Raw genomic sequence first — 57,671 nt, forward strand, 5'->3', positions numbered from 1 at the left:
TGATCCCGATGCCTGCCATCGAGAGCGGCATACGGGCGACGAAGCCCGCGGCGGAGAAGGCGACGGAGCCCGGCGCCCTGAAGAGCGCGCCGTAGGGGTTGGGCATGGGGAGGGACCTCCGGGCAGGGAGAAAGAACCTGAACGAACGTTACACATTGAACGGTCGTTACATTTTCTTACCGTAGCCGCTCCCGGGCCGCCCGCGTCAACGTGGTTTTCCAGCCATGCCCGGGATGCCCCCCCTTGCGGAAGCCCGTCCGGACATACGAGGCGGAGACCGCCCGGACATGGCTGACGGAAGCCGTCCGGGCAACGGAAGCCGTCCGGGCACACGAAAAGGCCGCCCGGCATATGCGGGCGGCCTATGCAGATACGTTTCAGCCGTGCTGTTCTCAGCCCTGTTGGAAGAGCTCCGCGGGAAGGGGCTTGAGAAGGGTGTACAGATCGTCGGTGATGGGCCGGTCCCAGCTGGCGATGGTCACGAGGACCCCGTCGCTCCGGTCGAACTGGACGCAGGCGATACGGCTCTCCGAGAGCTTCACCCGGCGCACGATCAGCAGGTTGTCGCCCTGCATCACGGGGACGTCCTCGCTGCTGACGACCTCGATCGGCTCGTCGTTCTCCAGGGCCAGCAGCAACTGCGCGACCTCGAAGGGAACCTGGCCCTCCTCGGTCTCACGGGCGGGCGAACCGGCCGGGAGATTACCGATGATCATGGCCGGGCCCCGGCCCCCGTACAGGTCGTAACGGAGGAAGACGCCCTGACAGCTGCCGTCGGGCGCGGGGAGCAGACCGGCGCCGAGATTGCCGGGCCAGTCCCCCGGGTCCATGGCCAGGACGTCGAAGTCCGGGCCCGCGGGTGTTGCGGCGCTACGGCGGCGGAGGAAGGACATGCTGACATGTTACGTGGCCCGGCTCACGTTGCGGAGCCGGGCCCGCGCCGGGAACGCCGTGTGCGGGCCCCGGTGGTGACCGGGGAGCGGCGCGCCCCCTGAAGGAGTGGATCGCGGCGAATTCCTCCGCCGCGGGGTCTCCTGCCGCATACCGTTGGGTACACCGCCGTGCCCGCCCGTCGCGGCAGCGGCACGGGCGGGTCCTGGCGGCGTATCGGAATCGGAGGGGACGGAACAGCATGACGGTGGAGGCCACAGCAAGTGGGGCGGAAGACCGACTGGTGGGACGCGAGTGGATGGTGCGCGTGGACGCGGCCGACCGGGGCGGTGCGATGGTGCGCGTCTCGTGCAGCCGCCCGGCCTGCGCCCCCCAGCTCCTGCCCTCCACCGCCGTCGGCCGCGCGGCCGCCGTCGCGCACATCAAGGCCCACCTGCAGGCCGCGGCGGGCCCCCGGCCCGAGGCGTTCTGCGTCTGCAAGGCCGAGGAGTGCCGTCTGCACATCCGGCCCGCCGGTCCGCGCGAGCGCACCGCGCCTTGGCGGTGCGGGGGCGCGGTCGTCCTGGCCGTCGTCACCGACCGGCAGGGCCGCTGGTGGCGGGCCATGGAGTGCTGTGCACGGTGCGCGGCGGCGCAGCCCTCCGCGAAGATCGTCGCCACCGCTGCCGCCGCGCCCCCCTCGGCGGCCCCGGTGCCCGTGGCCCACGCCGCCGCCCACCACCCGGGCGTGGCAGCAGCCGGACCGCAGTTCTCGCATGCCGCCTCCTCCCCTGCGGCCGTTCCGCAGCGCGTGCCCGCCTCCCGCTCCGCGCGGCCCCGGCGCCCCCGGCACGGGAAGATCGCGCAGCGGATCGTGCCGCACGATCTGCACCCCGTCGCCCTGCGCGAGGAGCTGATGCAGCTGGGCGACCTCTTCCGCGCCTACCAGCAGCGCGCCGAACCCGACCTCGCCGAGCTCGCCGAGCTGCACGCCCGCAAGGCGAAGGCGTTCACCACCTGGGCGGAGGTCACCGGCGACACCGGGCTGCGGCTGGAGGCGGAGCGCGCCGAGCAGGCCGCCGCCGCCGCCCGCCTCCAGCACCAGCACCGCACCGGCCTCAGCCCGGTCGGCGAGGACCAGGTCACGAGCCGTCTGCTGACCACGTCCACGCACTGGGAGCACGCCCGGTCGATCCTCGCCCATGTCGCCGGCCACATCCCGGTGCCCGGCCCGGAGGCGCGGCTGATGGCGGTGATGCTGACCCTGCGCTCGGCGCTCACCGGCACCGGCAATCTGGTGGGGCAGGACGTCAGGGGGCTGCCCCTGACGGAGCCCGAGGAGCTGATCGGCCGGTTCGTGGAGAGCGGCTGGCTCTCCCTCCCCGGTACGGTCGAGGAGCTGCTCGCCTCCCGCCCGGAGAGCCCCACCCCGATCACCATCCCGTCCCTGATGCCCGGCGACGACGGCCCCGGCCCGTTCGACTTCGGCAGGAAGACCCGTCCCAAGCTCAGCGGATGGGCCCAGCGGGTCGTCGGTGACAAGAAGCTCCGCAAGAAGAAGACCGGCGCCGCCACCCGGCTCCTCGCCCTGGGCCTGGCCGTCCGGACCACCACCGACGGACGGCTGGGGCCCGGGGGCGAGGGCGTCGACCTGGCGGTCCTCACCTCCTGGTGCGCCGTCGAACCCGGCGAACTGGAGGCTCTGGTGGAGCAGTTGACGGTGGCGGACTGGCTGGAGGAGGCCGCCACCGCCGACGGCCGCCTCACGGGGCGACTGACCGAACGGGTGCTGCCGCTCAGCTGCCCCCTGCCCTGAGGCCGTCCCGCGGCCCCTCGGCGTGAGGCCGCAGCCCGGCGGGGCACCGGCCGGGGCGGCGAGCACCGTCCCCGGCCGGAGGCCCCCGGCATGAGCGCTGTCCCGGCCGGGGGCCCGCATGAACGCTGTCCCGGCCGGAGGCCCTCGGCACGGGCGTCACCCCGGCGGCGGCTGCGACCCCACGAGCCACATGGCGAAGAACTGCGCCCCGCCGCCGTACGCGTGGCCGACCGCCCGGGCGGCCCCGTCGATCTGGTGCTCGCCCGCCCTCCCCCGTACCTGGAGGGCGGCCTCGGCGAAGCGGATCATGCCGGACGCGCCGATCGGGTTGGTGGACAGCACCCCGCCCGACGGGTTGACCGGGAGGTCGCCGTCGAGTTCGGTGACCCCCGCCTCGGTGAGCTTCCACCCCTCGCCCTCACCGGCGAAGCCGAGGTTCTCCAGCCACATCGGCTCGTACCAGGAGAAGGGGACGTACATCTCGACGGCGTCGATCTCCCGGCGCGGGTCGGTGATCCGGGCCTGGCGGTAGACGTCGGCGGCGCAGTCCCTGCCCGCCTGCGGGGAGACGAAGTCCTTGCCCGCGAACAGGGTCGGTTCGCTGCGCATCGCGCCGCCGTGCACCCAGGCCGGCGGGTACGGGGCCCGGCCCGCGCCCGCGCGGTCGGTGAGGACCATCGCACAGGCCCCGTCGGAGGAGGGGCAGGTCTCGGAGTAGCGGATCGGGTCCCAGAGCATCGGGGACGCCTGGACCTTCTCCAGGGTGATGCCGGTGTCGTGGAGGTGCGCGTAAGGGTTCTTGAGGGCGTTGCGGCGGTCCTTGTACGCGACGAGGGAGCCGACCGTGTCGGGGGCTCCCGTACGGCGCATGTACGCGCGGACGTGCGGGGCGAAGAAGCCGCCCGCCCCGGCCAGCAGCGGCTGCTGGAAGGGGACGGGCAGGGAGAGCCCCCACATGGCGTTGGATTCGGACTGTTTCTCGAAGGCGAGGGTCAGAACGGTCCGGTGGACGCGGGCGGCGACGAGGTTGGCGGCGACCAGCGCGGTCGACCCGCCGACCGAGCCCGCCGTGTGGACGCGGAGCATCGGTTTGCCGACGGCTCCGAGGGCGTCGGCGAGGTACAGCTCCGGCATCATGACGCCCTCGAAGAAGTCGGGGGCCTTGCCGATGACGACGGCGTCGATGTCGCTCCAGGTCAGTGCGGCGTCCTCCAGCGCGCGGACCGCCGCCTCGCGGACCAGTCCGGCGATGGAGACGTCGTGCCGGGCGGCGACGTGTTTGGTCTGGCCGATGCCGACGACGGCGACGGGCTCCTCAGCCATGAGCGCTCTCCCCTTCCAGGACGGCGACCAGGTTCTGTTGCAGGCAGGGCCCGGAGGTGGCGTGGGCGAGGGCCCGGTCGGACGCGCCGCGGTGGATGCGGGCGGCGGCCTCGCCGAGCCGGATGAGGCCCGCCGCCATGATCGGGTTGGCGGCGAGGGCCCCGCCGGAGGGGTTGATACGGACGTCGTCGCCGAGCCCGAGCGCCCGGCGCAGGACGACCTCCTGCGAGGTGAACGGGGCGTGCAACTCGGCGGTGTCCAAGGGGCGTTCGAAAGCTCCGGCGTGCTGGGCTGCGAGCCGGGCGGAGGGCGAGTCGGTGAGGTCGCGGACGCCGAGGGAGTGGGCCTCGATGCGGTGGTCGATGCCCCGTATCCAGGCGGGCCGGTCGCACAGGGAGCGGGCGGTGTCCCCGGCCGCGAGGACCACGGCGGCGGCGCCGTCGCCGATCGGCGGGCAGTCGCCGGTACGCAAGGGGTGCACGAGGTGGTCCCCTGCCGGGACGTCCCCGGTGAGCTGGGCGTACGGGTTGGCGGTGGCATCGGTGCGGCTGCGGGCGGCGACGGCCGTGAGGGCCGCCTCGTCGGTGTGGCCCGCGTCGATGAGCGCCTGCGCCTGGAGGGCGGCGAGGGAGACGGAGTCGGGCCAGAGGGGGGCGAGGTAGTAGGGGTCGAGCTGGCGGGTGAGGACGTCACGGACCTCGCCGGGTGAAGACTTGCCGTAGGAGTAGACGAGCGCGGTGTCCGCCTCGCCGGTCAGGATCTTCACCCATGCCTCGTACAGCGCCCAGGCCCCGTCCGTCTCGACGTGGGACTCGGAGATCGGCGGGTGCGCCCCGACGCCGTCGAGCGCCATGGTGAAGGAGAAGGCGCGCCCGGCGAGGTAGTCGGCGGAGCCGGAGCAGGTGAACCCGATCTCGTTGGCCTTCAGGCCGGTCGCCCCCAGGACCTCGTGGAGGACGGGCATCAGCAGGTCGACCTCGGAGAGTTCGTCGGTACGCCGTCGGTGCGGGCTCTGGGCGAAGGCGACGATCGCCACGTCTCGCATCTACACCAGCTCCTTGTACGTGTCGTAGTCGGCGTCGGGCTCCCCGGTGGGCCGGTAGTGGTCGACATGGCTGGACCCCCGGCCGGCACCGGCCCAGACGGGCTCCACGCGCAGCCCCATGCGGACCTGGTCGTACGGGATGCCCGCGATACGGCCGTGGAGGGCGAGGTCGGCGCCGTCGAGGGCGATGTGGGCGTAGACGTAGGGGACTTCGATGTCGAGATTCTTCGCTTTGATGTTGACGATGCAGAAGGTGGTGACGGTGCCGCGCGGTCCGACCTCGACCTGTTCGGCGGTGGCGATGCCGCAGGTGGGGCAGGCTCCGCGCGGCGGTACGTAGACCTTGCGGCAGGCGGGGCAGCGTTCGCCGACGGTGCGGTGGTCCTCCAGGGCCTTGAGGTAGGCGCTCTGGGCGCGGCCGGGGGTGTGGACGTAGTCGAGGCGGGCCGGGGCGACGATCCCGGTGACGGGGTCGGTGAACTCCCCGGTGTGCGGCGCGGGTTCGCCGGGGCCGGGCTCACCGTCGTACGGTTCGAAGCAGGCGATGTCGGTGATGGCCCCGGTGCGCGTGGGCGCCCAGCGGATGCGGACCCGCATCCCGGTGCGTACGGCGTCGGGTCCGGGCGCGTCCAGGGCGTGCAGGAGCGCGGTACCGGCGCCGTCGAGCCGGACGAGCACCCAGGCGAACGGGGTTCCCAGCGGCTGGTTGCGGCGCGGGGACGGGTTCCAGGCCCAGGTGGTGACGGTGCCGGTGGCGGCGACCTCGACGAGTTCGCGGAGCTCGTCCGCCGTGACGGGGTCGTACTCGGTGGGCGGGACGAGGACCGTGCCGTCGCTCGTGCGGACGCCGAGGACGGTGCGTTCGCGCAGTCCGGTGAGGAAGGCGCTCTGGACGGGTCCGAGGGAGCGGGTGAAGGGGAATTCGACCACCAGCGGGGCGCTGAGGATGTCGGTCATGGCTCTCTCCATGGGCTCAGGACGCGGGGCGCGGGACGCGGGGTCCGGGGCTCAGGCGCGCCGGTAGACGGGCGGGCGCTTCTCGGCGAAGGCGCGGGCGCCCTCCTTGGCGTCCTCGGTGGCGAACACGGGCCAGCCGCGCTTGAGTTCGGCGGCCAGGGCCTCGCTCTCGGTCAGCTCGGCGCCCTCGTAGACCGATGCCTTGACGGCCTCGACGGCGAGCGGCCCGCAGGCGTTGATCCGTTCGGCGACGGCGAGGGCCTCCTCCAGCGCGGTGCCGTCGGGCACGACGCGGCCGACGAGCCCGATGGCGGCGGCCTCCCCGGCGGTGTACGGACGGCCGGTGAGGAGCATTTCCAGGGCGTGGGTGCGGGGGATCTGACGGGGCAGCCGGACGGTGGAGCCGCCGATCGGGAAGAGGCCGCGCCGGACCTCGAAGAGCCCGAAGGTGGCGCCCTCCCCGGCGATGCGGATGTCCGTCCCCTGGAGGATCTCGGTGCCGCCTGCGACGCAGGGCCCCTCCACGGCGGCGATCACCGGTTTGCGGGGGCGGTGGTGGCGCAGCATCGCCTTCCAGTGCAGGTCCGGGTCGGCGGTCATCCGCTCCCGGTACTCCTCGCCCGCCATCCCGCCGCCCGCCAGCGCCTTGAGGTCCATGCCGGAGCAGAAGGCGCCGCCCGCCCCGGTCAGGACGACGGAGCGCACCCCGTCGTCCGCGTCGGCCGCGAGCCATCCGTCGTACAGCCCGACGAGCATCGGCAGCGACAACGCGTTCCTGGCGTGCGGCCTGTTCAAGGTGAGCACCAGCGTGGCGCCTTCGCGCTCCACGGTGAGGTGTTCCGTACCGCCCATGACGAACTCCCGTCTCCAGACCTGGAACAGGTTGCAGGAGGCGGGGTCGCAGTTCAATAGTTTTCTGACAGGCAGTCAGATTCTTTCGACGCCACCCCTTCCCACTTGTGCCGCCCGGCGCTCTAATGACGGCCGGGTCACCCGTCATCCCGGGGTCAGGAGGAACGGTGGAGTACAACCTTGCCGACCTGTTCGAGTCGGTCGTCGACGTGGTCCCCGACCGCGAGGCGCTCCTGTACGTCGACCATCCCGGTACGGGTGCCGAGCGGCACCTCACGTACGCCGGACTCGACGCCGCCGCCAACCGGATCGCCCACCACCTCATCGACGCGGGCCTCCGCCCGGGCGAGCACCTGGGCCTGCACCTGTACAACGGCGTCGAGTACCTCCAGACGGTCCTGGGGGCCCTGAAGGCCCGGCTGGTGCCGGTGAACGTCAACTACCGTTACGTGGAGGAGGAGCTGGTCTACCTCTACCGGGACGCGGACCTGGCGGCGCTGGTCTTCGACGGCGAGTTCGACGAGCGGGTCGCGGCGGCGTCCGCGCAGGCCCCGGCGCTGCGCCATCTGGTCCGGGTGGGGTCCGCCCCCACACCCCCGGGCCTGAGGGCCGTCCCCTTCACCGAGGCGGAGGCATCCGGCTCCCCGTCGCGCGGCTTCGGACCCCGTTCCGCCGACGACCAGTTCATCATCTACACCGGCGGCACGACGGGCATGCCGAAGGGGGTGATGTGGCGTCAGGAGGACCTGTTCTTCTCCGGTCTGGGCGGTGGCGCGCCGACCGGCGATCCGGTGAAGAGCCCGCAGGAGCTGGCGGAACGGGTGGCGGCGGGCGGCGACGGCATCACCTTCTTCCCCACTCCCCCGCTGATGCACGGCACCTCCACGCTGACCGCGTTCATCGGGTTCAACTTCGGCCAACGGGTCGTCGTCCACCGCAAGTTCGTCCCCGAAGAGGTGCTGCGGACGATCGAGAAGGAGAAGGTCACCAGCGTTTCGCTGGTGGGCGACGCGATGCTGCGTCCGCTGATCGACGCCCTCAACGGGCCGCTGCGCGGCACGGACTGCTCGTCGCTGTTCTCCGTCTCCAGCTCCGGGGCGATCATGTCGGACTCGGTGCGCGCGGAGTTCCAGGCGCTCGTGCCGACCGTGCTGCTGCTCAACAACTTCGGCTCCTCCGAGTCCGGCTTCAACGGCACGGCGACCGCCGACTCGGGCCCCGAGCGGGGCTTCCGGGTCCAGGTCAACGCCCGTACGGCCGTGGTCGATCCGGTGACCTATGAGCCGGTGGCGCCGGGCGAGGTGGGCCGTATCGCCCAGCGCGGCCATGTCCCGCTCGGCTACTACAACGACCCGGCCAAGAGCGCCGGCACCTTCTTCCGCAAGGACGGCGAGCGGTGGGTGCTGCTGGGCGACATGGCGACCGTGGACGCGGAGGGCATCGTCACCGTGCTCGGCCGGGGTTCGCAGTGCATCAACACCGGCGGGGAGAAGGTCTATCCGGAGGAGGTCGAGCAGGCGCTCAAGTCCCACCCGGACGTGTACGACGCGCTCGTCGCGGGCGTCCCCGACGAGCGCTGGGGCAGCCGTGTCGCCGCCGTGCTCGAACTCCGGGACGGGGCAACGGCGTTGGACCTGGCGGCGGTACAGGCCCACTGCCGGACCCGGCTCGCCGGGTACAAGATCCCGCGCGCCCTGGTCCTCGCCGACCGGATTCAGCGCTCACCGAGCGGCAAGGCAGACTACCGCTGGGCGAAGGCGGTGGCGGCGGCCGGGTCCGGGGCGGACGGCTGAGAGGTCACCGCCCGGCGAGGGCGTGCGCCACCAGCCCGTGCGCATACGCGGCGTCCAGGCGGCCGGGGCGGAACAGGACGCGGTACATGACCGGTGCCACGAGCCGGTCGATGACCGTCTCCACGCCGGGAGCAGGTTCGCCGCGCCGCGCGGCCCGCTCCAGCACGACCCCGATCTGCTGTGCGGCGTACGCGGAGCAGCGGCCGGCGTTCTCGCCGTCGGGGTCGCCGAGGAGCACGTCCCTGATGTAGGCGCGCCCGGCCGGGGAGGCCATCTCGTCGAGGAACTGCTCCGCCCACGCCTCGAGGTCGGCCCGGAGGCCGCCGAGGTCGGCGGGGTCGGCGTCCGGGCGCAGCCGTTCGACCGCGACATCGGAGAGCAGCTCCCGCAGATCACCCCAGCGGCGGTAGACGGTGGACGGGGTGACACCGGCCCGGGCCGCCACCAGGGGCACGGTGAGCGCGTCCCGGCCCACTTCGCCGAGGAGGTCACGGACCGCCGCGTGGACGGCCTCCTGCACCCGTGCGCTGCGCCCGCCGGGGCGGGCCATCGGCCTGGGGCTCACGCGACTCCTCCTCGGATACGTAAAAGCAATCTGTTTGCGTTAAGAGACGGTAGGGCCTACCGTCTCTTAACGCAAACAGATTGCTTTTAGCTCTGCTCTGGAGGGGACCCCGTGATCAGGCCAGCCAGGACCGCACCGGCATCCACCCGCCCCGCCCCCCTGTGGTCCGTGGGCGACCACACCGTCCGGCGCATCGACGAGACGCCCCTGCCGCCGGAGACCGGGCCGTGGCTGCTGCCCGGGGCGACTGCCGATCTCGTCGCCCAAGCCTCCTGGCTGCGCCCCGAGTTCGCCGACGACCAGGGGGTTCTCCGGCTGGCGAGCCACAGTTTCGCCGTCGAGGCGGACGGCCTGCGGATCGTCGTCGACACGGGCATCGGCAACGGGAAGCAGCGGGCGAACCCCGCCTGGCACCAGCAGCAGACCGATTACGAGGAGCGGCTGCGGGCGGCGGGCTTCGCGCCGGAGAGCGTCGACCTCGTCGTGCTGACCCACCTCCACACCGACCACGTGGGGTGGAACACCCGGGCCGAGGGCGATGACTGGGTGCCCATGTTCCCCCACGCCCGGTATGTCACCTCGCGCACCGAGTGGGACCACTGGGCCGGTGCCGAACTGGACGAGCCGCGACAGCAGATGTTCCGGGACTCCGTGCACCCCGTCCGGGAGGCGGGCCTCCTCGACCTGGTCGACGTCTCCGACGGCGGTACGGACATCTCCCCGGGCGTACGGCTGCTGCCTGCCCCCGGCCATACGCCGGGCCAGGTGGCGGTGGAGCTGAGCAGCGGCGGCGAGAGGGCGGTCGTCACCGGCGACAGCATCCACCACCCGGTCCAGCTGGCGCACCCCGGCATCTGCAGCTGCGCGGACATCGAACCCGCTCTCGCGGCCCGGACCCGGCACCGGCTCCTCGACTCGCTCGCCGACACCCCGGCGCTTCTGCTCGGGACCCATTTCCCGCCGCCCACCGCCGGATTCGTCCGGCGCGCGGGCGACGCGTACCGGCTGGTCCCGGCCCCGCCGGAACACTGACGGTCACCCCAGGCCGAACGAGCGGACCGCCGCCAGGAAGGCGTCCGGCCGGGTGGTGTGGACGAGGTGGCCCGCCTCGACGGTGACGAACGTGCCCCCGGGGATCGCGTCCGCCAGCCGGGCGAGCTGTTCCTGGTCGATATGGCTGGCGGGGCCGCCGCCGATGACCAGGGTGGGGGCGGTGATCTCCGCGAGCCGGTCGCGGAGCCCGGGGTCGGGGTCGTTCAGCTGAGCGTCGGTGTCCGGGACGACGGGCCAGTCGAAGCCGAGCGGGCCTTCGGGGCGGACGGCGGGCGGGCGCGGCGGGTCGAGCGGGTGGAGGGGCGGGGCGTCCTCGATGATCAGGCGCCCGATGAGGCCGGGCTCGCGCTGGGCGAGGAGGCAGGCGGCCACCCCGCCCATGGAGTGGCCGATCACGGTGGCACCGGCCAGGTTGCGGGCCTCCAGGAAGGCGTGCAGGTCGTCACGGAACAGCTCGAAGGAGTAGCGGCCGGGCCAGTCGCTCAGCCCGTGGCCCCGGAAGTCGGGGGCGTACACGCGGTGTTCGGCGGCCAGTTCCCCGGCGATCCGGGTCCAGGTGAGGGAGGAGCCGGACCGGCCGTGGAGGAGGACGACGGGCGGGGCGGAGGGCTCGCCCCACACCCGGTACGCGAGCCGGACACCGCCCGCCGACACGCTCCGGACCTCCGCGTCGAGGAAGGCCGCGACCGTACGGGAGAAGGCGCCCGCGTCGTCAAGCCAGGGGAAGTGGCCAGCGCCCCGCTGGACGGTGAACTCCGCGTGCGGGAAGAGCGCGGCGAGCTCCGTGGCCCGGTCGGGGCTCGGGTGCCCGTCGTACTCCCCGGCCAGGACGAGCACCGGCGCGGCCAGCTCGCGCAGGGCGGCGGCCGTGGCGCCGGGGTCGAAGGCCCCCGTACCGGCGTAGCGGTCACGCGCCTCCGGGTTGGTCTGCCCGGCGGAGGCGGCGGCATGGGCCTGGGCCGCCGCGTCCCAGCGGCCGTAGGTGAGCGGGCGGACGGCGGGCCACAGTTCGGCGAACGGCCCTCCGGCGAGCAGCGCCTCCTGGGCGGCCCGCGCCCGCGGGTACCAGGGCTCGTCGCGGCGCAGTTCGGCGGCCTCGCGGAGGTCCTGGCCGGTCACCTCGATGCCCACGGCCCGGGTGCTGGGCGTGACGAGGGTCAGGGTGCGCAGCCGCTCGGGGTGCCGGGCGGCGTACAGCAGGGCGAGGTCGGCGGAGGCGGAGTGGGCCAGTACGTCGACGCGGTCCGCGCCGAGGTGCTCGCGCAGCGCCTCCACGTCGTCCACGAGCCGGTCGCAGCGGTAGGTGGAGGGGTCCTCGGGCACGGCGGAGTCCCCCGTACCGCGCAGGTCGAGCAGGACCAGCTGCCGTACGGCGGAGAGTCCGCCGAGGTCGCCCAGGTACGCGCTCGCCCGCATCGGTCCGCCCGGCAGGCAGATCAGCGGCTCGCCCTCCCCCACCAGGCGGTAGGCGAGCGGGGTGGTGTCGTACGCGGAGAAGGTCGGCATGCCGTCCATCCAAACAGGACCGCGCGGCCGGCCGCACCGGACTTCGCCGCGGGCCGATCGACGGGAAGTCGGCTGCCGTGCGACGGGGGGCCGCGAGCCGGTCCGCAGGAGAACCAGCGGGCCGGTCGGCGGGGGGCCGGGGACCGATCCGCGGGTGATCCGTGCGCCCCTCTTGCCAGCGCCCCCGGGCTCCTGAATTACTGCTCCCAGGAAGATCGACCGAATGATCGGTCGTCCGGTTCGGGAGAGGAAGGGCCCTGATGACAGCCATGCTGGACGCGGCGGAGCAGCTCGGCCGCGCTGACCTGGAGGCCCTCCAGCTGGAGCGGCTCCGTACGACCCTGCGGCACGCCTACAAGAACGTGCCCTTCTACCGGGCGGCGTTCGACGGGGCGGGGCTGCGGCCGGAGGACTGCCGTACGCTCGCCGACCTCGCCCGCTTCCCGTTCACCGCCAAGGCCAATCTGCGCGACAACTACCCGTTCGGGATGTTCGCCGTACCGGAGCGGGACGTCCGGCGCATCCACGCCTCCAGCGGCACGACCGGGCTGCCGACCGTCGTCGGGTACACCGAACGGGACCTGGACACCTGGGCGGACGTGGTCGCCCGGTCGATCCGGGCGGCGGGCGGCAGGCCCGGCCACAAGGTCCATGTGGCGTACGGGTACGGGCTGTTCACCGGCGGCCTCGGCGCGCACTGCGGTGCCGAGCGGCTCGGCTGCACGGTGATCCCCGCGTCCGGCGGGATGACGGCGCGCCAGGTGCGGCTGATCCAGGACTTCCGGCCCGAGATCATCATGATCACGCCCTCCTACATGCTGACGCTGCTGGACGAGTTCGAACGGCAGGGCGTCGACCCGCGGACGACCTCCCTCAAGGTGGGGATCTTCGGCGCGGAGCCGTGGACCGAGGCGATGCGCCGGGAGATCGAGGAGCGGTTCGCGATCGACGCCGTCGACATATACGGGCTCTCCGAGGTGATGGGCCCCGGGGTGGCACAGGAGTGCGTGGAGACGAAGGACGGGCTGCACATCTGGGAGGACCACTTCTATCCGGAGGTCGTGGACCCGTTCACCGGTGAGGTGCTGCCGGACGGGGAGGAGGGCGAGCTGGTCTTCACCTCGCTCACCAAGGAGGCGATGCCGGTGATCCGCTACCGCACCCGGGATCTGACGCGGCTGCTGCCGGGGACGGCCCGGAATTTCCGCCGGATGGAGAAGGTCACCGGGCGCAGCGACGACATGGTGATCCTGCGCGGGGTGAACCTGTTCCCGACCCAGATCGAGGAGATCGTGCTGCGTACGCCCGCCGTCGCCCCGCATTTCCAGCTGCGGCTGACCCGGCAGGGGCGGCTGGACGCGCTGACGGTACGGGCGGAGGCGCGGGCGGACGCGAGCGCGGCCGACCGGGAGAAGGCGGCGCTGGCCATCGCGGCGGCGGTGAAGGACGGGGTCGGGGTGTCGGTGGGGGTCGAGATCGTGGACCCGGAGTCGCTGGAGCGGTCGGTGGGCAAGGTCCGGCGGATCGTGGATCTGCGGGAGTCCGGCGCGGGGTGAAACGGCGTCCGGGGGTCCGGCGCGGGCTCAAACAGCGCCGGTGACCGGCGTGTTCACACCACCGCAACACCCGTTCCCACTATGCGGACAGCTGCTCGAAAATCTCGACAGCGGGGGCCGGGCCCTGCGAGTCTCCCGCTATGCATCTCGCCAACCGTTCCCTGGTCACCGCCGTCTGCTCCGCCACCGTCCTCTGCGCCGCCCTGGCCGGCTGCGCCCCGCAGCCGGAGGAGAAGAGGAAGGACGAGGCGTCGGGCCGGTCCGGCGCGTCGGCCGGGGCCTGCGCGCCGGGCGGGCTCGCCACCCAGGTCCCGGGGAAGCTGACCGTCGGCACGGACAAGCCCGCGTACGCCCCCTGGTTCTCCGACGACGAGCCGTCCAACGGCAAGGGATTCGAGTCGGCGGTGGCGTACGCGGTGGCGAAGCAGCTCGGTTACGGCCGCGATGCGGTGGTCTGGCAGCACGTGCCGTTCAACAGCGCGTTCGCGCCCGGCGCCAAGAAGTTCGACTTCGACATCAACCAGGTCTCCATCAGCGAGTCCCGCAGGAAAGCCGTGGCGTTCTCGTCGGGCTACTACGACGTGCGGCAGGCGGTCGTCGCGCTGAAGTCGTCGAAGGCGGCCGGGGCGAAGAGTGTGGCCGACCTCAGAAAGGTGCGGCTGGGCGCCCAAGTGGGCACGACCAGCCTGGAGTTCATCAACGACCTGGTGAAGCCCGAGACGGAACCCGCCGTCTACCAGCGCAATGACTTCGCCAAGTCGGCCCTGAAGAACGGCCAGGTGGACGCCATCGTGGTGGACCTGCCCACCGCCTTCTACATCACCGGGGCCGAGGTGCCCGAGGCGAAGGTCGTCGGCCAGTTCCCGGACTCGCCCGACAACCCGGAGCAGTTCGGTCTCGTCCTCGACAAGGAGTCCACGCTCACCCCCTGCGTCAGCGGAGCCGTGGACGCCCTGCGGAAGGACGGCACGCTGGCCGCCCTGGAGAAGGAGTGGCTCTCCGACGCCGTCGACGCGCCGGTGCTCAAGTGACCCTGCACAAGACGCTCCCCGGGGAGGACACGTACACCCCCTCCGAGCGCCGGATCGCCCGCGAGCGCCATCGGCGGGCCCGCACCCGGCGGGCGACGGCGATCGCCGCGGCCAGCACGCTGGTGACGGGCGCGGTGCTGTTCCTGCTGATCACGGGCTCGCCGGGCTGGGACCGTACGCGGGAGACGTTCTTCAGCCCCGACTACGCGCGCATCGCGCTGCCGCAGGTGCTGGAGGGCCTGTGGCTTAATCTGCGGCTGCTGGCGGTGTGCGGGAGCGCCGTGCTGGCGTTCGGTCTGCTGCTGGCGGTGGCCCGGACGCTGCGCGGGCCGGTGTTCTTCCCGGTCCGGGCGCTGGCCACCGCCTACACGGACTTCTTCCGTGGACTGCCCCTGATCATCTGCCTGTTGATGGTGGTCTTCGGGGTGCCCGCGCTGCGTCTGGAGGGGGTGACCACCGATCCGGTGCTGCTGGGCGGTGCCGCGCTCGTGCTGACGTACTCGGCGTACGTCGCGGAGGTCTTCCGGGCGGGCATCGAGTCGGTGCACCCCTCGCAGCGGGCCGCCGCCCGGTCGCTGGGGCTCAGCAGCGGAAAGACGCTGCGCTTCGTCGTTCTGCCCCAGGCGGTGCGCCGGGTGGTGCCGCCGCTCCTCAACGACCTGGTCTCCCTCCAGAAGGACACCGGTCTCGTCTCGATCGCGGGGGCGGTCGACGCGGTGTACGCGGCGCAGATCATCGCGAGCAAGGACTTCAACTACACCCCGTACGTCGTGGCGGGTCTGGTCTTCGTCGCGCTGACCATCCCCATGACCCGGTTCACCGACTGGGTGACGGCCCGGATGGACCGGCGGCGGGCCCAGGGAGGGATCGTATGAGCACAGCACCCGCTCCGGGCGGCCCGGTGCTGCGGATGGAGGCCGTCCGCAAGTCGTTCGGCACGTCGCTCGTCCTGCGGGACGTGGACCTGGAGGTGGCCCCGCACACCGTGACCGCCCTGATCGGCGCCTCCGGGTCGGGGAAGTCGACCCTGCTGCGCTGCGCCAACCTGCTGGAGGAGGTCGACGACGGGGCGATCTGGCTGGAGGGCGAGGAGATCACCGATCCCCGGGCGGACGCGGACGCGGTGCGCCGCCGGATCGGGGTGGTGTTCCAGGCGTACAACCTCTTCCCGCACCTCACCGTCCTCCAGAACATCACCCTCGCCCCGCGGCACGTCCACGGCCTCTCCCGCGCCGAGGCCGAGGAGCGGGCGCGCGAGCTGCTGGAGCGGCTCGGGCTCGGGGCGAAGGCCGACGAGTACCCGGACCGGCTGAGCGGCGGCCAGCAGCAGCGTACGGCCATCGTGCGGGCGCTGGCGGTACGGCCCCGGCTGCTGCTCCTGGACGAGATCACCGCCGCCCTGGACCCGGAGCTGGTGGGCGAGGTGCTGAACCTGGTCCGGGAGGTGAAGGACGAGGGGATGACGATGGTGATCGCCACCCACGAGATGGCCTTCGCCCGCGAGGTCGCCGACCAGGTCTGCTTCCTGGACGCGGGCGTGGTGCTGGAGCGCGGCACCCCGCAGGAGGTGTTCGGCGCGCCCCGGGAGGAGCGTACGCAGCGGTTCCTGCGGCGGATCGTGGCGGCGGGGCGGCTGTGAGGCGGGGCCGCGCCGCTACCGGTCGCAGGCGGCGCGAAAAGCAATCCAGTCACAAACATTACTCGGTTACGTTATTCTTGGCCGGTGCCGAACTCCGACTCCGTACTCAGTGACGCCCTCAGCCAGGAACGCGCCTACCACGACACCTGCCGAACAGCACTCACCGCCATGATCGACGGCGCCCAGGAACAGGTGACCGTCGGGGAACACGCCTCCGCGTCCGGCGCCGACGCCGAGGTGCTCGGCCGCCAACTGCGCGGTCAGGCCAAGAAGTTCCGGGAGCTGCCCGAAGGACCACTGTTCTTCGGGCGCCTCGACTTCGCCCGGGACCTCCCGGCCGCGGGCGACCACGCCGGGCAGACATACCACATCGGGCGGATGCGCATCGCCCCCGATCCGTCCGCGCCGCCGCTGGTGATCGACTGGCGCGCGCCGGTCGCCCGCGCCTTCTACCGGGCGAGCGCCCGTGACCCGCACGGCCTCGCCGTACGGCGCCGTTTCGGCTGGTCACCGGCCGGACACGGCGAATCCGACGAGCTGACCGGACTGGAGGACGAGCACCTCGACAGGGGCGAGACGCGGGAGAGCGACATCGTCGCCGGAGAGATCGAACGTCCCCGCATCGGCCCGATGCGCGATATCGCCGCCACCATCCAGCCCGAACAGGACACCCTCGTACGCGAGGAGTTCACCACCTCCCTCTGCGTCCAGGGCGCCCCGGGCACCGGCAAGACCGCCGTCGGGCTGCACCGCGCCGCCTACCTCCTCTACACCTGCCCGCAACGCGTCCAGCGCGGCGGGATGCTGATCCTCGGACCCAACCGCGCCTTCCTCTCCTACATCGCCGAAGTCCTGCCCGCGCTCGGCGAGACGGGCGTGCGGCAGTCGACGCTCGACGAGGAGATCGCCCGCCATCCGGCCGGGGCCGAGGACAGCGACACGGCGGCGGCGCTCAAGCACGACATCCGGATGGCCGAGGTCCTGCGGCGCGCGCTCCACGCACACGTGCGGACGGCCAGCGCGCAGTCCCTGGTCCTGCCGGACGGCTCCTACCGCTGGCGGGTGCCCGCCGGTGAACTGGAGCGGATCGTCCGGGACGTGCTCGCGGAGGAACCCGCCTACGCCGTGGGGCGCGAGCGGGTCCGTACCCGTATCGTCCGCTCCGTCCAGCAACAGGCCGAACGCCGCGCCGGACCCCGTACCCCCGCCTGGGTGCGGAAGGTCTCCCGGGCCCGTCCGCTCACCGCCCTCCTCGACACCCTCTGGCCCACCGTGCGGCCCGAGCAGGTCCTCGCCGGGCTGCTCACCGGTCCGGACACCCTGGCGGCGGCGGCCGACGGCATTCTGGAGCCGGACGAGCAGAAGGCCCTCCTGCGGACCCGACCGCCGCGCCCCACCGGGCCGGGCCGCTGGTCGGCGGCCGATCTGGTGCTGCTCGACGAGCTCGCGGGGCTCATCGAACGGCCCGCCGGATACGGGCACATCGTGGTCGACGAGGCACAGGACCTGTCCCCCATGCAGTGCCGCGCCATCGCCCGCCGCTCCCCCTCCGGCTCCCTCACCGTCCTCGGGGACCTGGCCCAGGGCACCACCCCCTGGGCCGCCCGCGACTGGCCAGGGTTCCTCGCCCATCTGGGCAAACCGGACGCCGTCACCACCGCGCTCACCACGGGGCTCCGCGTCCCGGGTGCCGTCGCCGAACTCGCCAACCGCCTTCTGGAGCACCTCGATGCCGACGTACCCCCCGCCCGCTCCCTGCGGCGCGACGGGGAGGTGAGGACCGAGGCGGTCCGCGACACGGCGGCGGCGACCGTGGCGGCCGTGGACGCGGCCCTGGAGCGCGCGGGTTCCATCGGCGTGATCGCGGCCGACTCCGGGGCGCCCGGGCTGCGGGCCGCCCTGGGCGCGGCCGGTATCCGGGCGGCGGGCCCCGACACCCCCGGGGCGCGCGTCACCGTGGTGCCCGCTTCGGCGGCGAAGGGGCTGGAGTACGACCAAGTGGTCGTGGTGGAGCCCGCGGCCATCGTCGACGCCGAACCCCGCGGCCTGAACCGGCTCTACGTGGCGCTCACCCGGACCGTCTCCCATCTCCGTATCGTCCACTCCAGGCCCCTGCCGTCCGCGCTCGGGTGCTGAGAAACGGAACGGCGCCGGACGAACCGGACCGATCGATTCGGACTCAACGATCTCTTGGTCCAGACCTCTTGACGATTGGTCTAGTCCTTCTTAGGGTCGCGGAGACGCTGCGGGGGTGCCCGGGAGACACCACGTACTCGGGGCCACGCAGGGTCGTCGGCCAGGGACCCACCCCTGCCCTTCGGACGTCACCCGAGGAGCCCCCCTTGAGCACCGAATCACGATGGCGCCGCACCAGATCACCGCAGAACGCCAACCCCAACAAGCGGTCCAAGGCCCTCGCGGGCGCCACCGCTCTGGTCCTCCCGCTGGCCGCCATGGTCGGTCTCGCCTCCCCCGCCGAGGCCGCGACCTCGGCCACCGCCACCTATGCCAAAGCCTCCGACTGGGGCTCCGGCTTCGAGGGCAAGTGGACGGTGAAGAACACCGGCACCACCACGCTCTCCTCCTGGACCGTCGAGTGGGACTTCCCCGCGAACACCAAGGTGACCTCCGCCTGGGACGCGACCGTCACCAACTCCGCGAACCGCTGGACGGCGAAGAACCTCGGCTGGAACGGCACCCTCGCCCCCGGCGCGTCCGTCTCCTTCGGCTTCAACGGCTCCGGCTCCGGCGCGCCCTCCGGCTGCAAGCTCAACGGCAACCCGTGCGACGGCTCCGTCATCCCCGGTGACAACGCCCCCTCCGCCCCGGGCAAGCCCACCGCGAGCGACATCACCGACACCTCGGTGAAGCTGTCCTGGGCACCCGCCACGGACGACCAGGGCATCAAGAACTACGACGTCCTGCGCAACGGCTCCAAGGTCGCCACGGTCACCGGCACCACCTACACCAATACCGGTCTGACCGCCGGCACCGACTACAGCTACACCGTGGTCGCCCGCGACACCGCCGACCAGACCGGCCCGGCCTCGGCCGCCACGACGGTCCGCACCACCGGCGGCGGGGGCGGCGAGACCCCCGGCGGCGACAAGATCAACCTGGGCTACTTCACCAACTGGGGCTCCTACACGGTGAAGAACCTCGTGACCTCCGGCTCCGCCGAGAAGATCACGCACATCAACTACGCCTTCGGCAACGTGCAGAACGGCAAGTGCACGATCGGCGACGCGTACGAGGACTACGAGAAGACCTACACCGCCGCCAACTCCGTCGACGGTGTCGCCGACACCTGGGACCAGCCCCTGCGCGGTCACTTCAACCAGCTGCGCAAGCTGAAGGCCGCGTACCCGCACATCAAGATCCTCTGGTCCTTCGGCGGCTGGACCTGGTCCGGCGGCTTCGGCCAGGCCGTCCAGAACCCCGCCGCCTTCGCGAAGTCCTGCCACGACCTGGTCGAGGACCCCCGCTGGGCCGATGTCTTCGACGGCATCGACCTGGACTGGGAGTACCCCAACGCCTGCGGTCTGACCTGTGACAGCAGCGGCCCGGCCGCGTTCAGGAACATGATGCAGGCCATGCGCGCCGAGTTCGGCCCCAACAACCTGCTCACCGCGGCCATCACCGCCGACGGCTCCAACGGCGGCAAGCTCGACGCGGCCGACTACGGCGGCGCCGCGCAGTACATCGACTGGTACGACGTGATGACGTACGACTACTTCGGCTCCTGGTCCGCCCAGGGTCCGACCGCCCCGCACTCCCCGCTGACCTCGTACCCCGGCATCCCCGCGCAGGGCTTCAACTCGGCCGACGCGATCGCCAAGCTGAAGGCCAAGGGCGTCCCGGCGAAGAAGCTGCTCCTCGGCATCGGCTTCTACGGCCGCGGCTGGACCGGCGTCACCCAGTCCGCCCCCGGCGGCAGCGCCACCGGCCCGGCGGCCGGTATCGAGCCCGGCAACCAGTACTACAAGGTCCTGAAGACCACCTGCCCGGCCACCGGCACCATCGGCGGCACGGCGTACGCCCACTGCGGCAACAACTGGTGGAGCTACGACACCCCGGCGACCATCAACTCCAAGATGGCATGGGCCAAGGACCAGGGTCTGGGCGGCGCGTTCTTCTGGGAGTTCAACGGTGACACCACCGACGGCGAACTCGTGAAGGCCATCAGCAACGGCCTGAAGTAACCTCCCGTACGGTTCCGGGCCCGCCCTCCCCCGCACAGGGGGAGGGCGGGCCCCTTCGCTGCCGGGAGCCATGTGCGCGGTACGCCCCTGGGCCCGGCGGCTCAGGGCTTCCTGGCCACGGCCCCGTACATGGCGATGTCCCGGCCGTCGATGCCGCTCTGCTCGGGTCCGGGGCGCCAGGTGTGCACCTGGGTGACTCCGGGCTCCTGCAGCTCCAGCCCGTCGAAGAACGAGGTGGCGGCGGGCAGCTCACGCAGGACGAAGGGCATGCCCTGCTCGCGGTACTCCTGCGCCACCCGGTTGACCTCCTCGGGCGCGAAGTCCGCGGTACCGATGGTCATCGCCAGGTAGCTGCCGGAGGGCAGCGGGTCCAGCAGCCGCCTGACCAGCCGGTGGTCGTCGGGCGGCAGGATGAAGTGCATGATGCCGATCACCATCAGCCCGACGGGCCGGTCCAGATCGATCAGCTCCTGGAACTCCTGGCTGCCGAGGATGGCGTCGGGGTCGTGCATATCGGCATCGACGTACGCCGTGGCGCCCTCGGGCGAGCTCTGGAGCAGGGCACGCGCGTGGGCGAGCACGATGGGGTCGTTGTCCACGTAGACGACGTGCGACTCCGGGGCCACCTCCTGGACGACCTCGTGCAGGTTGGGAGAGGTCGGCAGCCCCGTACCCACGTCGAGGAACTGCCGGATGCCGCACTCCTCGGCGAGGAAACGGCCGGCCCGGTGCATGAAGCGGCGGTTCTCGATCATATGGACGGGCAGCGCGGGCCAGTGGCGGCACATCGCGTCACCCGCCTCGGCATCCACGGGGTAGTGGTCCTTCCCGCCCAGGATGTAGTCGTACACCCGGGCGGAGTGGGCCCGGGTGGTGGCGAGTCCGCTCTGCCGCTCATGGGGGGTGCCCATGCTGGCCCCTTTCGTCCGAGGACGGATGGTCCAACGTTAGGGAGACGCCGTTCCGGGCGCAAACGGGAAGGTCATCACGGGCTCCGCCGCCCGTCCGGCCGGGCCTGGAGGGCGATGACCGCGATGTCGTCGCGGCGGTGCTGGACGGACGGCAGAAGGGCGCGGATCAGGCTCGGCAGCGCCAGACCGCGGCCGACCAGCGCGTCGGTGCGTTCGCGCAGCCGACGGAGGTTGTCCTCGATGTCGGTGTCCGGTGTCTCCACGAGCCCGTCGGTGTAGAGCACCAGGGTGTCGCCCTCCCGCAGGGCCGCGTGGAGGTTGGTGCGGGTGAAGCCGTCGGTGACGCAGAGCGGCGGGTCCGGGGCCGTGCGGCCGTACACGTACCGGGACGGCGCGTCGCGGGGGATCAGCAGCGGCGGCGGGTGACCGGCGTTGGACAGGGAGATGTGCCAGCCCCCGCCCGTCAGCCGGCGCAGGACCGCGTGCACCACCGTGACCATCGACGGTCCGTCCAGCGCCTGCACGATGCGGTCGAGCCGGCTCAGGGTGACCGCCGGGCTGGCGGCGGGGCCGCTGTCGTAGGCGAGTCCGCGCAGCAGGCTGTTGACGCGGCCCATCGCGGTGGCCGCGTCCAGGTCGTGGCCCGCGATGTCGCCGATGGACAGGGCGAGCGCGTCGGCCGAGAGCCGGACGGCGTCGTACCAGTCCCCGCCGACCTCCGCCGCGGAGTCCGCCGGATGGTAGAGCGCCGAGACGGTGAGACCGTCGACCGACGGCGGGGCCGCCAGGAACGACTGCTGGAGCGCCAGGGCCGTGCCACGGATGCTCTGCAGCTCCATGGTGCGGCGCAGCGGACCGCTCATCTGCTGGAAGAGGTCCCGCAGCAGGGAGAGGTCGGCCTCGTCGGGCGGCGGGTTGCCCCGGCAGGTCGCGATGGCCGCCAGCGCGACGGTCCGCCCGTCGACCACGACGGGGAGCAGCGCGACGCCGGTCGCACGGGCTTGCCTCAGCCACCGGGCCGAGGCGGCCGAGATCCCGTCCGTGGGCGCCCCCTCCGGGGGGAAGACCAGCAGCTGCGGTTCCTGGCTGTCGATGGCCTGCCGGGCGACCGGCCCCAGCAGGAAGTCGCCCTCCAGGGGAGGCAGGGGAGGCAGTCCGGGGGCGAGACCGACCCGCTCGGGCGATGCCGTGGCCGGGACGCCCCCGACGGGTCGCGCCCCGGCCTCGACGTCGTCCCGTACACGGAAGATGGCCACGGCGTCGGCGAGTTCCGGCACGACGGCCGCCGCCGTCGTCAGGAACGCCTCGGACAGATCGCGTGCCGCGGGCACCGCGGCCATGCGGGCCAGCAGCTTCTCCCGCATGCGGGTACGCCAGTGGTCCTCGGCGTCGGCGGCGGTTCCGACCCACTCCTCTCCCCCGTTCCCGTCGGGAACGGGGGCGGCGATGATCTTGATGTGCCGGAAACGTCCGGGGGCGCCGTCGAGTCTGACCCGTACGACCGCGTCCAGGGTGGAGCGCTCCCGGGTGGCCCTCCGCCAGGCCCGCCGGAACCAGCCCCGGTCCTTCGGGTGCACCGCGTCCATCCACGAGGTGCCGCCGTCGGGATGCCACAGCTTCTCGGTGATCCCGCCGCCCACCAGCAGAGTGACGGACCCGTCGGACGACATCGCCCACACCGACTGGGGCACGGCGCCCATGAGCGCCTGGTATCTCCTGAGGAGACGTTCGTCCTCGTTCACCGCCACCTCCTCCGCCGCCGCACCGCCTCCGCCCTATGCGTCCGGCCCCGGAATCGAAGCCCAAGTCACCACCCCCATGATTCCCCATATCCGCCGAACCGCTATTTTTCGCGGCAGACCCGGACCGGGCTGTCGGCGCCTGCGGGAGTTCCGGGGTCGGCCGGGAGGCGCGCCGCCCGCGTGATGCGTATGATTCCGCGCCGGTACGGGGAAGAGGACACGTGTCCGACGGCACGATGATGACGCGGTCGAGGCGACGGCAACGGTGCGGGCGCGGCAGGCCCGGAAAGCGCGCTCGGGACCCTCGCCGCCTTCGGCAGGACCGGTTCCGCGCGGGGCGGCTCCTCGCGGGGAACCGGCTTTTCTACAGGGGCCGTTCGTGGCCTTCCCAGTACGGTTCGCGCAGCCGTCGTTTGTACAGCTTGCCGTTGGGGTCGCGGGGCATCGCGGCGATGAAGTCGAGGGAGCGGGGCCGTTTGTAGCCCGCGAGCCGCTGCTCGCAGTGGGCGAGGAGTTCGGCGGCGAGCGCGTCCCCCGCCTCGTACCCCTCGGCCGGTTCGACGACGGCCTTGACCTCCTCGCCCCGGTCGGCGTGCGGGATGCCGAAGGCGGCGGCGTCCGCGACGGCGGGGTGGGTGAGCAGGGCGGACTCGATCTCGGCGGGGTAGATGTTCACGCCACCCGCGATGATCATGTCGATCTTGCGGTCGCGGAGGAAGAGATAGCCGTCCGCGTCCAGCACACCGAGGTCGCCGACGGTGAAGAAGTCGCCGATGCGGTTCTTGCGGGTCTTGGTCTCGTCCTTGTGGTAACTGAAGCCACCGGTGCTCATCTTCATGTAGACGGTGCCGAGTTGACCGGCCGTCAGCCGTTTTCCGTCGTCGTCGAAAACGGCCAGCTCGCTGATCGGCCACGCCTTGCCGACGGTCCCGGGCTTCTTCAGCCACTCCTCGGCGGTGGCGAAGGCCCCACCGCCCTCGCTGGCCGCGTAGTACTCCTCGACACAGCTCCCCCACCAGTCGATCATGGCGCGTTTCACATGGTCCGGGCAGGGGGCGGCCCCGTGGATGGCGTGGCGCATCGAGGAGACGTCGTACCGCTCCTTCACCTCGTCGGGCAGCGCCAGCAGCCGGTGGAACTGGGTGGGGACCATGTGGGTGTGGGTGCAGCGGTGGGCGTCGATGAGGCGGAGCATCTCCTCGGGCGACCAGCCGTCCATCAGGACGAGCGGGTGCCCTATGTGGAGAGCGGCGCTCGCGAACTGGAGCACCGCCGTGTGGTAGAGCGGCGAGCAGACCAGGTGGACGTTGCCGTCGAACGGCCGGATACCGAAGATGCCGAGGAAGCCGCCGAGGTACGTCTCCTCCGGGAGCTTGCCGGGGAGGGGCCGCCGGATGCCGCGCGGGCGGCCGGTGGTGCCCGAGGTGTAGTTCATGACCCAGCCGAGCGTGCGGTTCTCCGGCGGGGTGGCGGGGTGGCCGTCGAGCAGATCGGCGTACGGGCGGCAGCCGGGGGCGGTGCCCACGGTGTAGCGGTGGCTCTCCGGGAGCCCGGCCTCGTCGGCGGCGGCGGTCGCGGCGGTCGCGAAGCGTTCGTGGGTGATGAGGACGCGCGCGCCGGAGTCGGCGACGATCCAGGCGATCTCGGGTCCGACGAGGTGGTGGTTGACCGGGACCAGGTAGAACCCGGCCTGGGACGCGGCGAGATGGGCGGTGAGGAGTTCAGTGCCGTTGGGCAGGACGACGGCGAACGCGTCGCCTTCGCGCATCCCGGCCGCGCGCAGTCCGTGGACCATGCGGTTGACGTCGGCGTGCAGGCGGCCCGCGCTCCACTCCTCGCCGCCGGGCGCGACGAGTACGGTGCGGTCGGGGTCGGCGGTGGCCTGGGCCCAGAAGCCGTTGGGCGGCTGGTTCATGGGGCGCTCCTTCCGGCGATGCGGTCGAGGCGGGTGACGGCCCGTTCGAAGCCGCGTGTCAGGTCGTCGACGACCGCCCGCACGCTGCGTTCTCCGGTCATCCGGCCGACGATCTGCCCGACGGGGGTGCCGAGCAGCTCCCCGACCTCGTACTTCTGGATACGGGAGACGGCTTCGGCGACCAGCAGCCCCTGGAGCGGCATGGGCAGGGTGCCGGGTCCGGCCGGGTCGTCCCAGGCGTCCGTCCATGCGGTACGGAGCTGGCGTGCAGGTTTCCCGGTGAGGGCGCGGGAGCGGACGGTGTCGCCGGAGCCCGCGGCGAGGAGCTTGCGGGTGAGGGCCGGTGAGTGGAGGTCGGCCTCCTCGGTGGTGAGCCAGAGGGAGCCGAGCCAGACGCCCTGGGCGCCGAGGGCGAGTCCGGCGGCGGCCTGTTCGCCGCTGCCGATGCCTCCGGCGGCCAGGACGGGCAGGGGGGCGACGGCCTCGACGACTTCGGGGACGAGCACCATCGAGCCGATCTCGCCGGTGTGGCCGCCCGCTTCGTACCCCTGGGCGACGACGACGTCGATGCCCGCCGCCGCGTGCCTGCGGGCGTGTTCGGCGCTTCCGGCGAGGGCGGCGACGAGGACCCCGTGGGCGTGGGCGCGTTCGACGACGTCGGCGGGCGGGGAGCCGAGGGCGTTGGCGAGGAGCTTGATCGGATGGTCGAAGGCCACGTCCAGCTGGTTGCGGGCGACCTCCTCCATCCAGCCGGTGATACGCCAGCCGGACGCCTCCCCCTCGGCGAGTTCGGGCACGCCGTGGCGGGTGAGGAGCTCCTGGACGAACACCCGGTGTTCCGCCGGGATCATCGCCTCGACGTCGGCCTCGGTGACCCCTTCGACCTTCTTGGCGGGCATGACGACATCGAGTCCGTACGGTTTGCCGTCGGCCAGCTCGTCCAGCCGGTCGAGGTCGCGGGCCAGCTCCCGGGGATCGGTGTAGCGGACCGCCCCGAGGACACCGAAGCCGCCGGCTCTGCTGATGGCCGCCGCGACGGCGGGGAACGGCGTGAAGCCGAAGATGGCGTGCTCGATGCCCAGTGCTCTGCTCAGCTCCGTCTCCATGGGCGGCAGGATGCCGCAGCCGGACAGCCGAGGGAAGAGATTTTCTGATGCTGTGTCAGATTCTTTGCGGGGCCGGGGGCGTACGGGGCGGCGGAGGTGACAGTAACCTCGGCGACGGCAGGAACTTTCACTGCTCGGCGGAATTTCGGAAGTTACTTTCGCGCCGGGGCGCTCGCGCGGGGACCGCCCCGTGACCGGCTCCGGTTACGGGAAGGGGTTGCGGATGACCGGGTACGCGGCGGGGAACGGGGACACGGCGGCGGGGGCCGCAGGGGCCGGCGCCACCGGGAGCGGCATCGGCCGCCGGAGGCTGGGCGGCGGGATACTGGCGCTGGGCGGCGCGCTCGCCCTGGCGCCGATCCCCCTGGCCGGGGCGGCGGAGCGGGGCGCGCCGGGCACGGTGGCGGCGGACACGGGAGCGGGCATGGGATCAGGGGCGCATCCGCCCACGCGGCGGCCCACGCTGCGGCGCGGCAGCCCGGCACGCGCCGGGCTGCTCCAGGGGCCGCTGGACCAGCTGGTCCGGGAGGCGGAGGGGTATCTCACGGGCTCGCCGAAGCACCCCTGGTACGCGGGCGCGGTGCTGCTCGCCGGGCGGGGCGGCATGGTGGCGCTGCACCGGCCGATCGGCCACGCGGTGCGCTACGCGGCGTACGACGAGACGACGGACACCGGGGTCGAGCTCCCGGCGGAGCGGCAGATCCCGATGGCCGAGGACACCGTCTTCGACCTGGCCTCGGTCTCCAAGCTGTTCACGTCGATCCTGGCGGTGCAGCAGATCGAGCGCGGGGCGCTGGAGCTGGAGGCCGCCGTGGCCGCGTACCTCCCGGACTTCGCGGGCGGCGGCAAGCAGGACATCACGGTCCGTCAGCTGCTCACGCACACCTCGGGTTTCCGGTCCTGGATTCCGCTGTACCGGGAGCCGACCCGGGAGGGGAAGCTCCGGATGCTCTGGAGCGAGGTCCCGGTCTCCGCCCCGGGCAGCGCCTATCTCTACTCCGACCTCAATCTGATCTCGCTGCAACTGATCCTCGAAGAGATCACCGGTCACCCTCTGGATGTCCTGCTCCACGACGAGATCACCGCTCCGCTCGGGATGCACCGCACGCGCTACAACCCGCCCGCCTCCTGGCAGCCGAAGATCGCGGCCACCGAGGACGCCCGGCTCCCCTGGTCCGGTCTGGAACGCGGCATGGTCCGGGGCGAGGTGCACGACGAGAACGCCTACAGCCTGGGCGGGGTGGCCGGGCACGCCGGGGTCTTCTCCTGCGCCTGGGACCTGGCGGTCCTCGCCCGGACCCTCCTCAACGGCGGGGTCTACGGCCGCGCCCGCATCCTCACCGAGGACTCCGTCGACCTCCTCTTCACCGACTTCAACACCGCGTTCCCCGGCGACGAGCACGGCCTCGGCTTCGAGCTCAACCAGCACTGGTACATGGGCGCGATGGCCACCCCGCGCTCGGCGGGCCACACCGGTTTCACCGGGACCAGCCTGGTGCTCGACCCGTCGACCGACACGTTCCTGATCGTGCTGGGCAACTCGGTCCATCCCGTACGGAGCTGGCGCTCGGGCAGCGCGCCCCGGGTGGCGACGGCCAATCAGCTGGCCCGCGCGGTCCCGGTCCGGCCGGAGCGGGGGCGTACGGCCTGGTTCTCCGGGATGGCGAGCGCGTCCACCGCCACCCTCACCCTGCCCGTGCTGCGGCCGGCCTCCGGGCGCCCCCGGCTGGAGTGCGCCCTGTGGTGGGACACCGAACCGGGCTCCGACCGGCTGGTGCTGGAGGTGCTGGAGGCGTCGGCGGGCCAGGAGTGGCAGCCGGTGCCGTTCACCACCGTGGGCCCCGGCCACCACCGCCCGGACCCGCGGCCGCACCCGGAGGGCTGGGTCTCCGGCTGGTCGGGCCGGGTGTGGCACGGGCTGGAGGCGGACCTGTCGGCCTGGCGCGGCAGGAGCGTCCGGCTGCGGTGGCGCTACACCACGGACCAGCTGTACGTGGGGCGCGGCGCGTACGTGGACTCCCTCCGGGTGCGGGACGGCGGGGTCACCCTCTTCGACTCCGGCCGCCCCCGGGACGCGGGGCGGATCGGGGCGGCGGGCTGGGTGCTGTCGGCCGACTGAGCGGCGGGGCGGGCGGCGCCGCGCGTGGTGGCCCGCCGCCCGCCGGGCTCTGCCGTCACAATGGCGTCGCGCCCGGAGCGGAACGATGTCACCACCGGTTCATCCGGGGGCCGTTGGATGGTACGGGCCACACGCACACAGCCGCTCGGCTCACCCGTTTCCCGCGGCCGACTCCAGGAGGCACCCCCATGAGCAGTGTCCGGCGCACCGCCCCCTCCGTCCGGGCGCTCCCCCGGTGACCGGCGCCCGCGTCCCCGTACCGGCGAGACGCGGTCTGCTCTACGCGGCGGCGGCCGGGATCGCGACGGCCCTCACCACCCCGGACGCCCGCGCGGCCCCGCACCTCTCACCCGGCCGCGCCCTCTCGGCCACGCCCTGGACCACCTCCTGGGCCACCGCGCAGACCGCCCCCACCGCGGCCGACCCTCTCGCGTACACCGGTCTCACCGACGGGCTCAGCACCACACGGCTGCGGCTCTCGGCGGGCGGGCAGGTCAGACTGCGGTACGGGCACGCCTTCGGGACCGCGCCGGTGCTGGTGGGTCCGGTGACCGCCGACGGGCGGCCGGTCACCTTCGGCGGGCAGTCGCAGGAGTGGCTGGCGGCGGGCGCGTCCCTCACCAGCGACCCGGTCGAGGGGCTGCGGGTGGCGGACGGGTCCCTGCTGACCGTCGGGACGCGGCTCCCGGGCCCCACCGGACCGCTCTCCTTCCACCGCAACACCCACGCCTGGCACACGGTCGACGGGGTGCGGACCCGGTCCGTCCTCCTGCTGACCGGGGTCGAGACGACCGGGGCGGGCGGCCCGGTGCTCGCCGTGCTGGGCGACTCCATCGCGGAGGGCACCGGCACCCCCGACGACGCGGACCTGCGCTGGCCCGACCAGCTGGCCCGCAGGCTGCCGGGCTCCGCCGTCGCCAACCTGGGCATCAGCGGCAACCGGCTGCTGCTCGACAGCGACCGCTCCGGTGTGAGCGCCCAGGCCCGCTTCGACCGGGACGTCCTGTCGCTGCCGGGGCTGCGGACGGTCCTGGTCCACCTGGGCGTCAACGACCTGCACCACGTGCCCGTCGAGCGGGACCCGTCGCGGATGGTGGCCGCGTACAGCCAGCTGGCCCTGCGCGCACGGTCCGCCGGGCTAAGGGTGGTGGGCGCGACGATCGCCCCGTTCGAGGGGTGGACACGCTGGACGCCGGAGCAGGACGCGGTACGCGGGCGGATCAACGAGGCCGTGCGCACCGGGCGGATCTTCGACGCCGTCGCCGATGTCGACGCCGCGCTCCGCGACCCGGACCGCCCCTCCCGGCTGCTGCCCGCGTACGACAGCGGCGACGGCCTGCACCCGGGGCCCGCGGGCCACACGGCCATCGCCGCCGCCGTCGAACGTCGGCATCTGCGGTAGCGGCTAACTCAGTGCCGCCATTGCCGCGTTGTGGCCGGGCACCCCGCTGACCCCGCCGCCGCGCACCGCGCCCGCCCCGCAGAGCAGGACGTTGGCGTCGGCGGTCTCCACGCCCCACCGCCCGACGCCCTCGTCCGCGTACGGGAAGGAGAGGTCGCGGTGGAAGATGTGGCCGCCGGGGAGGCCCAGATCGCGTTCGAGGTCGAGCGGGGTCTTGGCCTCGATACAGGGTTCGCCGTTCTCGTCGAGGGCCAGGCAGTCGGTGACCGGCTCCTCCAGGTGGGCGTCCAGTTCGGCGAGGGTGGCCTTCAGCAGGGCGGCGCGGGCGGCGTCGTTGTCGGCGGCGAAGAGCCGGGCGGGGGCGTGCAGGCCGAAGAGGGTGAGGGTCTGGTAGCCGCGCGCGGCGAGGCCGGGGCCGAGGATCGAGGGGTCGGTCAGCGAGTGGCAGTAGATCTCGGACGGCGGGGCGGCGGGCAGCCGTCCGGCCGCCGCCTCCCGGTAGGCGTCGGCCAACTGCCCGTACCCCTCGGCGATGTGGAACGTACCGGCGAAGGCTTGCCGGGGGTCGACGGACCGGTCGCGGAGGCGCGGGAGCCGGGTGAGCAGCATGTTCACCTTGAGCTGGGCGCCCTCGGCGGGCGGGGGCGGGGTCCGGCCGAGGAGGGCGGCGAGGGCCTGCGGCGACGCGTTGACGAGCACCCTGCGGGCGGCGACGGTGTGTTCGCCGTCGGGGGTGCGGACGGTGACCTCGGCGTCGGTGCCGTCGGTCTCGATCCGGGTCGCCTCGTGCCGTACGCGGATCTCGGCGCCCGCCGCACGGGCAGCCCCGGCGAGGGCGTCGGTGAGGGCGCCCATGCCGCCGACGGGGACGTCCCAGTCACCGGTTCCGCCGCCGATCACGTGGTAGAGGAAGCACCGGTTCTGGAGGAGCGAGGGGTCGTGGGCGTCGGCGAAGGTGCCGATCAGGGCGTCGGTCAGCACCACGCCCCGGACCAGGTCGTCGGTGAAGTTCCGCTCGACGGCCACCCCGATGGGCTCCTCGAACAGCGTCCGCCAGGCTTCCGGGTCGTCGATCCGGGCGCGCAGCGCGTCCCGTGCGGGCAGCGGCTCGGTGAGGGTGGGGAAGACCCGTTCCGCGACGCGCCGCGTCATGGCGTAGAAGCGCTGCCACGCCGCGTACTCCCGCTCGCCGCCAGTCAGCGCGGCGAACGACTCCCGCGTCCGGTCGCCGCCGACGAGCAGGCCGGTGGGACGCCCGTCGCGGACGGCCGGGGTGTACGAGGACACGGTCCGCTTCCGTACGGCGAAGTCGAGGCCGAGATCCCGGACGATCTTGTCCGGCAGCAGCGAGACCAGGTAGGAGTAGCGCGAGAGGCAGGCGTCGACCCCGGCGAAGGGGCGGGTCGAGACCGCCGCTCCCCCGGTGGTGTCCAGCCGCTCCAGGACGAGCACGGACTGTCCGGCGCGGGCGAGGTAGGCGGCGGCGACCAGACCGTTGTGGCCACCACCCACGATCACGGCGTCGTAGCGGCCTCGGGCGGGGCGCGCGCCGGGGTCGTGGGCGGAGGGCTGCTGGCGTGCGGAGGGCCGGGGTGCGGACGGCTCGGGTGCGGGCATGCACCTTCGTAACACGCGGGGCTCCGTCCCGGCCAGAGGTCCCGGCCCGGTTCCAGCAGGTCCGGGGCGGTCCGGGGCGGTCCGGGCCGGTCCGGCGGCGGGGATCTGACGCCTGCCCGGGCCGGTCCCGGCCACGGGATCTCACGCCCGTCCGGGCGGGTACCGACCGCGGGATCTGACGCAGGTCCGGTTCGGCCACGGGATCTCACGCCCGCCCGGGCCCGTCCAACCACGAGATCTCACGCCGCCCGGGCCGGACCGGCCGCGGTGCTCTGACGCCTGCCCGGGCCGGTCCCGGCCACGGGATCTCACGCCCGCCCGGGCCGGTCCGGCGTGAGCGCCGGACGCCGTACGGGGCCGTCCGGCCGCAGGCAGCGGACGCTGTACGGGACCGGCTCCCCCCGCCCCCTCAGTGCGGCGGCAGCGCGTTCTGGGCCCGGTGCGCGGCCAGGGTGCGGTACAGCTCGGCGGCCTCCTCCGCCCGGCCCAGCCGGTCCAGGCAGTGCGCCTCGTCCTGGCGGGCGGCCAGGGTCTCCGCGTGGTCGGGCCCCAGGGTCCGGCCGCGTGCCTCGGCGACCTGCCGGTACGCGGTGAGGGCGTCGGTCCACCGGCCGAGCCAGCCGAGGGCGACCGCGACCTCGCGGCAGCTGATCACGGTGTCCGGGTGGTCGGGGCCCAGGGTGCTCCCCCGCATCGCGCACACGTCACGCGCCTCGGCGAGCGCCTCCTCCCAGCGGCCCATCCGCCCCAGGTTGACGCCCAGGCCGTGGCGGGCGCGGAGCGTCTCCGGGTCGGACGGACCGCCCACCCGCGTACGGTCGGCGACCAGGGCCCGGTACAGCTCCAGGGCCTCCGCGCTGCGGCCGAGCCGGCCGAGGCTGATGCCCGCCTCGTAGCGGGCGGCGAGGGTGTCGGGGTGGTCGGGGCCCAGGCTCGCGGCGCGGGCCCGGGCGACCTCCTGGTACGCCTCCAGGGCCTCCGCCCAGCGCCCCAGCCTGCCCAGGGTGTAGGCCACTTCGTACCGGGTGGCGAGCGTGTCGGGGTGGGTCGGGCCGAGCAGCCGGGCCCGGTCGTCGGCGACCTCGCGGGCCAGCTGCCAGGACTCCTCGGGGCGCCCGAGCCTGCTGAGGTTGAACGCCAGGTTGTGGCGGCAGCGCAGGGTGTCCGGGTGGTCGGGGCCCATGGAGCGCTCCCGGGCGGCGAGGACCGCCGCGTACACCTGGTGGGCCTCGAAGTGGCGGCCGAGCTGCCCGAGGACGTACGCGGTCTCCTGCCGGGCGGCGAGGGTCTGCGGATGGTCGGGGCCCAGGGTGCGTTCGCGTCCCGCCGCGACCTGGCCGAACTCGCGCAGCGCGTCGGCGGCCCGGCCGGTGCGGCTGAGGGTGAAGCCGATCTCGTACCGGCTGGCGAGGGTGTCGGGGTGGTCGGGGCCGAGGACGCTCTCGCGCCGGGCGGCGACCGCGCGGTGGATGTCCCCCGCCTCCTCCCAGCGGCCCAGGCGCCCCAGGTCGATGCCCGCGCTGTGGCGGCCCGCGAGCTCGGCGAGCAGCGCGGACGCGGGGGCCGGGTGCGCGGGCGGGAGGACGGCGGAGCCGTCGGTGCCGGGCGGGGAGGCGGGGGCGGTGCTCTTCGCGCTGGTCCACCGGCCGGTCAGCCCGGCGGCGGGGCCGGGGAGTCCGGCCGCCGGGTCCGGGGCGCCGGTCGCCTTGTGTCCAGCGGTCATGTTCCGGGCCCAGGCGGGCAGTTCGGGGCGCGGAGCCGTGGCAACAGGGTGCGCGCCGGGGAGCGCCGACGACGGGTACGCGGGCCCCGGGGCAGGCTGTTCCCCGGTGCGGCCGAGCACGATGCGGCGGCGCAGGTCGCTCGCGTCGGCGGGCCGTTCGTCGGGCGTCTTCGCCAGCAGGTCCAGGACGACCCGGTCGAAGAAGCCGGGGAGTTCGGCGCGGTGGGTGCGCGGGGGTTCGGGCGGGGTGTCGCGGTGCCCCACGAGGATGGCCCAGGGGTCCGCCAGGTCGAACGGCGGTACGCCGGTGGCGATCTCGTACAGCACACAGCCCAGTGAGTAGAGGTCGCTGCGGTGGTCGACCTCCTTCCCGCCGATCTGCTCCGGTGACATGTAGTGCGGGGTGCCCATGGCGATACCGGTGCCGGTGAGGCGGGAGGTGACGCCGATGTCGTGGCCCAGGCGCGCTATGCCGAAGTCGCAGATCTTCACCGTGCCGTCGGTCAGCCGCATGATGTTGGCGGGCTTCAGATCGCGGTGGACGATGCCCTGCCGGTGGGTGTAGCCGAGCGCGTCGGCGACCTGTTCGGCGATGTCGACGACATGGTCGACGGGGAGCGGGCGCTGCTGATTCTCCTCCAGGAGCTGGCTCAGGTTCTGCCCGTCCAGCAGCTCCATGACGAGGTAGAGGACGCCCTCGTGCTCGCCGAAGTCGTGGACGACGGTGACGCCCCGGTGCTGGAGGGCGGCGGCGACCCGGGCCTCGCGGCGGAAGCGCTCGCGCAGGATGCGGGTGAACGCCTGGTCGTGCTGGGGGCCCATGGGTTTGAGGCATTTGACGGCGACCAGGCGGCCCAGCGACTCGTCGCGGGCCCGCCACACCTCGCCCATGCCGCCGCGCCCGATCAGATCGAGCAGCCGGTACCGGCTCTGGATCAGCCTGGTGTCCGCCATCTGCCGTTTCTCGCCCCCGTCGTCCCCGCCGCTACCGCTGCGCCCTCCCCGGCCCGTCCAGTATGGCGGCCTCCCGGCGGAGCCGGTACGCGGCGGGTCGGCTGCCGGGGCCGAGCCGGGCCACGGCCTTGAGGATGTGGCCCGGTGGCAGCTGCCAGCGCAGCCGGGCCGGGATCGCCCGCAGGACGGCCCCGGTGGCGCGCAGCCGCCGGTCGACGGTGGCCGGCGGCGGGGCGGGTCTGCCGTACAGCGCGTGGGCGTACGGGGGCAGTGACTGGTAGGCGAGTGCCGCCACGCGCCGCCACAGCAGGGCGCGCGCCGGGCGGAGCAGGGGGTGGACGGGCGGGTCGCGGAGGAAGGCGTCGACGTCGGCGGCCTCGGGTCCCGCGGCGAGTTCGGGCCGCACCCGTTCGAAGTAGGCGGCGAGCTCGGCGGCGGTGGCGGGGACCCGGGCGGGGTCGAGGCCGACGAGGCGGGCGCCGGCGCGGTGTTCACCGACGTAACGGTCGGCCTGGGCGTCGGTGAGGGGGAAGCCGGAGCGGCGCTGGACCTGGAGGTAGGAGTCGACCTCGGCGCAGTGCACCCAGAGCAGGAGCTCCGGTTCGTCGATGCCGTACGTCTCCCCGGTTTCCGGGTCGGTGGCCTTGAGGATGCGGTGGATCTTCCGTACCCGGGCGCCCGCCTGTTCGGCGGCCTCGGTGGTGCCGTAGGTGATGGTCCCGACGAAGGAGGCGGTGCGCAGGAGCCTGCCCCAGGCGTCGCTGCGGAAGTCGGAATTCTGGGTGACGCCCCGGACAGCGCGCGGGTGGAGGGCCTGGAGGTAGAGGGCGCGGACGCCCGCGATCCACATCATCGGGTCGCCGTGCATCTGCCAGGTGACCGATCGGGGACCGAAGAGTCCGGGGTCGGCGTCGTTCATCCGCGGGTACCTCCGGCTCGGCGATGTGCTCGGGCGGTGACGTCGGGGCGGTGAACTCGGGGGTGTCCGGCGGCCGGACCGGGCGGTGCCGGGCCGCGCGACAAGATCGGGAACAATGGTACGACGCGGTGCCCCTTCACGGCAGGGGGCGGTCGCGGCACGGTGGCACGATCGACGAGCGGGGGACATCATGCCCAGGTGGGGGCTGCTGGTGGAGCAGAACCTCGGGTTCGGGGGCCAGCGCAGGGTCTGGTCGGGAAGCGTCCTGGACCATGTGGACGGCACCCGCGAGGAGGCGATGGAGGTCCTGCGGCAGCGGGCCGAGGCGTACCGGCCGGTGCATCCGACCAGTCCGAAGCGCCGGAGGCTCTACCGGGAGCGGGACGGGTTCGTGCTCGTCCTGGACGGGGCGATGCAGAGCTTCCACTGCCGGTTCACGGTGGTCGAGCAGCTGTACGACAGCGCTGCGCCGGAGCCGGAGCCCGTACCTCCGGCGGTCCCGGAGCCGGAACCGGAGGCCGTACGGCCGCCTCCCCGGCCGGTGCGGCGGCGCCCGGAGCCGCCGCCGCCCGAGCCGCCGCGGGCGTGGGACGCGGATGTTCCCGAGGTCCCGTCGTGGCTCGGCCGCGACCGGCCGTCCTGATCCGGGAGGGCGGGTACGGGGCCGGGGCGACGACCCCGCCCCCGTACCGCACGATCCGTCAGTCCCCGACGTACGCCGCGAGGTGCTCCCCCGTGAGGGTGGAGCGGTCGGCGACGAGGTCGGCCGGGGTGCCCTCGAAGACGATCCGGCCGCCGTCGTGTCCGGCGCCGGGGCCGAGGTCGATGATCCAGTCGGCGTGTGCCATGACCGCCTGGTGGTGCTCGATGACGATCACGGACTTGCCGGACTCGACGAGCCGGTCGAGCAGCCCGAGCAGCTGCTCCACATCGGCCAGGTGCAGACCGGTGGTCGGCTCGTCGAGGACGTACACACCGCCCTTCTCGCCCATGTGGACCGCCAGCTTGAGCCGTTGGCGCTCACCGCCGGAGAGCGTGGTGAGGGGCTGGCCGAGGCTGAGGTAGCCGAGCCCGACCTCGGAGAGGCGGGTGAGGATCTTGTGCGCGGCGGGGGTGCGGGCCTCGCCCTCGGCGAAGAAGGTCACGGCCTCGTCCACCGACATCGCGAGGACCTCGCTGATGTCCCGGCCGCCGAGGTGGTGGTCGAGCACGGATGCCTCGAACCGCTTGCCCTCGCACTCCTCGCAGACGGTGGCGATGCCCGCCATCATCGCCAGGTCGGTGTAGATGACCCCGGCGCCCTTGCAGGTGGGGCAGGCGCCCTCGGAGTTGGCGCTGAACAGGGCGGGCTTCACGCCGTTGGCCTTGGCGAACGCCTTGCGGATCGGGTCGAGGAGACCGGTGTACGTGGCCGGGTTGCTGCGGCGCGAGCCGCGGATCGCGGTCTGGTCGATGGAGACGACGTCCTCACCGGCCGGGATCGATCCGTGGATGAGCGAGCTCTTTCCGGAGCCCGCGACTCCGGTGACCACGCAGAGCACCCCGAGCGGGATGTCGACGTCGACGTCCTGGAGGTTGTGGGCGGAGGCGCCGCGGATCTCCAGCGTGCCGGTGGGCTTGCGGACCTCGTCCTTGAGGACGGCCCGGTCGTCCAGGTGACGGCCGGTGAGGGTGCCACCGGCCCGCAGCCCCTCCACGGTGCCCTCGAAGCAGACGGTGCCGCCCGCGCCGCCCGCGCCGGGGCCGAGGTCGACGACGTGGTCGGCGATGGCGATCGCCTCCGGCTTGTGCTCCACGACGAGCACGGTGTTGCCCTTGTCCCGCAGCCGCAGCAGCAGGTCGTTCATCCGCTGGATGTCGTGCGGGTGGAGGCCGATGGTGGGCTCGTCGAAGACGTACGTCACATCCGTGAGCGAGGAGCCCAGGTGGCGGATCATCTTGACGCGCTGCGCCTCACCGCCCGACAGGGTGCCCGAGGGGCGGTCGAGCGAGAGGTAGCCGAGGCCGATCTCCACGAACGATTCGAGGGTGCCGAGCAGGGCGCCGAGCAGCGGCGCCACCGAGGGCTCGTCCAGGTCGCGGACCCAGTCGGCCAGGTCGCTGATCTGCATCGCGCAGGCGTCGGCGATGTTGATCTTCTTGATCTTCGAGGACCGGGCGCCCTCGCTGAGCCGGGTGCCCTCGCACTCGGGACAGGTGGTGAAGGTGACCGCGCGTTCCACGAAGGCGCGGATGTGCGGCTGCATCGCCTCCTTGTCCTTGGAGAGGAACGACTTCTGGATTCTGGGGATGAGCCCTTCGAAGGTGAGGTTGGCGCCCTCGACCTTCACCTTGGTGGGCTCCCGGTAGAGGAAGTCCTGCATCTCCTTCTTGGTGAACTTCCGGATCGGCTTCTCCGGGTCGAGGAAGCCCGACTCGGCGTAGGTCCGCACGGTCCACCAGCTGTCCGACTTCCAGCCGGGGATGGTGAACGCGCCCTCGGCGATCGACTTGGTGTCGTCGTACAGCTGGGTGAGGTCGATGTCGGAGACCGTGCCCCGGCCCTCGCAGCGCACGCACATGCCGCCGGTACGGGTGAAGGTCTGCTTCTCCGTCTTCGTCCCGGCGCCCCGCTCGACCGTGATCGCGCCGCTGGCCTTGACCGAGGCCACGTTGAAGGAGAACGCGTTGGGCGATCCGATGTGGGGCTTGCCGAGCCTGCTGAAGAGGATGCGCAGCATCGCGTTGGCGTCGGTGGCGGTGCCGACCGTGGAGCGGGGGTCGGCGCCCAGCCGCTGCTGGTCGACGATGATCGCCGTCGTCAGCCCTTCGAGCACGTCGACCTCGGGGCGGGCCTGCGTGGGCATGAAGCCCTGGACGAAGGCGCTGTAGGTCTCGTTGATCAGCCGCTGGGACTCCGCGGCGATCGTGTTGAACACCAGAGAACTCTTGCCGGAGCCGGAGACCCCGGTGAACACCGTCAGCCGGCGTTTGGGGATCTCGATGTCGACATCCTTGAGGTTGTTCTCGCGCGCTCCGTGCACACGGATCACTTCATGGCTGTCGGCGACCGGCTGCGCGGGCCCCCGCGATCCGGTTCTCTCGGCCTTGCCCATCATCTCTCCATCTGTTGCGCGGAGCCGCCGCCCACCTGTGTCTCCGGCGGCCCCGGCTCGGCCTCACGAGCTCGAACGGTACGTTTCATTCTCGCCGCTCCGGCCCCGCCCGGCAGCGGGATCGGCCGATCCGGGCGGCGGGCAGGACGAACCCGTCCCCCGGCCCGGGGACGGGCCGGGGGACGGATTCCGGAACGTCCGGTCAGGCGAGCGCTCCCGCCCTCGGCCGGTCGGCGGACGGCAGCAGCTGGACCCGCAGTTCCCGGGGGCTGTTGCTGATGATGGACTCCATCGGCGCCGGGCGGGCCCCTTCGTCGGCGAGCCGTGCGTCGGGGAAGCGCTCGAAGAAGGCCGAGAGCGCGATGGTGCCCTCCGCGCGGGCCAGGGGCGCGCCGATGCAGAAGTGCACGCCGTGGCCGAAGGAGAGGTGGGTCTTGTCGGGCCGCCGCACATCGAACGTGTCGGCCTTCTCATGGGCCGAGGTGTCGCGGCCCGCGGCGCTGTAGGCGGCGAGGATCGCCTCCCCCTTCCCGATGCGGACGCCCGCCACGTCGATGTCCTCGACGGCGTACCGCAGGGGGAGGAACGCCACGGGGGCGTCCCGGCGCAGCGTCTCCTCGACCACGGCGTCCCAGCCCTCGGCCGGGTTCTCCCGGACGGTACGGAGCTCGTCGGGGTGGGTGAGGAGGTTGTGCAGGGCGTTGGTGATGAGACCGACCGTGGTCTCGAAGCCCGCGCTGATGACGAGGATCAGGGTGTCGACGAGCTGGTGCCCGGAGAGCTGGGTGCCCTCGTCGCTGGCCGTGATCAGATCGCCGGTCAGGTCGTCGCCGGGCCGCTCCCGCTTCTCCGCCACGAAGTCGGAGAGCAGCTGTCCCAGGTTCTGGTAGTTGGCCCGCTGCTCGTCCTCGGGAAGCATCGTGGCGAACACGTTGTGGACGGGTCCGGCCAGCTTGGCCTCCCACTCCGGGGCGAGGCCCATGAGCCGGAAGATCACCTGGATCGGCAGCTTGTGGGCGAACTCGGCGCGCACGTCGACGGTCTCACCGCGCCGCGCCCGTTCCTCCATCGCGTCGAGCAGTCCGGCGGCGATCTCCTGGATGACGGGGACCATCTGGGCGGTGCGCCGCGCGCTGAAGGCGGGGGCGACGAGCCTGCGGAGCTTGCGGTGGTCCGCTCCGAAGGCGGTGAACATGTTCTGCACCACGATCCAGGTGGCCAGCGGCCACCGGGCGGCCACGGACTCGAACTCCGGGTAGTGCTGGCGGGGGTCCTTCGAGACGCGTTTGTCGTTCAGGAGGCCCTTGAGGATCTGGGGGTTGCTGACGGCCCATGCCTGTACGCCCAGGATGTCCACCTGGGTGAGGGGGCCTCGGGCGCGCAGTGCGGCGTCCTCCCCGATCCGGTCGGAGGCCGCGGGGTCGAGCTTGAAGACGTCCATCGTGTTTACTCCCTCGAACAGTTCGGCGCTGGGGGCAGGGCGGGGCGGGGGGTGTCACACAGGCGGTCGCCGACTGTGGCCGACGGGGCACTCGGCGGGCAGCCAGGTCTGCCAGTTCTGCGGGAGCGGCGGGGGTTCGGCGTCGCGGTCGTCGGCCGTCGTGCTGGTGTAGGGGTTCGACGGCCACGGCTTTTCGCTGCGGGTTCTGGCCCGGACCGGGGTGAAGCGGGCGGGCATGGCGGCCAGCGCGTGGTGGTAGGGGCCGGGGCGGTTGCGGATCTCGGCGGCCGGGACCCCGAGCTGGAGGTCGGGAATCCGGTGGATGAGCTGGCTGATGGCGATGGAGGCGATGGTCTCGGCCATGCCGATGGCGGGGCACGCGTGCGGCCCCTGCGACCAGGCCATATGGGCTCCGGTGCCGAGCACGGCGGGGTCGTGGCCGACGGCCTCGTAAGAGATCAGGACGGGCATGTCGGCCGGGAGGTTGTGGCCGTGGAAGTGCATGGGGTGGCGGGCGTAGTGGGCGCTGTAGTTCGCCATGGGCGGGCGGGTGGCCAGGACGCGGTTGATCAGCGGCTGGACGTCGAGCGTTCCGTTGACCACCTCGGTGTAGAGGTCGTCGTCGATGAGGTATTCGAACAGGCCGTTGCCGATGAGGTTCGTCGTGGGTTCCTGTCCGGCCGCGACGGTCAGCACGAAGTTGTGCAGCAGCTCCATCGGGGTGAGGCCCTCGGGGTGCTGGATCATCGCCGTGGCCATGTCCGGTCCGGGGTTGGCCGTCTTCGCGGCGAGCAGGTCGCCCATGTACCGCTCGAACTCCGCCGTGGCGGCGGCCGCGGCGTCCACGCCCTCCATGAGGCCGGCCAGGGAGGCGACCAGCCGGGGGGCGTCGTCGTCGGACTGGCCGAAGAGCCGGTTGAACAGGTAGGAGGGCAGCGGGCGGGCGTACTGCCCGATCAGGTCGCACTCCCCCTCGGCGGCGAACCGGTCGATGAGGTGGTCGGCCACCACCCGGACGGTGTCCCGCAGATGGTGCGGTTCGACACCGGCGAACGCGTCGGAGACGACCTGGCGGTAGCGGGCGTGCTCATCCCCGTCGGTGAACAGCGGGTTGGGCCGTGGGCCGAGCATGCCCAGCACCGGGTGGTCCGGGGGAAGGCGGGACGCCCAGCCCGTCGGGTTCTTCTTGAAGTTCACCTGGTCGAGCAGGATCTGCTGCGCGGCCTCGTAGGAGACCGCCAGCCATCCCATGATGCCGGGCACGATCTCGACGGGGGCCAGGGCTCCGTAGTGCTCACGCATGTTCGAGTAGTACGTGGCGCGGTTGGCCGCCTGGGCGAAGTGCTCGGTGTACAGGCAGTAGTAAGGCGGAGCCGGTAGGGAGGTCATCAGGCGGCGTCCTGGCGGTAGGTGTCCAGTACATGCCGGACGAGGGCGATCAGAGCGTCGATGGAGGAGTTGCGGTCCCGGGCGTTGCAGTGGATCAGCGGCGTGTGGTCGGCGAGGTCCAGCCCGGCCCGTACCTGGGCGTCGGGGACGTAGGGGGCGTCGGGGAAGTCGTTCACCGCGACGACGTAGGGCACCCCGGAGCGCTCCACCAGGTCCAGGGCGTCGTAGGAGTCGTCGGGGCGCCGCAGGTCCAGGATGAGCAGCGCGCCGTGCGCCCCGTAGGCGAGGTCCTCCCACACCTGCTTGAAGCGGGTCTGGCCCGGGGTGCCGAACAGGTAGAGCACCGGGGGGTCGGCGGCGCCGGTGGAGAGGGTGAGGCGCCCGAAGTCCATCGAGACCGTGGTGCTGGTCTTGTCGGGGGTGAAGTCGACGCGGTCGACGAGGGCGCTCGGGGCGGTCAGGGCCTCCTCGGTGTGGAGGGACCTGACCTCGGAGACGGACTGGATCAGAGTGGTCTTGCCGACCCCGAATCCTCCCGCCACGATCAGTTTGACGAGCGGGGAGCCCGCCGGGACGTAGCCGGGGGAGCTAGGCGGTGTCCTTGAGATTGCGGAGTCCATTGAGGACGTTCTCCAGGAGTGAGATGTCGGAGCGGACTGCGGGAACGACGACCTGGATGAGGTCCAGTTCCAGCAGGTCACACGTGAGTACCCGGATCGCGGCGGGAGGCAGGCGGAGGTAGGCGCCGGCGTCGGCCAGCGTCAGGGAGCCTCCCTTGACCACGTCGAGCAGGGCCTGCTGCGGCGGGTCGAGACCTCCGTCGGTCTCGGCCCGTGCCCAGACCAGGCGGGTCAGCAGGTCCGGCAGCTCCTGCCGGGGCCGCGTCCGGCCCCCGGTCGCGAGATACGCGGGGACTTCGCGCGGCTGCTCACGCCTGCGCACGGCCCGCGACCTTGGGGGCGAAGTACTCGGCGAACCGCGCGATCTTGTAGGACACCGCGCCGAGGTCGGCGCCGGGGTGCGTGTAGACGACCACGCGGACGTTGGAGCCGGCCTGGGCCACGATGACGAACCTGTTGCCGTCCTCCACGGTCACCTGGCGCAGCGGCAGTTCCCCGGCCCCGTCCACCGGGAAGAGCTCCGACGCGGTGAGGGCGGTACTGAAGAGGGAGGTGCAGATCGCGGACGCCTGCTCCGCCTGCTCCTGGCTGGCCTCCTGGTTCCGGCCCGCGATGATCCCGTCACCGGTGAACAGGACGACGGCCTGCGCCCCGGTGTCGTCGAACAGGCGCTGGGCGTGCTCGGAGTAGTCCCTGCGCTCGGCCAGGGGCGTGCCGGACGCACGGTAACGGCCAGGGCTGCTCATCGTGTCTCCCAAGAGGTGGTGGAGGTAGGGGCGGGACCGGCGGTTTCCGGTCCTCTCTGTTCGGACCGGGCCCGCTGGGCGCCGGACTGCATGGACGCGTAGGCGGAGCGGACCGCCGCGGGGTCGCGCTCTGGTGCGGAGGGGGGCGCGTCCGGCACGGCGGAGGGGGCCGTGTCGGGGGACTTGCGCCGTCGGGTCGGGAACCCGTCGGCGCTGCTCCTGGCCGGGAGCGCGGGCCGGGGCCGCTCCTCCTCGGCGGGCCCGGCCGGCTCGGGCCGCGGGGCCGGGACGGGCTTGGGCGAGGCGATCGGCTGGAGCTTCGCCCCCGACGCGGCGGGCCTGGCCGGTTCGCTGACGGCGACGAGAAGGCTGTTGTCGATGTGGACGTTCACGCAGACCCCCCGGGCCGACGACGGGTCCATGGTGATGCTCAGCCCGTCGAACCGGGCCGCGAGGCGCCCCACCGTGGCCAGTCCGAGCCGAGGCGGCGAGCCGAGGTCGGACAGCAGCAGCCGCCGGTCGGAGGCCAGCATCAGCTGCACGAACCGCTGTTTCTCCACGGTGTCCAGGCCGGGGCCGCTGTCGGAGATCATCACGAGCACGCCCGTCGCCGTGCGGTGCAGTTCCGCCCGGACCTGGGTGGAGCCCACCGAGGAGTACACGGCGTTCTCCAGCAGCTCGGCGAAGACCATGATCAGGGGTTCGGCGACCGGGGCCTGGAGGGCCAGGATCTGGCCGTCGGCCTCGCGCGGCACGTGGTTCACCACGGACACCCGGCGGTGCTCCCGCACCCGGGACTGGGCGGTGGCCACGGCGATGGCGACGGGGGTGTTCTCCCGCGCGGTACCGGGCGCGTCCCCGCAGGCCACCGCGGTGCGCTGGGCCAGCCGGCGCATCAGCACCAGGTTCTCGTCCAGCTCGTACATGGACTTCAGCAGGTCGGAGCCGTCCATCTGGCGCTGGACCCGCTCGGCCAGCACCTCCGCCTGGGCGGCCTGGGCCCGGAAGCTCCCCATCACCGTACGCAGAACCGCTTGCGCCGCCTCGTCGGTCCGGACGCGCTCGTCCTCCAGAGCGGCGGCGGCCTTCCTGAGCACCTGGTCGCAGGCGGCGCCGACCGGTGTCGACATCAGGCTGACATCGGCCGGGCCCGGCATCTGACGGCCCGGATGGCGCAGCGCGCCCACCATGGCGGGCAGCCGGGTCTCCGCCAGATACACGAACTCCCTTACCGCGGCCTGGGAGTACTCGTCGGCGCGGGCGGCCTCCGCCCGGTGGCGTTCCACCTCGGCCCGCAGGTTCTCGGCCAGCTTGTCGTCATGCTGCTTCTGGAGCGCCGACTGGTGTTGCTGCAACTCCGCCTGCTGCCGCAGCAGTTCGGTGTCGGCCCTGGCGGCGCGGGCGGACGCCCGGGCCCGCCGGGCCGACAGGCCGCCGACCGCCGCGGCCAGCAGGGCGAGCGCCAGAACGCCGTACACCCACATCAGCGCTCACCGGCCGACGGCGCGTCGGCGCCGGGTATCGCGAGCGGGGGGAGCGTGGGGAAACCACGGCCGGGAAACTGCACGAAATCTCCAGTTGGAAGGGGGAAAGAGGCACGTCGGGGCGGGTGTGGATCATGCCCGGGAAGAGGAGCTGTGGCGAGGAAACCGCCCATCACCGTGGCGGGGCAACCCTTGGACGGGGACAGCCCCGACAATGGCGCAAAAGAATGTTTCGCGGCCGGAGATCGCCCTTGGTGGGTACACCTAACGAGGTGCGGTCCGCACCGTACGGAGACCGGGCGGATACGGACCCGGGCGGCTTCCGGCCCGCCGGATGCGGCACGGACTCCGGGAAGCAAACCCCCGCTTTGCACGCAGAAATCCCCTAACCGGTTCGATGGTCCCCCTTGTCGGCACAAGTCAATCAAGTCGCCGACAGGGAGGCCCGCTTGGGTCAGCAAATGCACTCTTTGCTGCAACGCATGATCTTAGGCACTTACGCCGCCGACCGGTAGTTCCTTCTCGACCTTCAGACGGTCCAGTCGCGGGGACAGAACGACTGCCCGTCACCGGTCCGGTGACGGGCAGTCGGTTCCTGGGGGCACCGGAAGCCCTTTCGGGGCCTTCCCGGTGACGGTGCGTCATCTCCGTACGCGCGGCATTCCCAGTCCGATCCAGGAGATGATCTCGCGCTGGATCTCGTTGTTGCCGCCGCCGAAGGTGAAGATGACCGCCGACCGGTAGCCGCGTTCGAGTTCGCCGTGGAGCACCGCACCGGCGGAGCCCTCCTTCAGCGGTCCCGCCGAGCCGGTGATCTCCATCAGCCAGGCGTAGGCGTCGCGGCGGGCCTCGGAGCCGTAGACCTTGACGGCCGAGGCGTCCTGCGGGGTGAGGGTCGCGTCCTGGAGGGCGGAGACCATCTGCCAGTTGAGCAGTTTCATGGCGTCCAGGCGGGTGTGGGTGCGGGCGAGCAGGGCGCGGACCCAGCCGAGGTCGATGACGCGGCGGCCGTCGGTGAGCATGGTGGCGGCGGCCCAGCGCTGGACGTTGTGCAGGGCGCGGACCGCCATGGTGCCGTGGGCGGCGAGGGTGACGCGTTCGTGGTTGAGCTGGTTGGTGATGAGCCGCCAGCCCTGGTTCTCCTCGCCGACACGGTGGGAGACGGGGACCCGGACGTTCTCGTAGTAGCCGGCCGTGGTGTCGTGCGAGGCGAGGGTGTTGATCAGGGTGCAGGAGTAGCCGGGGTCGCTCGTGGGGACCAGGAGCATGGTGATGCCCTTGTGCGGCGGGGCCTCGGGGTCGGTGCGCACGGCGAGCCAGACCCAGTCGGCGGTGTCGCCGTTGGTGGTCCAGATCTTCTGGCCGTTGACGATGTACGTGTCCCCGTCGCGGACCGCGCGGGTCTTGAGCGCGGCGAGGTCGGTACCGGCGTCCGGTTCGCTGTAGCCGATGGCGAAGTCGGTCTCCCCGGCGAGGATCTTCGGCAGGAAGTACGCCTTCTGCTCGTCGGTGCCGAACCGCATGATCGTGGGCCCGACGGTGTTCAGGGCCATCAGCGGCAGCGGCACGCCCGCCTGGGCCGCCTCGTCGAAGAAGATGAACTGTTCCATCGGGGTCAGCCCCCGGCCGCCGTACTCCGTCGGCCAGCCCACCCCCAGCCAGCCGTCGGCGCCGAGGCGGCGGATCGTCTCGCGGTAGAAGCGTTTCTGGGCGGCGGGTTCCGCGTAGCGGGCGTAGGCGTTGTCGGGGACCAGGGCGGCGAAGTAGTGACGCAGTTCGGTACGCAACCGCTGCTGTTCAGACGTGTATTCGAGGTGCACGGCCCCTCCGGAGTTCTCGCTTCTGCGGCGCCCGTGTGCGGCGGCGCACACAGTAGAACGTGTTGCAAGAATCCGGAAGGGCCGGGGACGCGGCTCTTGGGCGCTCAGCGCTTGACGGCGCGCAGGACGACGAACTTGGGGTCGCCCGCGACCGTGGTGCAGTTGCCGAAGATCCGGCGCAGATGGGTGTGGTACGAGAGGTGCCGGTTCCCGACCACCCAGAGCTCGCCGCCCTGCCGCAGCGCGGTGCGCGCGCCGGTGAACATCGTGCGCGCGGTGGCGTCGGTGGTCGCCGTGTGGGAGTGGAACGGCGGGTTGTTGAGCACCAGGTCCAGGCTGCCCGGGGCCGGCCCGGTGAGTCCGTCGCCGACCAGGAAGTCCGCCTTCGCGCCCTCCGGAGCGCCCAGGCGGAACGTCTCCTCGGCGGAGGCGACGGCCCCGTACGACTCGTCGACGAAGGTGATGTGCGCGTCGGGGTTGGCGAGCGCCGCCGAGAGGCCGAGGACGCCGTTGCCGCAGCCCAGGTCGGCGATCCGGACCGGTCCGGATCGTCTGGGCAGGTGCTTCAGGAAGAAGCGGGTGCCGATGTCCAGGCGCTCGGCGCAGAAGATCCCGGCGTGGTTGACGGCGGTGCGGCCGGAGACCGGGCCCACGTCCCCGGGGAGCTCGTAGCGGTACGGCCACGGGCTCGGCGTACGCGGCAGCGCGGGGTCGGGGGTGCAGAAGATGAGCCGCGCCTTGCGCACCGCGAGGGAGGTGCGGGTCGGCCCGATGATCCGCTCGAAGAGCTTGAGGGTGGAGGTGTGGATCTCCTTGACCATGCCGGTGCCGATGACCACCGTGCCCGCGTGCAGGGCCGGGGCGAGCCGGTGGAGCTGGTCCTCCAGGAACGCCAGGGACTTGGGCACCCGTACCAGCAGGACGTCGACGCGGCCCGGCGGGGTGTCGCGCGAGGACAGCAGCGTCACGGAGTCCGGGTCCAGACCGTTACGGCCGAGGTTGGCCTCGGTGGCGCGCCGGGCCAGGTAGGAGTCGCTGATCTGAACGGGCCGGTGGGCGGCCAGCGCGGTGGCCAGGGCACCCCACCGGTCCCCCAGGACGGCGACCGTGCCCGAGAGGTCGACGGGCCCCGTCTCGGCGTCCGTGAGCTGCCGGAGCAGGTACTCGTCGGCGGCGTCCCAGGCCCGGAAGGGGTCGCGGGGGTGCTCGGGGAAGCGGGCGAGCTCGAAAGTGCCCTGTGAGGTCGTCAAACGGTTCATATGTCACTCAGGCTAACCGAGGGGCCGGGGGCGCCCCACACGCTCCCCGGCCCCTCGGCCCCATCACCCCGGGGGCCCGGCCGGCCGGGCCCCCGGGCGGGCCTTCCCCGGTGAGGCGGGCGCCATGGCCGGTTCAGCCGTGTGCCGTGGTTCAGCCATGGGCCCTGGTTCAGGGCAGCTGTTTGTCGAGGGCGGAACGCCCCTCCTCGGCCAGCTTGCGACGCGCCCATTCCAGGGTCTGCGGATTCAGGTCCCGCCCGGAGGCGAGCACCACGTCCTCCGGGCTCGGCCGGTCGCTCGCGCCCGTGTGCAGCAGCCGGTCGGGGGTGACGCCCCGCACCTCGGGCGCGGCCTCGGATACGGATTCGGGGTCTTCGCTCATGCCGCTCCTCCTCGTCCTTGCGGCAATTCTCGCGCCGTACGGGCCGGGCCGCATCCGAGAGGTCCGGCCACCCGGGAGAGTGAAGCGGGCCCGGGACGCCGAGTGCGTCGTCGGCTTCCACCACTTCGGGCCCTGCGCGACTGGGCCGCCGGGCAGCCGCCCGGCCGCGCCCCATATTGACCTGCACATGATAGGTACACAGCGTTCACACCCGGGCCACGGTCCGTGTGCGACGCTCCCGGTACCACCCACCGCACGGCACCCCGACGAGCGCCCCCACCCAGGGCGGGCGCCGTGGTGCCCGCGTTCCGAGAGGACACCCCACATGTCCCGTCGCCATCAGGTCTACGCGCGTCCGCTTCTGGCCACCGCCGCCGCCGTCGCCCTCCTCGCGGGCACCGCGGCGGCGGCCCCCGCCGACACCCCGCCCGACCGCCCCACCGCCCTCGCCGCCGCACTCGACGACACGTACTACCGGGACGCCCTCGGCAAGACCGGCGCCGAGCTCAAGGCCGCCCTGCACACGATCATCAGCGACCAGACCAAGCTCTCCTACAGCCAGGTGTGGGACGCCCTCAAGGCCACCGACGAGGACCCCGCCAACCCCTCGAACGTGATCCTGCTCTACACCGGGCGCTCCCAGTCCAAGAACGACAACGGCGGCAACGCCGACCAGTGGAACCGCGAGCACGTCTGGGCCAAGTCGCACGGCGGCTTCGCTACGGCCACGGGCCCGGGCACCGACATCCACCATCTGCGCCCCGAGGACGTCTCGGTCAACTCCGCCCGCGGCAACAAGGACTTCGACAACGGCGGCAGCCAACTGGGCGAGGCGCCCGGCAACTACACCGACGGCGACTCCTTCGAACCGCGCGACGCGGTCAAGGGGGACGTCGCCCGCATGATCCTCTACATGGCGGTGCGCTACGAGGGCAACGACTCCTTCGCCGACCTCGAACCCAACGACCGGGTGAACAACGGCTCGGCCCCGAAGATGGGCAGGCTGTCCGTGCTGAAGCAGTGGAACGAGCAGGACCCGCCGGACGCCTTCGAGAAGCGGCGTAACGACGTCATATTCGAGCGGTTCCAGCACAACCGGAACCCGTTCATCGACCACCCCGAGTGGGTCGGGGCCATCTGGTAGCCCCGGCCCGGGTCAGTCCTCACCGGCCAGGGTCCTCGCACAGCCCGCCACGGCGGCCTCGCGGGTCGCGTAGCGCGGCAGGTCCTGGCCGGTGCCCTCCCGGACGATGTCCGGCGGGCCGAGCAGGTCGCGCGGGTCGACGACCGCGGCGCGCCGGCCGTCGGCGGAGAGCCGGCCGAGACCGATGTGCAGCATCCCCAGCGCGACCGAGTCGATGGCGGTCACGTCGTGCAGGTCCAGCACGACCGACCCCCTCCCGTCGGTCCCCGACTCGTCCAGCGCGTACAGCACGCGTTCGGCCGCCGTGAAGTCGATGGCCCCCTGCGCGGCGACCACGCCGACCTTCTCGTGCAGTTCCCGCTCGTGATCGGCCGAGGGCGCGGTGGGCAGGTCGTCGGCGGTGGTGACGAGGCTGACGGTGGAGCCGGGCAGCGCGGGGTTGAGCATCAGATGGAGCCCGTACCGCTCCGAGAGCGCCCGGAGCGCCGCCTGACCGCGCACCGAGTTGCCGGAGGTGTCCAGCGGCGGGCTGTAGGTGGCGAGGCCGAAGCGGGCCGGGCCGACCGCGATCAGCCCGCCGGAGACCCCGCTCTTGGCGGGCAGCCCGATGCGCAGCAGCCACTCCCCCGAACCGTCGTACATCCCGCAGGTGGCCATCACGGCGAGCACCCGGGCGGCGACCTCCGCCGGGACGACCTGCTCGCGGGTGACCGGGTTGACCCCGCCGTACGCGAGGGTCGCGGCCATCGTGGCGAGGTCGAGCGCGGTGACCCGTACCGCACACTGACGGAAGTACCGGTCCACCGCGAGCACCGGGTCGACGGGCATGGTGCCGGTGGAGCGGATCAGGTAGGCGAGCGCCCGGTTGCGGTCGCCGGTCATCGCCTCGGAGGTGAACACCTCCTCGTCCACGTCCAGTTCCCGCCCGGCGAAGCGGCCGAGGCAGTGCAGGACGCGGTCGAAGGCGGGTTCGCCGGGGGTGTCGGGGATCAGGGCGGTGGTGACGATGGCCCCGGCGTTGACCATCGCGTTGGCGGGGCGGCCGGTGCCGGGTTCGAGGCTGATGGCGTTGAACGCGTCGCCGCTCGGCTCGGCGCCCACCCACCGGCTCACCTCGTCCAGGCCGAGGACGGAGAGCGCGAGGGCGTAGATGAAGGGTTTGGAGACCGACTGGATGGTGAAGGGCACCTCGGCCTCGCCCGCGCTGTAGCGGTGGCCGTCCATGCTGACCAGGGCCAGCCCGAAGGCGTCCGGGTCGGCGAGGCCCAGCTGCGGGATGTAGTCGGCCGTACGGCCGCCGGGGACGTCGCCGAATTCGGCGCGCATCCTGTTGAGCGAGTCGGTCACCGCGTCGGTGGCACTCATCTGCGTCTCCTTCTCAGTCGCGCTCGGCCTGGGCGACCCGGGGGAAGGTCTTCACCCCGGCGGCCTCGCGGCTGTTGGCCTGGGCGGTGACCGTACGGTCCGGCGGGGCGTCCTCCACCCCGACGACGACCGTGTCGAGGACCTGGTCCTCCGCGTCGACGAACTCCACCTTCACGGCGTAGAAGGCCGGTTCGTCCGTGGGGTTGGTGACCCGGACGAGGGCGCTGCGGACCTCCTCCGAGGCGGTGACGGGGAGCCCGTTCACCGAGACGTCCCCCACCGCGTTGCCCCGGCCCTGGACGCCTTCGAGCTTCTCGGCGGCCTCCCGCCGGACGCGTTCGGTCTCGGCGGATACGGAGGCGGCGAAGCTGCGCTGGGTGCGCGGGCTCTCCCCCTCGGACGGTGACCCCTCCGGTTCGGCGTGCGGGGACTCGGAGGACTCCGTGTGCTCGGAGTGCTCCGGGGTGAGCGTCCGCACGCTCCGGGAGGTGCCCTCACTGGTGGTGTCGGAGCCGCAGGCGGCGGTGGCGGCCAGGAGGACGACGGCCGCGGCGGACACCAGGAGACGGGCCCTGCGGCGGTGGAGGTTCGCTTTCACGGACGGTCCGTCCAATCGAGGGGATATCGAGGGGATATCGAGGGGATATCGAGGGATGAGGAGAGGACAAACGGGCACGAGGAGGCCGCGAGCGTGGGCATCGCAGGCGCTTCGCGCAACCGATGATCACCAACTCGCCCATATTAGGATCAAAAGGTATGAATTGACTCGTCGAAGCATCCGCTTCATACGGGAGCGGGTTCGAGCCCCGGGAGGGAACGATGGACACGGACGCCCTGACCGCCGACCTGTTGCGGGAGCTGCGGGCGACCCGGCCCTATCCGGCCCTGTCCCTGACCATGCCGACCCACCGCACGGCCCCCGACAACGCCCAGGACCCGGTGCGGCTGCGCAACCTGGTGGCGGAGGCGGTCCACCGTCTGGAGGCCGATCCCCGGGTGAGCCGGGAGACGGCCGCCGCCATCAGGGCCGAGCTGGACCGGGCGGCCGACGAGGTGGACCCGCGCCGGGCCCTGGACTCGCTGGTCGTCCTCGCCGCCGCCGACGGACACCGGATCTGGCAGCTTCCGCGCACCGCGCCCGAACGGGTGGTCCTCAGCGACACCTACCTCACCCGCAACCTCGTCGCCGCGAAGGCCCGGGCGAGGCCGTTCTGGGCGCTCACCGTCGCCGCCGACCACGCCACCCTGTGGAACGGCACGGACCAGGGCATCGAGGTGCGCGAGACGGGAGGGTTCCCCCTGACCGCGCCGAAGGAGCCGCCCAACCCTCAGCGCGAGGAGCGGATCGGGGACACCCCGAGCACGTTCACCGACGAGGACACGCGGAACTTCTTCCGTACCGTCGACGAGAAGCTGCGCGCCGTCCTGGCCTCGGACCCGCGTCCGCTGTACGTGATGGGGCTCGCGCCCGCCCTGTCCCTGCTGGACGATGTCGGCGAGAGCGCGAAGGCGGCCGTCGGCCGCGTCGCCAAGGGCGCACCGGCCGACCTGCCGCCCGCCGAGGTCCTCAGGGAGCTGCGGCCCGCGCTGGCGGAGGGCGCCCGGCAGGCCACGGCCGACGTGGAGAAGCGCCTCGACAACGCGCGCAGCGCCCACACGTTCGCCGGCGGGCTCGACGAGGTGTGGGCCGCCGTCCGGGAGGGCCGGGTGGGGCTGGTCGCGGTGGAGGAGCACTTCCAGCGCACCGTCCGGGTGACCGACGGCCACCTGGAGCCGGTCCCCGAGGGGACCACGCAGACCGAGGACCCGGAGGTCCGCGAGGACATCGTGGACGAGCTGATCGAGGCGGCGCTGGACGGCGGGGCCGACGTGGTGTTCGTCGCGGACGACTCCCTGGCCGAGCACGGCAGGATCGCGGCGGCGCTGCGGTTCTGACGACCGCAGGCCACCACCGACCGCACGGGGCCGCCTCCATCGCGACCGCAGGAGGCCGTCTCCGTCTGCGACCGCACAGGGCCGCCGCCGCACCCGACCGCGCGAGGCCGTCTCCGTACGCGACCGTACGGAGGCGGCCTCAGCCGATCCGCCGCACCGGCTCCCCGTCCAGGAACGCCCGGATGTCCTCGACCGCCTGCCCGTAGTACGTCGCGTAGTTGGCGCGGGAGACATAGCCCAGGTGCGGGGTGGCCAGCAGGCGCGGGGCGGTGCGCATCGGGTGGCCGGACGGCAGGGGTTCGACGTCGAACACGTCGATCCCGGCCCCGGCGATGGTCCCGGCGTGCAGAGCGGCGAGCAGGGCGTCCTGGTCGACGATCGCGGCCCGCGAGGTGTTGACCAGGTAGGCGGTGGGCCGCATCCGGGCGAGCTCGGCGGCGCCGATCAGACCCCGGGTCCGCTCGCTCAGCGCCAGGTGTACGGAGACGAAGTCACTGGCCTCCAGCAGCTCTTCCTTCGACCCGGCGAGCGTGACCCCGACCTCCCGCGTACGCTCCTCGGTCAGGTTCTGGCTCCAGGCGACGACCTCCATACCGAAGGCCCGGCCGACCTCCGCGACCCGGCCGCCGATCTTGCCCAGACCCAGCAGGCCGAGCGTCCGGCCGTGCAGATCGGCGCCCAGGGTGGACTGCCAGGGCCCCTCCGCGCGCAGGCCGTTGGCCTCGGGGACGATCGAGCGGGCGAGGCCGAGCAGCAGGGCCCAGGTGAGCTCGACGGGCGGGGTGGAGGAGCTGGCGGTACCGCAGACCGTGACCCCGTGCCGCTCGGCGGCGGCGAAATCGATCACGGAGTTGCGCATGCCGGAGGCGATCAGCAGCCGCAGCCGGGGCAGCAGCGCGAACACCTCCGCCGGGAACGGGACCCGCTCGCGCAACGTGACGACGATGTCGAACTCCGCGAGGGCCGCGGCCACCTCCTCCGTGGAGCCCAGATGCTCGGTGAAGGTGACGACCTCCACATCGGCGGTGACGGGGGACCAGTCGGCGACGGTGGTGGCGGCGGACTGGAAGTCCTCGATCACGGCGCAGCGCAGCTTCATGAAGAACTCTCTCCGGCGGAGCGGTAACGGACGCCCTCCATGATCGCCGGAGCCGCCGGGGCGGTGGGAGGCGGCCCCCCTCCCACCCCCGAGGGGTCAGGAGTCCTCGGGGCCGTACCAGAGCGTGGTCGCGTTGCAGAACTCGCGGATGCCGTGCCCGGCCAGCTCGCGCCCGTAACCGGAGCGCTTGATCCCGCCGAAGGGCAGAGCCGGGTGCGAGGCGGTCATCCCGTTGAAGAAGACCCCGCCCGCCTCCAGGTCGCGGGCGCACCGCTCCCGCTCCCCCGCGTCCCGCGTCCAGACGTTGGAGCTGAGCCCGAACGGTGTGTCGTTGGCCAGGTGGACGGCCTCGTCGAGGTCGGCGACCCGGTAGAGGGTGGCGACCGGGCCGAAGGTCTCCTCGCGGTGGATGCGCATGGCGGGGGTGATCCCGGCGAGCACGGTGGGGTTGTAGAACCAGCCGTTCTCCAGGCCGCCGTCGAGCTTGTCGGGCCGGGCGCCGCCGCACAGGACGGTGGCGCCGCGCTCCACGGCGTCGTCGACGAGCTCCTCCAGGTCGGTGCGGCCCTGTTCGCTGGAGAGCGGCCCGATGTCGGTGGTCTCCTCCAGCGGGTCGCCGACGGTGAGGGCCCGCATCCCGGCGGTGAAGTGCTCGGCGAACGTGTCGTACACGTCGGCGTGGACGATGAACCGCTTGGCGGCGATGCAGGACTGGCCGTTGTTCTGGACGCGCGCGGTGACGGCGGTGGCGGCGGCCTTCTCGACGTCGGCGGATGGCAGCACGAGGTACGGGTCGCTGCCGCCCAGCTCCAGCACGGTCTTCTTGATCTCGTCCCCGGCGGTGGCGGCGACGGCGCGGCCCGCCGGTTCGCTGCCGGTGAGGGTGGCCGCCGCGACCCGGGGGTCGCGCAGGACAGCCTCGACGGCGCCGGAGCCGATCAGCAGCGTACGGAAGCAGCCCGCCGGGAATCCGGCGCGGTGGAAGAGGTCCTCCAGGTAGAGCGCGGTCTGCGGGACGTTCGACGCGTGCTTGAGGAGGCCGGTGTTGCCCGCCATCAGGGCGGGGGCGGCGAAGCGCACCACCTGCCAGAGCGGGAAGTTCCACGGCATGACGGCGAGGACGACGCCGAGCGGCCGGTAGCGGACCAGAGCGCGCGAGGCGCCGGAATCCTGTACGTCATCGGGGTCCGGGTGCTCGTCGGCGAGCAGGCGCTCGGCGTGGGCCGCGTACCAGCGCATCGCCTTGGCGCACTTGGCCGCCTCGGCGCGGGCCGCCGTGACCGGCTTGCCCATTTCGAGGGTCATGGTGCGGGCGATGGTGTCGCGGTCCGTCTCCAGCAGGTCGGCGGCCCGGTTCAGCCAGGCGGCGCGCTGCTCGAAGGGGGTGGTGCGGTACTGCTGGAAGGTGGTGTGGGCGGCGGTGATCCTGCGTTCGGTCTCCTCCTCGCCGAGGGCGTCGTAGGACCTGATCAGTTCGCCGGTCGCGGGGTTGACCGTCGCGATGGGCATGGCAGTGGCCTCCTTGCATCGGTACGTCGACGGTGCCGCGCCGCGTCGTCGGGCGCAACGCGGCCCCTCTCCCCCGCACGTACCCGGCCGACGCGGATCATGCGTGCCGGATGGGGCACGTTCCGCGTCGGCCGGGTGGGGGTTGCTGCGGTTACACGAGCGCCGCGAGCGGGGTGCGGCGGGACTCGCGGACGCCCGGCAGCGGCGGGTGAGGCAGCAGCCGCGCGGTCTGCGGCGCCTGGGCGTAGCGGGTGAACCAGACCACCTTGCCGTCCGTGGTCCGGCAGGTGCCCCAGCTGTCGCTGAGGGCCATCACCCGGCTCAGCCCGCCGCCCGTCGGCAGCAGGCGCGGCATCCGGGCGCTGTTGTCGGCGACGGACACGGTGACGTGCCGTCCGGTCCAGCGGAGTTCGAGGACGCACGTGTTGGCGTCGCCGACATGCCGGTGGACATTGGTCAGGAGTTCGTCCATGGCCCGGCACACCGGCCGGATGTGGAGTTCGAGACTCCAGTGACGAAGGTGCGCGGCGACGATGCGCCGCACCTGGGAAACGCGCTCTGCCGACACCTGCAGTTCGACCGAGTAGTGCCGGTCGAGTGGAACGGTCATCGTCGAGGCTCCTCACCACGAGGCCCACATGCTTCACCCCGTCGTACGAACATCCCCCGAACACGAAGCGTGAGCATTGATCACTTCTGGGTCACTCAACAGGGTGACTCGGCTGTGCCGTCCTCGCAACAGATGAGCTGTCGGCCCTGGTGAGGAGCGCGACGCCCCGGTCGTCAGAGGAGGTACGGGAGCAGTCGGTCGGGGGTGAGCGGCAGTTCGCGGAGCCGGGCCCCGGTGGCGTGGCGGACCGCGTTCCCGATGGCGGCGGCGGTGCCGACGATGCCGATCTCCCCGATGCCCTTGGAGCCCATCGGGTTGAGGTGGCGGTCGTCCTCCTCGATCCAGTGCGCCTGGATGTCGAGGGCGTCGGCGTTGACGGGCACGTGGTAGGAGGCCAGGTCCTTGGCGGTGAAGTCGCCGAAGACCGGGTCGATGGCGGCCCCCTCGGTGAGCGCCATGCCCAGGCCCATGACCATGCCGCCGGTGAACTGGGAGCGGGCGGTGCGGGCGTTGAGGATCTTCCCGGCCGCATACACGCCGAGGAGCCGGCGCACCCGGACCTCCCCGGTGACGGAGTCGACGGCCGTCTCGGCGAAGTGGGCGCCGAAGGCGTGCCGGGCGTACGGGGAGTCGGCGGCCGTCTCCTCCTCGGTGTCGCCGGTGGCGGTGAACCCCTCGGCGGGCAGCGGGCCCCGGTGACCGGCGAGGCGGTCGGCCAGCGCGGTGGCCGCCTTGTGCACGGCCCAGCCCCAGGAGGCCGTGCCGGAGGAGCCACCGGCGAGCGGGGCGGTGGGCAGGTCGGTGGAGCCGATCCGGACCTCGACGCTCTCCACGTCCACGCCGAGCGCCGACGCGGCGATCTGGGCGAGGACGGTCCGGGCCCCGGTGCCGATGTCGGTGGCGTTGACCTCGATCCGGAAGGTGCCGTCAGCCGCCGCGTGGGCGCGTGCGGAGGACCGGGAGACGAGCACGGGGTACGTCGCCGAGGCCACGCCCGTACCGAGGAGCCAGCGGCCCTCCTGGCGGGCGGCGGGGCGGGGGTCGCGGCCCTGCCAGCCGAAGCGTGCCGCGCCCTCGCGCAGACAGGCGGCCAGGCCCCGGCTGCTGAAGGGGCGGCCGCTGTCCGGTTCGGTGGCCGGGTCGTTGCGCAGGCGCAGTTCGACCGGGTCCATGCCGAGGGCGCAGGCGAGTTCGTCCATGGCCGACTCCAGCGCGTACATCCCGGACGCCTCGCCCGGGGCGCGCATCCAGGAGGGGCTGGGGACGTCGAGCGCGGCGACCCGGTGGGTGGTCGTGCTGGCGGGCGATCCGTACATCGTGCGGGCGGGTACGGCGGCCTGCTCGACGAACTCCTTGATGGTGGAGGTGTGGGTGACGATCTCCTGGGAGACGGCGTGCAGGGTGCCGTCGAGGTCGGCGCCGAGGCGTACCCGCTGGATCGTGGGGGCGCGGTGACCGACGACCTCCGCGAGCTGGGCGCGCGGGAAGACCGTCTTCACCGGGTGGCCGGTGTGGCGGGCGGCCATCGCGGCGAGGACCGGCTGGGGGCGGGTGGTGCCCTTCGAGCCGAAGCCGCCGCCGACGTGCTCGGAGACGACGGTGACGCGGCCGGGGTCCAGCCCGAAGACCCGGGCGAGGCTCTTGCGTACGGCGTTGGAACCCTGGCTGGAGTCGTGGACGGTGAGGTGCCCGTCCTCCCACCACGCGGTGGCGGCGTGGGGCTCCATGGGGTGGTTGTGCAGCGAGCTCATCCGGTAGGTGGCGTCGATCTGGACGGGGGCGGCGGCGAAGGACCGCTCGAAGTCGCCGCGCCTGCGGACGGCGGGGAAGCCGCCGTTGGCCTCCTCGGGCGTGTAGAGGCCCGGGTGGTCCTCGGTGAGGGTCACGTCGTGCTCATCGCTCTCGTACTCGACGAGCAGCCGCCCCGCCCCCGTGCGGGCGGCCTCCGGGGACTCGGCGACGACGAGGGCGATCGGCCAGCCGTGGTGCGGGACCCGGTCGTTCTGGAGGACGGCGAGGATCGGGTCGTCGGGTTCGGCGAGCCGGGGCGCGTTGTCGTGGGTGAGGACGGTGTGCACGCCGGGGACGGCGAGCGCGTCGACGGCCCGTACGGCGGTGACCCGGCCGGCGGCGATGGTGGCCGGGACGGGCCAGGCGTACAGGGTGCCGGGCGGGGTGTGCTCGGCCGCGTACCGGGCGGTGCCGGTGACCTTGTCCCGGGCCTCCCTGCGGACGACGGGCGCACCGGTGAGCTGCGGGGCGTGGGACATGGCGGCGGGGCCTCCGGTCGGTGGGGGTGGGTCAGACGGTCGGGCCGGTCCCGGGGCTCTGTGTCCCGGTGAGTTCGCCGAGGACGTCGAGGGCCACGCGGCGGACGAGGTCGACCTTGAAGGCGTTGTCGCGCAGGGGCTGGGCCTCGGCGAGTTCGGCGATCAGGGCGTGCTGGAAGGCGGCGGGGGTGGCGGGGGCGCCGCGCAGTTCGGCCTCCGCCCGGTGGGCGCGCCAGGGCCGGTGGGCGACTCCGCCGAAGGCGAGCGTGGCCCGTTCAACGCGGCCGTCGTCGACCTGGAGGGTGGCGGCGACGGAGACCAGGGCGAAGGCGTACGACGCGCGGTCGCGGGCCTTGCGGTAGCGGGAGAGCGTGCCGGGGGCGGGCGGCGGGAGCACCACCTCGGTGATGAGTTCGCCGGGCCTGATCACGGTGTCCTGGTCGGGGTTCTCGCCCGGCAGCCGGTGGAACTCGGTGACGGGGACGGCCCGTTCGCCCTCGGGGCCCAGCAGCAGCACGGTCGCGTCGAGCGCGGCGAGGGCCACGGCCATGTCGGAGGGGTTGGTGGCGACGCACTCCGTGGAGTGCCCGAGGATCGCGAGGTCGCGGTGGTGGCCCTCGCGGGCGGGGCAGCCGGAGCCGGGGAGCCGTTTGTTGCAGGGCTTGGAGACGTCCTGGAAGTAGGTGCAGCGGGTGCGCTGGAGGAGGTTGCCGCCGGTGGTGGCGGTGTTGCGGAGCTGTCCCGAGGCCCCGGCCAGCAGCGCCTGCGCGAGTGCGGGGTAGTCGCGGCGTACGCCGGGGTGGGCGGCGAGGTCGCTGTTGCGCACGGTGGCGCCGACGCGCAGGCCGCCGTCCGGGGTGGTGGCCACCCGGTCCAGCGGCAGCCGG

Annotated in this window: 46 protein-coding genes (2 of these 46 cut by a window edge); 14 read left to right on the forward strand and 32 right to left on the reverse strand. The window is 72.8% G+C overall.

Annotated elements, in window-relative coordinates:
- Both B7C62_00505 and B7C62_00510 read right to left on the reverse strand, forming a co-directional pair.
- A protein-coding gene (locus B7C62_00505) for an ABC transporter permease (GenBank protein ARF70896.1) crosses the window boundary here: on the reverse strand, positions 1-106 show its beginning. It extends 1,121 nt beyond the left edge of the window; the window shows 106 of its 1,227 coding nt (coding positions 1-106); it begins with the start codon at positions 104-106; its stop codon lies beyond the left edge, outside the window.
- Between the two features lie 286 nt (positions 107-392).
- On the reverse strand, positions 393-893 hold the full coding sequence (locus tag B7C62_00510; GenBank protein ID ARF70897.1) for a hypothetical protein: 501 nt from the start codon (positions 891-893) through the stop codon (positions 393-395).
- Between the two features lie 239 nt (positions 894-1,132).
- On the opposite strand from B7C62_00510, the gene B7C62_00515 reads away from it, so the two are divergent.
- Positions 1,133-2,686 carry a hypothetical protein gene (locus tag B7C62_00515; protein ARF70898.1) on the forward strand — a complete coding sequence of 518 codons (1,554 nt, stop codon included), beginning with the start codon at positions 1,133-1,135 and terminating at the stop codon, positions 2,684-2,686.
- Between the two features lie 156 nt (positions 2,687-2,842).
- On the opposite strand, the gene B7C62_00520 is transcribed toward B7C62_00515, so the two are convergent.
- From B7C62_00520 to B7C62_00535, 4 genes are read right to left on the reverse strand one after another with little or no spacing between them, the layout of a single operon-like run.
- Positions 2,843-4,009, reverse strand: a complete 1,167-nt coding sequence (locus B7C62_00520; protein ARF70899.1) for an acetyl-CoA acetyltransferase — start codon at positions 4,007-4,009, stop codon at positions 2,843-2,845.
- On the reverse strand, positions 4,002-5,054 hold the full coding sequence (locus B7C62_00525) for a lipid-transfer protein (GenBank protein ARF70900.1): 1,053 nt from the start codon (positions 5,052-5,054) through the stop codon (positions 4,002-4,004). Before B7C62_00525 ends, B7C62_00520 begins: the two co-directional genes overlap by 8 nt.
- Positions 5,055-6,011 (reverse strand): DNA-binding protein, encoded by a 957-nt coding sequence (locus B7C62_00530; protein ARF70901.1) that lies wholly within the window; start codon positions 6,009-6,011, stop codon positions 5,055-5,057.
- A gap of 51 nt (positions 6,012-6,062) precedes the next feature.
- On the reverse strand, positions 6,063-6,863 hold the full coding sequence (locus B7C62_00535) for an enoyl-CoA hydratase (protein ARF76913.1): 801 nt from the start codon (positions 6,861-6,863) through the stop codon (positions 6,063-6,065).
- Between the two features lie 167 nt (positions 6,864-7,030).
- Between B7C62_00535 and B7C62_00540 the strand changes: the two genes are divergently transcribed.
- Positions 7,031-8,656 (forward strand): acyl-CoA synthetase, encoded by a 1,626-nt coding sequence (locus B7C62_00540; protein ID ARF70902.1) that lies wholly within the window; start codon positions 7,031-7,033, stop codon positions 8,654-8,656.
- A gap of 4 nt (positions 8,657-8,660) precedes the next feature.
- On the opposite strand, the gene B7C62_00545 is transcribed toward B7C62_00540, so the two are convergent.
- Positions 8,661-9,206 (reverse strand): TetR family transcriptional regulator, encoded by a 546-nt coding sequence (locus B7C62_00545; GenBank protein ARF70903.1) that lies wholly within the window; start codon positions 9,204-9,206, stop codon positions 8,661-8,663.
- Positions 9,207-9,389: 183 nt separating this feature from the next.
- On the opposite strand from B7C62_00545, the gene B7C62_00550 reads away from it, so the two are divergent.
- Positions 9,390-10,253 (forward strand): MBL fold metallo-hydrolase, encoded by an 864-nt coding sequence (locus B7C62_00550; protein ID ARF70904.1) that lies wholly within the window; start codon positions 9,390-9,392, stop codon positions 10,251-10,253.
- 3 nt (positions 10,254-10,256) lie between these two features.
- Here the strand turns inward: B7C62_00550 and B7C62_00555 are convergent, their stop codons facing one another.
- Positions 10,257-11,780 carry an alpha/beta hydrolase gene (locus B7C62_00555; GenBank protein ARF76914.1) on the reverse strand — a complete coding sequence of 508 codons (1,524 nt, stop codon included), beginning with the start codon at positions 11,778-11,780 and terminating at the stop codon, positions 10,257-10,259.
- Between the two features lie 260 nt (positions 11,781-12,040).
- On the opposite strand from B7C62_00555, the gene B7C62_00560 reads away from it, so the two are divergent.
- From B7C62_00560 to B7C62_00585, 6 genes are all read left to right on the forward strand, one after another.
- The gene (locus B7C62_00560; protein ID ARF70905.1) at positions 12,041-13,336 is read left to right on the forward strand and encodes a phenylacetate--CoA ligase; all 1,296 of its coding nucleotides are present in this window, start codon (positions 12,041-12,043) and stop codon (positions 13,334-13,336) included.
- 140 nt (positions 13,337-13,476) lie between these two features.
- Complete coding sequence (locus B7C62_00565; protein ID ARF70906.1) at positions 13,477-14,367, forward strand: amino acid ABC transporter substrate-binding protein; 891 nt, start codon at positions 13,477-13,479, stop codon at positions 14,365-14,367.
- Complete coding sequence (locus B7C62_00570; protein ID ARF70907.1) at positions 14,364-15,242, forward strand: ABC transporter permease; 879 nt, start codon at positions 14,364-14,366, stop codon at positions 15,240-15,242. Before B7C62_00565 ends, B7C62_00570 begins: the two co-directional genes overlap by 4 nt.
- Entirely contained in the window at positions 15,239-16,006 is a 768-nt protein-coding gene (locus B7C62_00575) for a peptide ABC transporter ATP-binding protein (protein ARF70908.1), read from the forward strand. Before B7C62_00570 ends, B7C62_00575 begins: the two co-directional genes overlap by 4 nt.
- Before the next feature lie 84 nt (positions 16,007-16,090).
- Positions 16,091-18,142 (forward strand): AAA family ATPase, encoded by a 2,052-nt coding sequence (locus B7C62_00580; GenBank protein ARF70909.1) that lies wholly within the window; start codon positions 16,091-16,093, stop codon positions 18,140-18,142.
- 206 nt (positions 18,143-18,348) lie between these two features.
- Positions 18,349-20,208 carry a chitinase gene (locus tag B7C62_00585; protein ARF70910.1) on the forward strand — a complete coding sequence of 620 codons (1,860 nt, stop codon included), beginning with the start codon at positions 18,349-18,351 and terminating at the stop codon, positions 20,206-20,208.
- 101 nt (positions 20,209-20,309) lie between these two features.
- Here B7C62_00585 and B7C62_00590 read toward each other — a convergent pair whose 3' ends face one another.
- The 4 genes from B7C62_00590 to B7C62_00605 form a co-directional block, all read right to left on the reverse strand.
- Positions 20,310-21,119 carry a methyltransferase gene (locus B7C62_00590; GenBank protein ID ARF70911.1) on the reverse strand — a complete coding sequence of 270 codons (810 nt, stop codon included), beginning with the start codon at positions 21,117-21,119 and terminating at the stop codon, positions 20,310-20,312.
- Between the two features lie 74 nt (positions 21,120-21,193).
- A complete protein-coding gene (locus B7C62_00595; protein ID ARF70912.1) occupies positions 21,194-22,861 on the reverse strand; it encodes a diguanylate cyclase in 1,668 nt (555 codons plus the stop codon).
- 364 nt (positions 22,862-23,225) lie between these two features.
- Positions 23,226-24,776, reverse strand: coding sequence for an acyl-CoA synthetase (locus B7C62_00600; protein ID ARF70913.1), 1,551 nt, complete (start codon positions 24,774-24,776; stop codon positions 23,226-23,228).
- Positions 24,773-25,882, reverse strand: coding sequence for a monooxygenase (locus tag B7C62_00605; GenBank protein ID ARF70914.1), 1,110 nt, complete (start codon positions 25,880-25,882; stop codon positions 24,773-24,775). Before B7C62_00605 ends, B7C62_00600 begins: the two co-directional genes overlap by 4 nt.
- A gap of 223 nt (positions 25,883-26,105) precedes the next feature.
- Here B7C62_00605 and B7C62_00610 point away from each other — a divergent pair, with 223 nt between their 5' ends.
- Positions 26,106-28,001, forward strand: a complete 1,896-nt coding sequence (locus B7C62_00610; GenBank protein ARF70915.1) for a serine hydrolase — start codon at positions 26,106-26,108, stop codon at positions 27,999-28,001.
- Positions 28,002-28,236: 235 nt separating this feature from the next.
- The gene (locus B7C62_00615) at positions 28,237-29,403 is read left to right on the forward strand and encodes a lipolytic protein G-D-S-L family (GenBank protein ARF70916.1); all 1,167 of its coding nucleotides are present in this window, start codon (positions 28,237-28,239) and stop codon (positions 29,401-29,403) included.
- Between the two features lie 3 nt (positions 29,404-29,406).
- On the opposite strand, the gene B7C62_00620 is transcribed toward B7C62_00615, so the two are convergent.
- The 3 genes from B7C62_00620 to B7C62_00630 all read right to left on the reverse strand — a co-directional run bounded on the left by B7C62_00620 (position 29,407) and on the right by B7C62_00630 (position 34,616).
- Positions 29,407-31,056, reverse strand: coding sequence for an FAD-dependent oxidoreductase (locus tag B7C62_00620; GenBank protein ARF76915.1), 1,650 nt, complete (start codon positions 31,054-31,056; stop codon positions 29,407-29,409).
- 373 nt (positions 31,057-31,429) lie between these two features.
- Complete coding sequence (locus B7C62_00625) at positions 31,430-33,697, reverse strand: serine/threonine protein kinase (protein ID ARF70917.1); 2,268 nt, start codon at positions 33,695-33,697, stop codon at positions 31,430-31,432.
- Between the two features lie 31 nt (positions 33,698-33,728).
- Entirely contained in the window at positions 33,729-34,616 is an 888-nt protein-coding gene (locus B7C62_00630) for a hypothetical protein (protein ID ARF70918.1), read from the reverse strand.
- A 190-nt stretch (positions 34,617-34,806) separates the two neighbouring features.
- Here B7C62_00630 and B7C62_00635 point away from each other — a divergent pair, with 190 nt between their 5' ends.
- Positions 34,807-35,259, forward strand: a complete 453-nt coding sequence (locus B7C62_00635) for a hypothetical protein (protein ARF70919.1) — start codon at positions 34,807-34,809, stop codon at positions 35,257-35,259.
- A gap of 58 nt (positions 35,260-35,317) precedes the next feature.
- Here B7C62_00635 and B7C62_00640 read toward each other — a convergent pair whose 3' ends face one another.
- From B7C62_00640 to B7C62_00685, 10 genes are all read right to left on the reverse strand, one after another.
- A complete protein-coding gene (locus B7C62_00640) occupies positions 35,318-37,711 on the reverse strand; it encodes a daunorubicin resistance protein DrrC (protein ID ARF70920.1) in 2,394 nt (797 codons plus the stop codon).
- Between the two features lie 202 nt (positions 37,712-37,913).
- Positions 37,914-39,152, reverse strand: coding sequence for a hypothetical protein (locus B7C62_00645; protein ARF70921.1), 1,239 nt, complete (start codon positions 39,150-39,152; stop codon positions 37,914-37,916).
- 54 nt (positions 39,153-39,206) lie between these two features.
- Complete coding sequence (locus B7C62_00650; GenBank protein ID ARF70922.1) at positions 39,207-40,541, reverse strand: hypothetical protein; 1,335 nt, start codon at positions 40,539-40,541, stop codon at positions 39,207-39,209.
- Positions 40,541-41,161, reverse strand: a complete 621-nt coding sequence (locus B7C62_00655; GenBank protein ARF70923.1) for an ATP-binding protein — start codon at positions 41,159-41,161, stop codon at positions 40,541-40,543. The genes B7C62_00650 and B7C62_00655 overlap by 1 nt, the downstream gene beginning before the upstream one ends.
- Positions 41,130-41,483 (reverse strand): hypothetical protein, encoded by a 354-nt coding sequence (locus tag B7C62_00660; protein ID ARF70924.1) that lies wholly within the window; start codon positions 41,481-41,483, stop codon positions 41,130-41,132. The genes B7C62_00655 and B7C62_00660 overlap by 32 nt, the downstream gene beginning before the upstream one ends.
- Positions 41,470-41,907, reverse strand: coding sequence for a hypothetical protein (locus B7C62_00665; GenBank protein ARF70925.1), 438 nt, complete (start codon positions 41,905-41,907; stop codon positions 41,470-41,472). Before B7C62_00665 ends, B7C62_00660 begins: the two co-directional genes overlap by 14 nt.
- On the reverse strand, positions 41,904-43,391 hold the full coding sequence (locus B7C62_00670) for a hypothetical protein (GenBank protein ID ARF70926.1): 1,488 nt from the start codon (positions 43,389-43,391) through the stop codon (positions 41,904-41,906). The genes B7C62_00665 and B7C62_00670 overlap by 4 nt, the downstream gene beginning before the upstream one ends.
- A gap of 641 nt (positions 43,392-44,032) precedes the next feature.
- Positions 44,033-45,211, reverse strand: coding sequence for an acyl-CoA dehydrogenase (locus B7C62_00675; protein ID ARF70927.1), 1,179 nt, complete (start codon positions 45,209-45,211; stop codon positions 44,033-44,035).
- A 104-nt stretch (positions 45,212-45,315) separates the two neighbouring features.
- Entirely contained in the window at positions 45,316-46,470 is a 1,155-nt protein-coding gene (locus B7C62_00680) for a 50S rRNA methyltransferase (protein ARF70928.1), read from the reverse strand.
- A 169-nt stretch (positions 46,471-46,639) separates the two neighbouring features.
- Entirely contained in the window at positions 46,640-46,852 is a 213-nt protein-coding gene (locus tag B7C62_00685) for a hypothetical protein (protein ARF70929.1), read from the reverse strand.
- Positions 46,853-47,177: 325 nt separating this feature from the next.
- Here B7C62_00685 and B7C62_00690 point away from each other — a divergent pair, with 325 nt between their 5' ends.
- A complete protein-coding gene (locus tag B7C62_00690) occupies positions 47,178-47,996 on the forward strand; it encodes a ribonuclease (protein ARF70930.1) in 819 nt (272 codons plus the stop codon).
- Between the two features lie 12 nt (positions 47,997-48,008).
- Here the strand turns inward: B7C62_00690 and B7C62_00695 are convergent, their stop codons facing one another.
- Positions 48,009-49,361, reverse strand: coding sequence for a glutaminase A (locus tag B7C62_00695; GenBank protein ARF70931.1), 1,353 nt, complete (start codon positions 49,359-49,361; stop codon positions 48,009-48,011).
- A gap of 13 nt (positions 49,362-49,374) precedes the next feature.
- Entirely contained in the window at positions 49,375-49,959 is a 585-nt protein-coding gene (locus B7C62_00700) for a hypothetical protein (GenBank protein ARF70932.1), read from the reverse strand.
- Positions 49,960-50,180: 221 nt separating this feature from the next.
- On the opposite strand from B7C62_00700, the gene B7C62_00705 reads away from it, so the two are divergent.
- Positions 50,181-51,296 (forward strand): chemotaxis protein, encoded by a 1,116-nt coding sequence (locus tag B7C62_00705; protein ARF70933.1) that lies wholly within the window; start codon positions 50,181-50,183, stop codon positions 51,294-51,296.
- A 139-nt stretch (positions 51,297-51,435) separates the two neighbouring features.
- Here B7C62_00705 and B7C62_00710 read toward each other — a convergent pair whose 3' ends face one another.
- The 5 genes from B7C62_00710 to B7C62_00730 form a co-directional block, all read right to left on the reverse strand.
- Positions 51,436-52,395: a hydroxyacid dehydrogenase gene (locus B7C62_00710; protein ID ARF70934.1), complete on the reverse strand. Its 960-nt coding sequence runs from the start codon at positions 52,393-52,395 to the stop codon at positions 51,436-51,438.
- Positions 52,396-52,491: 96 nt separating this feature from the next.
- Entirely contained in the window at positions 52,492-53,904 is a 1,413-nt protein-coding gene (locus B7C62_00715) for an NADP-dependent succinic semialdehyde dehydrogenase (GenBank protein ARF70935.1), read from the reverse strand.
- A 151-nt stretch (positions 53,905-54,055) separates the two neighbouring features.
- The gene (locus tag B7C62_00720) at positions 54,056-54,514 is read right to left on the reverse strand and encodes a hypothetical protein (protein ARF70936.1); all 459 of its coding nucleotides are present in this window, start codon (positions 54,512-54,514) and stop codon (positions 54,056-54,058) included.
- Positions 54,515-54,687: 173 nt separating this feature from the next.
- Positions 54,688-56,784 (reverse strand): xanthine dehydrogenase, encoded by a 2,097-nt coding sequence (locus tag B7C62_00725; GenBank protein ID ARF70937.1) that lies wholly within the window; start codon positions 56,782-56,784, stop codon positions 54,688-54,690.
- A gap of 31 nt (positions 56,785-56,815) precedes the next feature.
- Positions 56,816-57,671, reverse strand: the 3' portion of a protein-coding gene (locus B7C62_00730; protein ID ARF70938.1) for a molybdopterin dehydrogenase. Its footprint extends 155 nt past the window's final position; 856 of the gene's 1,011 nt are visible here — the last part of the coding sequence; the start codon falls outside the window, past its right edge — the gene reads right to left on this strand; the stop codon is at positions 56,816-56,818.

This window comes from Kitasatospora albolonga, assembly GCA_002082585.1.
GTDB classification, from domain to species: domain Bacteria; phylum Actinomycetota; class Actinomycetes; order Streptomycetales; family Streptomycetaceae; genus Streptomyces; species Streptomyces stephensoniae.

Bases quoted from the DNA above. Each gene is read 5' to 3' on its own strand.
- B7C62_00510 (ARF70897.1), bottom strand. From the start codon at position 893: ATGTCCTTCCTCCGCCGCCGTAGCGCCGCAACACCCGCGGGCCCGGAC.
- B7C62_00515 (ARF70898.1), top strand. From the start codon at position 1,133: ATGACGGTGGAGGCCACAGCAAGTGGGGCGGAAGACCGACTGGTGGGA.
- B7C62_00520 (ARF70899.1), bottom strand. From the start codon at position 4,009: ATGGCTGAGGAGCCCGTCGCCGTCGTCGGCATCGGCCAGACCAAACAC.
- B7C62_00525 (ARF70900.1), bottom strand. From the start codon at position 5,054: ATGCGAGACGTGGCGATCGTCGCCTTCGCCCAGAGCCCGCACCGACGG.
- B7C62_00530 (ARF70901.1), bottom strand. From the start codon at position 6,011: ATGACCGACATCCTCAGCGCCCCGCTGGTGGTCGAATTCCCCTTCACC.
- B7C62_00535 (ARF76913.1), bottom strand. From the start codon at position 6,863: ATGGGCGGTACGGAACACCTCACCGTGGAGCGCGAAGGCGCCACGCTG.
- B7C62_00545 (ARF70903.1), bottom strand. From the start codon at position 9,206: ATGGCCCGCCCCGGCGGGCGCAGCGCACGGGTGCAGGAGGCCGTCCAC.
- B7C62_00555 (ARF76914.1), bottom strand. From the start codon at position 11,780: ATGCCGACCTTCTCCGCGTACGACACCACCCCGCTCGCCTACCGCCTG.
- B7C62_00560 (ARF70905.1), top strand. From the start codon at position 12,041: ATGACAGCCATGCTGGACGCGGCGGAGCAGCTCGGCCGCGCTGACCTG.
- B7C62_00565 (ARF70906.1), top strand. From the start codon at position 13,477: ATGCATCTCGCCAACCGTTCCCTGGTCACCGCCGTCTGCTCCGCCACC.
- B7C62_00575 (ARF70908.1), top strand. From the start codon at position 15,239: ATGAGCACAGCACCCGCTCCGGGCGGCCCGGTGCTGCGGATGGAGGCC.
- B7C62_00590 (ARF70911.1), bottom strand. From the start codon at position 21,119: ATGGGCACCCCCCATGAGCGGCAGAGCGGACTCGCCACCACCCGGGCC.
- B7C62_00600 (ARF70913.1), bottom strand. From the start codon at position 24,776: ATGAACCAGCCGCCCAACGGCTTCTGGGCCCAGGCCACCGCCGACCCC.
- B7C62_00605 (ARF70914.1), bottom strand. From the start codon at position 25,882: ATGGAGACGGAGCTGAGCAGAGCACTGGGCATCGAGCACGCCATCTTC.
- B7C62_00610 (ARF70915.1), top strand. From the start codon at position 26,106: ATGACCGGGTACGCGGCGGGGAACGGGGACACGGCGGCGGGGGCCGCA.
- B7C62_00625 (ARF70917.1), bottom strand. From the start codon at position 33,697: ATGGCGGACACCAGGCTGATCCAGAGCCGGTACCGGCTGCTCGATCTG.
- B7C62_00630 (ARF70918.1), bottom strand. From the start codon at position 34,616: ATGAACGACGCCGACCCCGGACTCTTCGGTCCCCGATCGGTCACCTGG.
- B7C62_00635 (ARF70919.1), top strand. From the start codon at position 34,807: ATGCCCAGGTGGGGGCTGCTGGTGGAGCAGAACCTCGGGTTCGGGGGC.
- B7C62_00640 (ARF70920.1), bottom strand. From the start codon at position 37,711: ATGGGCAAGGCCGAGAGAACCGGATCGCGGGGGCCCGCGCAGCCGGTC.
- B7C62_00645 (ARF70921.1), bottom strand. From the start codon at position 39,152: ATGGACGTCTTCAAGCTCGACCCCGCGGCCTCCGACCGGATCGGGGAG.
- B7C62_00650 (ARF70922.1), bottom strand. From the start codon at position 40,541: ATGACCTCCCTACCGGCTCCGCCTTACTACTGCCTGTACACCGAGCAC.
- B7C62_00655 (ARF70923.1), bottom strand. From the start codon at position 41,161: ATGGACTCCGCAATCTCAAGGACACCGCCTAGCTCCCCCGGCTACGTC.
- B7C62_00665 (ARF70925.1), bottom strand. From the start codon at position 41,907: ATGAGCAGCCCTGGCCGTTACCGTGCGTCCGGCACGCCCCTGGCCGAG.
- B7C62_00670 (ARF70926.1), bottom strand. From the start codon at position 43,391: ATGTGGGTGTACGGCGTTCTGGCGCTCGCCCTGCTGGCCGCGGCGGTC.
- B7C62_00680 (ARF70928.1), bottom strand. From the start codon at position 46,470: ATGAACCGTTTGACGACCTCACAGGGCACTTTCGAGCTCGCCCGCTTC.
- B7C62_00685 (ARF70929.1), bottom strand. From the start codon at position 46,852: ATGAGCGAAGACCCCGAATCCGTATCCGAGGCCGCGCCCGAGGTGCGG.
- B7C62_00690 (ARF70930.1), top strand. From the start codon at position 47,178: ATGTCCCGTCGCCATCAGGTCTACGCGCGTCCGCTTCTGGCCACCGCC.
- B7C62_00695 (ARF70931.1), bottom strand. From the start codon at position 49,361: ATGAGTGCCACCGACGCGGTGACCGACTCGCTCAACAGGATGCGCGCC.
- B7C62_00705 (ARF70933.1), top strand. From the start codon at position 50,181: ATGGACACGGACGCCCTGACCGCCGACCTGTTGCGGGAGCTGCGGGCG.
- B7C62_00710 (ARF70934.1), bottom strand. From the start codon at position 52,395: ATGAAGCTGCGCTGCGCCGTGATCGAGGACTTCCAGTCCGCCGCCACC.
- B7C62_00715 (ARF70935.1), bottom strand. From the start codon at position 53,904: ATGCCCATCGCGACGGTCAACCCCGCGACCGGCGAACTGATCAGGTCC.
- B7C62_00720 (ARF70936.1), bottom strand. From the start codon at position 54,514: ATGACCGTTCCACTCGACCGGCACTACTCGGTCGAACTGCAGGTGTCG.
- B7C62_00725 (ARF70937.1), bottom strand. From the start codon at position 56,784: ATGTCCCACGCCCCGCAGCTCACCGGTGCGCCCGTCGTCCGCAGGGAG.